Consider the following 56,050-nt stretch of genomic DNA (forward strand, 5'->3'; position numbering starts at 1 on the left):
GCGCTCTCGGGGTCGATTCCTGATGTGGGGCTTCATTTGCTTCACCCAATCGCTTCCCCACAACCGGGTTTCCCTGTACCCAACCGCGTTTCTGCATCTTACGGAGAGTGGTCATCCGCGGGGACCCCCCATCTTTTTGCGAGATACCCCCGGTGACCCGGTACTCTGGTCAGCGGCGCCCGCCGGTACGAGGTCCACACCGGCCGGACGTGCTTTGAGGGGCCTTAGCTCAGTTGGTAGAGCGCTGTCTTTGCATGGCAGATGTCAGGGGTTCGACTCCCCTAGGCTCCACCCCAAGAAGACCCCTCCTACCTGCGTATTCGCAGGTAGGAGGGGTCTTCGGTGTGACAGGCGGCGGTGTCCGCGAGCCGCTTCGCCGACCGCGCCGCGTACCCGGCGGCGGCCGCTCAGCTGCGGTCGTCGCGACGCGCGGCCTCCTCCGCGGCCTGCTTGGCCTCCACCTCGGGGTCCAGGACGGCAGGCTCGTCGCTGCCGTCCACAGTGGTCAGGCCACCCGACGCGGGGACCTCCGTGGCCGCGGGCGGCTCGACGAGCCAGTCCGGGTTGGCCTGCTTGTCCCACCACTTCCAGGCCGCGAAAGCGCCGCCGGCCACCACGCCGAGCACGGCGACGGCCTTGGCGACCTTGCCCGCCTTGGCCCGGCGGCGGTGCTTGCGCACCAGCTTCTCGATCTCCTTCGGCGTCACCTGACCGCGCAGAGCGGCCAGCGCGGCGGCGCCACGAGCGGCGGCCTCGTCCTTCACGGGCCCGGCCGCGGCGACCGCCTGTTCGATCCGCGGTCGGGAGTATTCGGCGGCCTGCCGGGCAGCCAGGCGGGTACGGGCAGCCGCTTCCTGTGCGGCCAGGTCGACCTTCGGCGGGACGTGCGTCTTCGCTTGCTCCAGGCGCGGGGCGACGTGGGCGTCATACTGCACGCGGGCCTGTTCGGCGGCCTGCGACACCTTGGGCGCGAGCCGTACACGAGCCTCATGCGCATAAAGCGCGGCCCGCTCCTTGGCCGTGTCGGCGTAGGGCGCCACCACTTCCGCGGCGTGCAGCACGCTGTCCTTCGCCGAGCCGGTCGCGGCGCGCACGCTGTCGATGCGGGTCACGTGTTCCTCCTCCTCGGTGGCGTACGGTATTTCGACTTTCCACCCTTTTACGGATCATGCATGCCGACGGTGTTCTCGGCATGTGTGGCCGGGCATCCGGGTGCCGATCACATGCGATAGCGGATGTATTCCGGCCAGACTCACGGCAACGGCGTCAGAGGGTCCGACAGGGCGACAAACCCGACGATGCCACGGATCGGTCGCGCCCGCTCCCGTCCTGGGCGACTTGGACGCGATTCCCCACCCGATCCGTCGGTTCCGGTCCCGGAACGAGCCGTCCGGCGTCGCCCGCCCGCGAGCGTGCGAGGATCGGGACGTCACAGGAACAACGGAAGGCAGACCGTGGCCGAGCAGCTGCACGCCACCCTCAACACCAACCACGGCGACATCGACATCCGGCTCTTCCCGGACCACGCCCCGAAGACGGTCAGGAACTTCGTCGAACTCGCCACCGGTGAGCGGGAGTGGGTCAACCCGGAGACGGGCGCGAAGTCCACGGACAAGCTGTACGACGGCACCGTCTTCCACCGGGTGATCAGCGGATTCATGATCCAGGGCGGCGACCCGCTCGGCAACGGCACCGGCGGCCCCGGCTACCAGTTCGAGGACGAGTTCCACCCGGACCTGCGCTTCGACCGGCCCTACCTGCTGGCCATGGCCAACGCCGGTCCCGGCACCAACGGCTCCCAGTTCTTCGTCACCGTCTCCCCCACGGCCTGGCTGACCCGAAAGCACACCATCTTCGGCGAGGTCACCGACGCGGCGAGCCAGAAGGTCGTGGACGCCATCGCCGCCACCCGGACCAACCCGCGCACCGACCGCCCGCTGACGGACGTCGTCATCGAGTCGGTCGTCGTCGAGACCCGCAAGGGCTGACCGAGGCCGAGTCGGGGACGACACTCCCCCGGGAACCATGCGCCCTGCTCGTCCGTAAGGATGGGCAGGGCGGTTCCTTTCGGTTCCTCTGCGACCGAGCCGACTCGCACGACTCACTCGCTCACTTGGGAGAGCCCCATGGACCAGGCGCCCGGCAGCCGGCAGGACGACGCCCACAACGGGCTGCCCGTCTGCTACCGGCACCCCGACCGGGAGACCGGCATCCGCTGCACCCGCTGCGAACGCCCGATCTGCCCCGAATGCATGGTCAGCGCCTCCGTCGGCTTCCAGTGCCCCACCTGCGTCCGCGAAGGATCCGGCACCGGCCACGCGCCCGACGCCGCGCTGCCCCGCACGATCGCGGGCGGCGCCGTCGCCGCCGATCCCCATCGGGTCACCAAGATCCTGGTCGGCCTCAACCTCGCGCTGTTCCTGGTCCAGCAGGCGGTCGGCGACAGCTTCACCGACCGTTTCGACCTGATCGGCCGCGCGTTCGTGCCGGCCCTCGGGTACGGGGAGCTGCAGGGCGTGGCCGAGGGGCAGTGGTACCGGCTGGCGACCTCGATGTTCCTGCACCTCAGCTACATCCACATCCTGTCCAACATGCTCAGCCTGTGGTGGATCGGCGGCCCGCTCGAAGCGGCGCTCGGCCGGGCCCGCTACCTCGCGCTGTACCTGGTGTCCGGACTGGCGGGCAGCGCGCTCACCTATCTCATCGCCGCGCCCAACGAGCCGTCGCTCGGCGCCTCCGGAGCCATCTTCGGCCTCTTCGGCGCGCTCGCCGTGCTGGTGCGCAGGCAGCGCTACGACATGCGGCCGATCATCGCCCTGCTGGTGATCAACCTGGTCATCACCTTCGGGTGGAACGGCATCTCCTGGCAGGCCCACATCGGCGGTCTGGTCGCCGGGGTCGTGATCGGCTCCGCCATGATCCACGCCCCGTGTGAGCGCCGTGCCCTCATCCAGTACGGGACCTGCGCGCTGATGCTGGCGGTCGTCGTGATCGTGACGCTCCTGAGGACTGCGCAGCTCACTTGAGCGCTTTGTTTTCCACAGTGTGTGGCGAATCTTGTGCACAACGTGCGGGAACAACTGTGCCCCCTGGTGCTGACCGATGTTCGTGCAGGTCAGACAGGGGGCGAACAGTCATTCGAGTGAGGGTGGCAGCCGGTAGTTCCGTCACACCGGCGTCAACCTCACGATGAGTTATCCACAGATCGTCTTTCTTTTCCCCATGTGGAAAACCTGTGGATAACTCAGTGGACAGCCTTGGGTGGAGCTGGTCGCGCTACTTCCACTGGGTGGAGACGCCGAAGCCGGCGGCGATGAAGCCGAAGCCCACGACGATGTTCCAGTTGTCCAGCTTGTCGATGGGCAGCGAGCCGTCGGTGACGTAGAAGACCACGATCCAGGCCAGTCCGACGAGGAACATGGCCAGCATCACGGGCGCGACCCAGGCACGGCTGTTCAGCTTGATCGCGGTCGCCTGCTTCGCCGGAGGCGGCGTGTAGTCGGCCTTCTTGCGGATACGTGACTTCGGCACGAGGGTCTCTCCTGTCGATGCGCTGCGTGACCGCGCAGGTGCTGGGTCGGGCTCGGGGGCTGCGTACCAGGGGACTGAGGGGCTCCCCCGGGCGTCCGTTAGCGTAGTGCTTCTACGGCGCTGAAGGAGATAAGGGTACGTTGAGCAATTCTGCCGACTCTCCCCGGACGGGATCAACGGGTTCCACCCCGGATCCCACGCCCGTTTCCCCTGCCGGTCCCTCCCCCGCCCCGTCGGCCGACCGCCGGGGCGGCTTCCGGCCCGTGCGTGTGCTTACCGTGGGCGTCTTCGCCCTCGCCGGACTGCTCTTCTTCACCAGCTTCAACACCGCCAAGGGCACCAACATCCGCACGGACGCCTCCCTGCTGAAACTGTCCGACCTCATCCAGGAGCGCAGCCAGAAGAACGGCGAGCTGGACGAGGCGAACGGCGCCCTGCGCGACGACGTGGAGTCGCTCGCCGAAGCCGACGACGGCAGCACGAAGGCCCAGGACGACCGGCTCGCCGGGCTGGAGAGGAACGCGGGCACGCAGAAGGTCAAGGGCGAGGCGATCACCGTCACCCTCAACGACGCTCCGCCGAACGCCACCGCCAAGCTGCCGGGCTACCCGGAGCCGCAACCCGACTACCTGGTCATCCACCAGCAGGACCTGCAGGCCGTGGTGAACGCGCTCTGGCAGGGCGGCGCTCGGGGCATCAAGGTCATGGACCAGCGGCTGATCTCCACCAGCGCGGTCCGCTGCGTCGGCAACACCCTGATCCTCCAGGGCCGCGTCTACTCGCCGCCGTACAAGATCCAGGCGGTCGGCGACCCGCAGAAGCTGCAGCAGGCGCTCGCGGAATCCGCGTCGATCCAGAACTACATGGTCTACGTGAACGTGTACGGCCTCGGCTGGAAAGTCACCGAGGACGGGGCGGTGACTCTGCCGGGCTACTCGGGCACAGTGGATCTGCACTACGCCAAGCCTGTGGAGTAGTCGAGCGACCGTCGCCGGGGGGCGCCTGTGTCGGTGCGGGTGATCGTCAGGACGTTCAGCGAGCTGTGCGTCACCGTCGGAGCCGTCATCGTCCTGTTCGTCGTCTACGTACTGTTCTGGACCGGTGTGCGGGCCGACCGGGCCATGGACGACCAGATCGACGCCCTGCACGACCAGTGGGCCCATCAGACTCCGCGAGCCGCTCCGAGGGCGGGCTCCGGCGGCGGGGCCGGGGCCGGGACGGTCGCCCGGGCGGCGCCGTACCGGAGCGGCAGGCCTTTCGCGGTCATGTACATCCCGCGGCTTGGTTTCACGTGGAACAAGCCGGTGCTGGAGGGCACGGCGACCGGCACCCTGAAGAAGGGGCTGGGGCACTACGGCGGGACGGCCCGGCTCGGGCAGACGGGGAACTTCTCCGTCGCGGGCCACCGCCGTACCTACGGCGACTCCTTCAAGGACTTTCCCGAGCTCAGGCGGGGGGACGCGGTGGTGCTGACGGACGGGACGACGTGGTTCACCTATCGGATCGACCAAGGGCCGTACAAAACCGTGCCCTCGGACGTCGAGGTGATCGACGCTGTGCCACGTAAGTCGGGGTATACGCGTCCGGGCCGGTACCTGACGTTGACCACGTGCGATCCGGAATGGGGGCACAGTCACCGGCTGATCGTCTGGGCGCATCTGGACTCCACACAGCCTGTGGCGGCAGGCGAACCGAAGGCCCTGCGCCGTTAGTCTGGTGGCGTACGGCGTGAGTCAGGTGCCGTGGTGCGACGGAAGGGACGGCATGTACGGCTGGATCTGGCGGCATCTGCCGGGAAACGCGTGGGTGAAGGCGCTGATCTCGATCATGCTGATCGTGGCCGTGGTGTACGCGCTCTTCCAGTACGTCTTCCCTTGGGCCGAACCGCTGCTTCCCTTCAACGATGTGACGGTGGACAACCAGTGAGCGCGCGCATTCTCGTCGTCGACAACTACGACAGCTTCGTCTTCAACCTGGTTCAGTACCTGTACCAGCTGGGCGCCGAGTGCGAGGTCCTGCGCAACGACGAGGTCTCCACGGCCCATGCCCAGGACGGTTTCGACGGTGTCCTGCTGTCCCCCGGGCCGGGCACTCCCGAGGAGGCCGGGGTCTGCGTGGAGATGGTCCGTCACTGCGCGGCCACCGGGGTGCCCGTCTTCGGCGTGTGCCTGGGCATGCAGTCGATGCAGGTGGCGTACGGCGGGGTGGTGGACCGGGCGCCGGAGCTGCTGCACGGCAAGACCTCGCCGGTGGAGCATGAGGGCAGGGGCGTCTTCGCGGGTCTGCCCAGCCCTTTCACCGCGACCCGCTACCACTCGCTGGCCGCCGAGCCGCGGACGGTGCCGGCCGAGCTCGAGGTGACCGCCCGTACGCACGACGGGATCATCATGGGTCTGCGTCATCGTGAACTGCCCGTCGAGGGCGTCCAGTTCCATCCGGAGTCGGTGCTGACGGAGCACGGTCACCGGATGCTGGCCAACTGGCTGGCGGAGTGCGGCGACCAGGGCGCGGTGGCGAGGTCGGCGGGGCTCGCCCCGGTGGTGGGCAGGGCCACGGCGTGACCGCGTTGCGCCCCGAGCGTGAGGACTCGTACGGCGCGGTGCCGTACGAGTCCTTCGGCGGTGACTCCTACGGGGGCGGCGGAGCCGTCGGCGGGACGGGGCCGGGGCCTGGGTCTGGCTCCGGGGCGGGAGCCGATTCCTACGCGGGGGAGCGGTACGGGCCGCCGGCCGACGACGAGACGGTGGCGCTGCGGATGCCGCCCGCCTCGGCGTTCGGTAGCGGCCCCATAGCCGCCTCTGGGGCCTCGGGGGCCGCTCCGGCCCCTGGAGCCCCTGGAACCCCGGCGGGTGGGCGTGCGGCCCGCCGGAAGGCCGCCAAGGGCCGTCATGGGCGTCATGGCGGCCAGGGTGAGGCCGCCGAGTCGATGGGCGGGCCCGATGTGCCGTCCGGGGGTGAGCGGCCCCTGTCGAGGGTGGAGGCCCGGCGCCGGCAGCGGGCCCGCAAGCCGAGCGCGGCGGTCGTCGCCAGTCGGGCGGTCGGCGAGGTGTTCATCACCACGGGTGTGCTGATGCTGCTGTTCGTCACGTACCAGTTGTGGTGGACGAACGTGCGAGCCCACGCGCAGGCGGACAAGGAGGCCAGCAGCCTCCAGGACGACTGGGCCAGTGGGAAGGGCGCCCCCGGGGTGTTCTCGCCGGGTCAGGGCTTCGCCATCCTGCACATTCCCAAGCTGGACGTGGTGGTTCCGATCGCCGAGGGCGTCAGCAACAAGAAGGTGCTCGACAAGGGGATGGTGGGCCATTACGGCGAGGGTGCGCTGACGACGGCGATGCCGGAGGCGAAGACCGGCAACTTCGGGCTCGCGGGCCACCGCAACACGCACGGCGAGCCGTTCCGGTACATCAACCGGTTGCAGGCGGGCGACGACGTCGTCGTCGAGACGCAGGACGAGTACTTCGTCTACAAGATGACGTCCTCGCTGCCGGTGACCGCGCCGAGCAACACCAGCGTGCTCGATCCGGTCCCGCCGGGCTCCGGGTTCACCGGTCCGGGGCGGTACATCACGCTCACCACGTGCACCCCGGAGTTCACCAGCAAGTACCGCTTGATCGTCTGGGGCAAGATGGTCGAGGAACGGCCGCGCAGCAAGGGCAAGCCGGACGCGCTCGTCGAGTAGGCGCGCGGACCGGGAGGCATGCCTTCGGCGGGCATGCAGGCGACTAGGGGCAGATGGAACGTGGCAGCGACCACCGGCGACACCGATCACGACGAACACGCGCGCGTGGACGCGCCCCCGCGCGAGCCGCGGCGCCGGGGAGGCGGCCGGATCGCCTTCGCCGTCAGCGTGTTCGGCGAACTCCTCATCACGGCGGGCCTGGTGCTGGGTCTGTTCGTCGTCTACTCCCTGTGGTGGACCAACGTCGTCGCCGACCGGCACGCGCACCGGCAGGCGGACAAGGTGCGTGACGACTGGGCCCGGCAGGACAGCGGTCCCGGAGCGCTGGACACCAAGGAGGGCATCGGCTTCCTGCACGTGCCCGCGATGAAGAACGGTGAGGTGCTGGTCGAGGAGGGCACCTCGTCGGAGATCCTCAACGAGGGCGTCGCCGGTTACTACACCGACCCCGTCAAGTCGGCCCTGCCGATGACCGGCAAGGCGGGCAATTTCGCGCTTGCCGCGCACCGCGACGGCCATGGCGCGAAGTTCCACAACATCGACAAGCTGGAGAAGGGCGACCCGGTCGTCTTCGAGACGAAGGACGACTGGTACGTCTACAAGGTGTTCGCGGTCCTGCCGGAGACCTCGAAGTACAACGTGGAGGTGCTGGGCCGGATCCCGAAGGAGTCGGGCAGGACGAAGGCCGGCCACTACATCACCCTGACGACGTGTACGCCGGTGTACACGAGCCGCTACCGGTACGTGGTGTGGGGCGAGCTGGTCCGCGTGGACAAGGTGGACGCGGACCGTACGCCGCCGAAGGAACTGGGCTGAGCGACCGGTCCTCCTTCCGGGAGGCCGGTCGCCCAGCACGCCGAAGGCCCGAAGCCGCACCCTTCTTCCGCGGCTTCGGGCCTTTCTGTCTGGTGTCCGATGTGTCCGGTCTGTCCAGTGTCCGGGTCATTCGAGGACCGGCAGGGGCGCTCCGGCGCTCCACTCCTCCAGGAGCCCGCGGTGCACGGCGGTGATGCCGGTCTCGGCGGCGATGTTGAGGGCGTCACGGGTGAAGGGGCAGGTCGCCACGTAGAGGGCCACTTCGGAGTCGTGCAGGACCTTGGCGGCTCCGACGAACTTCTGGAGTTCGGGGCTGGTGATGGAGGTATGGGGCGCGAACCTCTTGCACTGGACGACGAGGCGTCGCCCGTGGGGCGTGAGGGCGGTGATGTCGATGCCGCGGTCCCTGCCGCCGCCCTGGACGACGACCTCGGTGCAGCCGTCGCGGCGCAGCAGTGCGGCGATGTGCTCCTCGAACTCGCGTCCGTTCATGGCGTCCATGGAAGCCATGACTCCGGCGAGGGGCCGCCCTTCGCGCGGGGCTTCCAGCCGCTGAAGCCGGGCGTGGTGCTGCCGGAGCCGCTGCTCGATCCGCTGGACGCCCACCCGCAGAGCGATCAGTTCCCGTCGATGCTCGCCCGACGTTTCGATCAGGGCGTTGAACATGGGTACGACGGTCGTGCCGAGGACGTGGGTGATGCGCTGGTCGATGCGGTCGTCCAGGGACATGGGGGCCGGGGGGCCTGGGTTGTCCACAGGTTGCGTCCGCGCCCGGTACTCCATGTCGAGAAGGTAGGTGCGCACCCGGCGGGCGACTTCGCTGTCCCGGAGCAGCATGGCCACGTTGAGGACCGCGCGACGGGAGTACAGAGTGAGGCTGGACCGAGGCTGTGGATAACCGCCCGGATGGCGTGACAGGACGTCACGCTTAAATCCTTCGAGGTCAGGGCCTCGCAGAGTGAGCATGCCGTTGCCGGCCAGCTCCTCGTGGTGTCGTACCTTGAGCTGGCGGACGGCTTCAGCGGTGACGCCGAAGTACGCCGCCACCATCGCCGTGGTCACGTGCATGCCGTCCGGGAGCAGTGACAGTGCTTTCACCCTGTCGAGCACGTCGGTGCGTTCGAGCACGCCGTCGCGCAGGGTCCTGGATTCCAGCAGTGCGGTTTCGCTGATCACGTCTGCCCCTCTGTCGGTGGTCGGGTTGTGTGGCCGGGGCAGAGCTGTGCGATGACACCCCACCCCCAATCGATCAACGAGTCGGCAGATATGAAGACACGATCGTTCGTGGGTGCCGGCGTGGTCCGGGTCTGGTGATGCAAGAGGGCGGGCCCCGCCGGAGACGTCCGGCGGGGCCCGTGTTTCTTCGTCGGGGTGCGGCTAGCCGCCGCCTCCGCCGAAGAATCCGCCTCCGTTGTTGCCTCCGTTGTTGCCGTTGTCGTTGCCGTTCTTGATGGCGATCAGGTTGACGGTCTGGCCCTTGTTGACCGTGCTGCCGGGGGCCGGGTCCGAACTGATGACCTGGGCGTCGTCGTCCTGGGAGCCGGCGATGCTGCCGACGTTCAGGCCTGCGTCCTGCAGGGCCTTCTTGGCGTCCTTGACGGACATGCCCTGGAGGTTGCCCGGGACCTGTACCTGCTGGGGCTGGCTGCTCTTGCCGATCTGGATCTGGACCGTGGAGCCCTTGTCGGCCTGGGAACCCTTGGACGGGACGGTCTGGATCACCTTGTCGACCTGGTTCTGGTCCTGGGTGTCGACGTCTACGCAGTTGCCCTTGAGGTTGTTCTGCTCCATCTGGGCCTTCGCCTCGTCACAGCTCTTGTTCGAGACGTCGGGGACGGTCGCCTTCTCCTCGGGCTTGGCGATGGTGAGGGTGATGGTGGTGCCCTTCTCCACCTCTTCGCCGAGCTTCGGGTCCTGGTCCAGGACGGTGCCCTCCTGCTCGGTGGACACCTCCTTCTTCGTCTCGACGACGAACTGGTACTTGTCGCTCTCCAGGGTCGTCTTCGCCTCGTCCAGGCTCTTGCCGAGGACACTCGGCACGGCCACCTTGGGCGCCCCCGTCGACACGACGAGGCTGACGGTGTCGCCCTTGTTGACGTCCTTGCCCGCCGCCGGGTTCTGCGAGCAGATGCTGCCCTTGGGCTGGTTCGCGCAGGGGCTCTCGGTGGTCTTCACCGTGAGTTCGACGTTGGTGGCCATGGTCTTGGCCTGGGCCAGCGTCTGGCCGACGAAGTTCGGAGCGGCGATGGGCTTGTCCGTGGGGTCGCCGGTGAACACCCACTTGCCGATCAGGATCGCGCCGACGAGTACCAGGACCGCGGCGAGGATCAGCAGGATCGTGGAGGTGTTCGACTTCTTCTGGCGGCGCCGGTCGGGGCGGTCGTCGTAGCCGTAGCCGCCGTCGTCCGGGTTCATGGGCGGCAGCATCGACGTGGCGCCGGCGTCCGCGCGCATGGCGGTGGTCGCCTGGTCGTCGCCGTAGCCGCCGTAGCCGACCGAGCCCATCGCCGCCGTGGCCGCGACCGGCTGGCCGTCGAGGCAGGCCTCGATGTCCAGGCGCATCTCGTCGGCCGACTGGTAGCGGTAGTTCGGGTCCTTGACCAGCGCCTTGAGGACGATCGCGTCCATCTCGGGGGTGATCTCGGGGTCGAAGACGCTCGGCGGCTGGGGTTCCTCGCGGACGTGCTGGTAGGCCACTGCGACCGGGGAGTCCCCGACGAACGGCGGTCGGACCGTCAGCAGCTCGTACAGCAGGCAGCCGGTCGAGTACAGGTCGGAGCGGGCGTCGACCTGCTCGCCCTTGGCCTGCTCCGGGGAGAGGTACTGGGCGGTGCCGATGACCGCGGACGTCTGTGTCATCGTCATGCCGGAGTCGCCCATGGCGCGGGCGATGCCGAAGTCCATGACCTTGACCTGGCCGTTGCGCGTCAGCATGACGTTCGCGGGCTTGATGTCGCGGTGGACGATGCCGGCTCTGTGCGAGTACTCCAGGGCCTGAAGGATGCCGATGGTCATCTCCAGGGTCCGCTCCGGCAGCAGTTTGCGGCCGGAGTGGAGCAGTTCGCGGAGCGTGGAGCCGTCGACGTACTCCATGACGATGTACGGGATCGAGACCCCGTCGATGTAGTCCTCGCCGGTGTCGTAGACCGCGACGATCGCGGGGTGGTTGAGCGAGGCGGCCGACTGGGCCTCCCGGCGGAACCGGGCCTGGAAGGAAGGGTCGCGCGCGAGGTCCGCGCGCAGCGTCTTCACCGCCACGGTGCGGCCGAGGCGGGTGTCATGCGCGAAGTAGACCTCGGCCATGCCACCACGGCCGAGCACGTGGCCCAGCTCGTACCGGCCGCCGAGGCGACGCGGCTCTTCCATAGCTACTTACCAGCCCTCTCCGTCGGTCCCGACCGGCACACGTGTGCGGTCGGAGGCTGCCGTCCGGGCATACCGTACCCGGACGGCGCTGTGTGACCTGGCCAAGCCCGTCACCCGATACGAGACCGGTATCGCAACGTGCACCGATGTGTAGGCGACGTGATGGGGGTCACTTCTTGCTGCCGATGACTGCCTTCATCACGTCCCTTGCGATCGGGCCGGCGAGACCGCCGCCGGTGATGTCGCCGCGGTCGGCCGCGCCGTCCTCGACGACGACGGCGACGGCCACCGGGGCGCTGCCGTCGGACAGCTTCGCGTACGAGATGAACCAGGCGTACGGCTTCTCTTTGTTGTTCAGGCCGTGCTGGGCGGTGCCGGTCTTGCCGCCGACCTTGACGCCGTCGATCCTGGCTTTGCCGCCGGTGCCCTGGTCGTCGTTGACGACCGTCTCCATCATCTCCTGGAGGGCCTGTGCGGTTTTGGACGAGACGGCCTGGGACAGCTGCTGGGGCTGTGTCGTCTCCAGGGTGTCCAGGTTGGGGGCCTTGAGCTGGTCGACCATGTACGGCTTCATCAGCTTGCCGTCGTTGGCGACCGCCGAGGCCACCATGGCCATCTGGAGCGGGGTGGCGCGGTTGGAGCCCTGGCCGATGCCGTCCAGCGAGTTCTGTGGCCGGTTGTCCTCGGGGAAGACCGACTCGGCGGCGCGCACCGGGGTGTCCAGCTTGGCCTCGTTGAAGCCGAACTTCTTCGCCTGCTGGATCATTTTCGCGTTGCCGACGTTGTCGGCCATCTTCGCGAAGACGGTGTTGCAGGACACCATGAGCGCGTAGCGCAGGGTGGCGTTCTCGCAGGCGCCGTGCTCGTTGGTGAGCTTGCTGGTGGACAGCGGCAGCGGGAACGGGTCCGGGGTGTCCGTCTTCGTGTCGACGCCGGGGACCTCGCCGTTCTCCAGCGCGGCCGCGGCGGTGACGACCTTGAACGTGGAGCCCGGGGGGTAGGTCTCGCGCAGCGCGCGGTTGAGCATCGGGTCGTCGGGGTCGTTCTTCTTCTGGACCTTGCCCCACGCCTCGGCGTCCGCGTTGGACGATCCGGCGAACTTCGACGGGTCGTAGGACGGCGTGGAGACCAGCGCGAGGATCTTGCCGGTGGACGGCTCGATCGCGGCGACCGCGCCCTTCTTGCTGCCCAGGCCCTGGTAGGCGGCCTTCTGCGCGGCGGCGTTGAGGGTGGTGACGACGCTGCCGCCCTTCTTCTCCTTGCCCGTGATCATGTCCAGGGTGTTGCGGAAGAAGAACCGGTCGTCGTTGCCGCTGAGGATGCCGTCCTCGAGCCGCTCCAGCTGGGTGGCGCCGAAGGCCTGCGAGGAGTAGCCGGTGACCGGCGCCCACATGGCGCCGTTGGACCAGGTGCGCTTGTACTTGTAGTCGCCGGTGGTCTCGACCGAGCCCGTGATGGCCTTGCCGTCCACGATGATGTCGCCGCGCGGGGTGGCGTAGCGGGTGATGTTGACGCGGCGGTTCTTGGTGTCGCTGGCGAGGCTGTCGGCCTTGACGTACTGCAGGTAGTTGTCGCGCAGCAGCAGGGTGAGGACGAGGAGGCCGCAGAAGAGCGCGATCCGGCGCAGGGGCTTGTTCATGACGGGCGGACCACCTGGGTCATCTCGGCGTCGGGGTTGGAGGCGGGTGCGGGCGCCGGGCGGCGCGCGGTGTCGCTGATCCTGATCAGGATGCCGATCAGGGCCCAGTTGGCGATGACGGAGGAGCCGCCGTAGGCGAGGAAGGGCATCGTCATGCCGGTCAGCGGGATGAGGCCCATCACACCGCCGGCGACGACGAAGACCTGCAGGGCGAAGGCGCCGGAGAGACCGATCGCGAGGAGCTTGCCGAACGGGTCGCGGGCGGCGAGGGCGGTGCGCACGCCGCGTTCGACGATCAGGCCGTAGAGCAGCAGGAGCGCCATGATGCCGGCCAGTCCGAGTTCCTCGCCGAAGGTGGCGAGGATGAAGTCGGAGTTGGCGGCGAACCGGATCAGCTCGGAGTGGCCCTGGCCCCAGCCGGTGCCCAGTGTGCCGCCGGAGCCGAACGCCCACAGTGCCTGCATGGCCTGCTCGGAGTGGCCGCCGCCGACGCCCGCCTGGGAGAGCTTGTACTCCTTCAACGGGTCGAGCCAGGCCTGCACACGCTGCTGGACGTGGCTCTCGAACTGGGCCACGCCGACCGCGCCGACCGCCGACATCAGCAGGCCGAAGACGATCCAGCTGGTCCGCTCGGTGGCGACGTACAGCATGATGACGAACATTCCGAAGAACAGCAGCGAGGTGCCGAGGTCCGTCTCGAAGACCAGGATCAGGATCGAGATGAACCAGACCACGATGATCGGGCCGAGGTCGCGGCCGCGCGGCAGGTACAGGCCGAGGACGCGGCGGCTGGCCAGGGCGAGCGCGTCGCGTTTCACCATCAGGTAGCCGGCGAAGAAGATGGCCAGCACGATCTTGGCGAACTCACCGGGCTGGATGGAGAAACCGGCGACCGAGATCCAGATCTTGGCGCCGTAGATGTTCTGGCCGAGGCCCGGGACGAGCGGGAGCAGCAGCAGGAAGATCGCGCCGACCATGGAGATGTAGGTGTAGCGCTGCAGGACGCGGTGGTCCTTGAGGAAGATCAGCACCACGACGAACAGCGCGATGCCCAGCGCCGTGTAGAGCAGTTGGCGTGGCGCGGCCGTGCCGGCCTGTTTGATCTGCTGCAGCAGCTTGGACTGGTCGAGGCGCCAGATGGCGACGAGTCCGAGTCCGTTGAGCAGGGTGGCCACCGGCAGCAGCAGTGGGTCGGCGTACGGCGCGAATTTGCGCACGACGAGGTGGGCGACGCCGGCGAGCAGCCCGAGGCCGAGCCCGTAGCTCAGGAGGCCGGACGGCACCTGCTCGTTGATGGCCAGGCCCACGTTGGCGTAGGCGAACACCGGGATGACGACGGCGAACACCAGGAGCGCGAGCTCGGTGTTGCGTCGGCTCGGGGTGCCGATCGAGCCGATCGTGGACGTGTGGTGCGTCGGCGAGTTGGTAGTACTGCTCATCGTGTGACGGGGCCTCTCACGGCTTGCCTACTGCTCACCGCACCGCGAGACGACCTTCTGCTCCTCCTCCGAAAGGCTCGGGCCGGGGGTGGGAGTGGGGGTCGCGGGTACGGACGGGGACGCGGTTGCCGAGGGGCTCGGCGATGCCTTGGACGTGACGGAGACGGGGGTGGTTCCCGTGGTGGCGCCCGTCCGGCCCACACCGGTCTTCGAGCCGGTCTTGGAGCCGGTGGCTCCCGCGGTGGCGGAGCCGGCCTGCTTCTTGCAGGCGGAGGCCTGGACGGCCAGCTCGTCGACCTTCTTGCGGGCGGTGGACAGGTCGCCTTCGGCGATCGTGGCCTCCACCAGCTTGCGCTGGTACTCCGGCAGGTACTTGAGTTCGATCTCGGGGTGGTCCTTCTCCACCTTCGACAGCGACACCCACGCCAGGTCCTGGCTGATGCCCCGGTACAGGGCGACGTGCTCGTCCTTGGTGCCGACGTAGTACTGCGTCTGGGTCCAGCGGTAGCCGCCGTAGAGTCCGCCGGCGACGACCGCGAGTGCCAGGACGCCGTAGAAGGATCTCTTCAGCCACCTGCGGCCCTTGCGCGGCTTGACGAAGTCGTCGTCGGTGTAGTCGCCGAAGCCGTCGGTGGGGATGAAGCCGGTGATGTCGCCGCCGGAGCCGGGTGGGCCGAACTCGCCGCCCCCGCCGTGTCCCTGCTGCCTGCGGCCGAGACCCGAGGCGCGGCCGGCCGGGGTCTGCATGATGCCGTTGTCGTGCAGCTGGAGCTGGTTCTCGGCGACGGCGCCGACGACGACCGGGGTGTCGGACAGCTGCCCGGCGAGCGTGTCACCGGTGTCCAGGTCGAGGACGTCGGCGACGATCACGGTGATGTTGTCGGGGCCGCCGCCGCGCAGGGCGAGCTGGATGAGCTCCTGCACGGTCTCCTGGGGGCCCTGGTAGCTGGCGAGGGTGTCCTCGAGCGTCTGGTGGGAGACGACGCCGGACAGGCCGTCGGAGCAGATCAGATAGCGGTCGCCGGCCCGGACCTCACGGATCGACAGGTCCGGTTCGACGTGCTCGCCGCTGCCCAGCGCCCGCATCAGCAGGGAGCGTTGGGGGTGGGTGGTGGCTTCTTCCTCGGTGATGCGGCCCTCGTCGACCAGGCGCTGCACCCAGGTGTGGTCCTGGGTGATCTGGGTGAGGACGCCGTCGCGCAGCAGGTAGGCGCGCGAGTCGCCGACGTGCACGAGGCCGAGGCGCTGGCCCGTCCACAGCAGGGCGGTCAGGGTCGTCCCCATGCCTTCGAGCTGGGGGTCCTCCTCGACCAGGGCGCGCAGTTGGTCGTTGGCGCGCTGGACGGCGGTGCCGAGCGAGGTCAGGACGTCGGAGCCGGGGACGTCGTCGTCGAGGGCGACGATGGTGGAGATGGCCTCGGAGGAGGCGACCTCGCCGGCGGCGGCGCCGCCCATGCCGTCGGCGATGGCGAGCAGGCGCGGACCGGCGTAACCGGAGTCCTCGTTGCCCTCCCGGATCATGCCCTTGTGCGATCCGGCGGCGAAGCGCAGTGACAGACTCATGCGCACCTCGCCCGTCGGCCCCGGGTACAGCCGGTCGTGTCGAGCCACACTGCCCACCCTCCGGTCGGGAGCACACCGGGGCCCTGGGTGCCGGCCGCCGCCGCGTGCTCGCTCCGCTCGCGCTCACTCATGATGTAGCACTACTTCCGAAGCTCGATGACGGTCTTGCCGATACGGATCGGCGCGCCCAGCGGGATCGGTGTGGGAGTCGTCAGTCGCGATCGGTCGAGATAGGTGCCGTTCGTGGAGCCCAGGTCCTCGACGATCCACTGGCCGTCGCGGTCCGGGTAGATCCTGGCATGGCGGCTGGAGGCGTAGTCGTCGTCCAGCACGATGGTGCTGTCGTGCGCCCGGCCCAGAGTGATGGTCTGGCCCTGGAGTGCGACGGTCGTGCCGGTGAGGGTGCCCTCGGACACGACCAGTTTCGTCGGTGCGTTGCGGCGCGTGCGGCCGGCGGCGGCCGGCTGCTGGCGCTGTTGTGGAGGCGCCTGCTGGCGCTGTGCCTGCTGCGCCCGCCCGGCCTCCCGGCGCGCACCGCGCTGGGTGACGCGCGTACCGAAGAGGTCGCTGCGGATGACCTGCACGGCCACGATCACGAACAGCCACAGTACGGCCAGGAAACCCAGCCGCATGACCGTGAGGGTCAGCTCTGACATTGCCCCCGCTTCACCCTTCGGCTTGCCGGTAAATGATGGTGGTGCTGCCCACGACGATCCGCGAGCCGTCGCGGAGCGTAGCGCGGGTGGTGTGCTGCCCGTCCACCACGATGCCGTTGGTGGAGCCGAGATCCTGGATCGTCGAGGGCGAACCGGTCCGGATCTCGCAGTGCCGGCGGGAGACGCCGGGGTCGTCGATCCGCACGTCGGCCTCGGTGCTGCGGCCCAGCACGAGCGTCGCGCGGGAGATCTGGTGGCGGGTGCCGTTGATCTCGATCCAGTGGCGGGTGCGGGAGCCGGGCTGCGCAGCCCCGGCCAGTCCTGCGCCTGCCCCGCCGGGACGCGCGGTCCCTGCGGCGGGCGGGTAGCCGTAGCCGCCGGGACGGGCGCCGGGGGCGCCGGGCGGCGGGGCGGACGGCATGGGCGGGGCGGCTGCCCCGCCGGCGCCGGGATAGGCGGCGCCCGGCGCGCCGGGGCGCGGTCGGCCGCCGGCGGACGCGTCGTCCGTCTGGCTGGTGGAGGAGGCGAGCGTACGGCTGCGCACTCGGTAGAGGCCGGTGTCGAGGTCGTCGGCCTTCTCCAGGTTGACCTTGATCGGCCCCATGAAGGTGTAGCGCTGCTGCTTGGCGTAGTCGCGCACCATGCCGGCCAGTTCGTCGCCGAGCTGGCCGGAGTAGGGGCTGAGCCGCTCGTAGTCGGGCGTGCTCAGCTCCACGATGAAGTCGTTGGGGACGACCGTGCGATCGCGGTTCCAGATGGTGGCGTTGTTGTCGCACTCGCGCTGGAGCGCGCCGGCGATCTCCACGGGCTGGACCTCGGACTTGAACACCTTGGCGAAGGTGCCGTTGACCAGACCCTCGAGACGCTGCTCGAACTTCTTCAGGACTCCCATGGGGCACCTCCTCCGTAGTGGCTGCCGTCCCGAACCGTGCTGCTTACCTGGTACTGCTTACAGATCGTATCCACGCGCCGGTGAATCGGCTGGTTCCCCCTGTCGACCCCGTCGACGGGTGTCGACGCCCTCTGGCTCACCTGCTTCTCGCTCTCGCTTCCGCCAGGATCGTAGAGGCGGCCGTGGACCAGTGTCCCGCACCTGGCTGTGCTCCTCGTCCGGCTCCTGGGGAGACGGCCGCCATAGGTACGAGGTTGATACGCGAACCAGTCACGGCCGAGACGTAGGAGGCCGCGGACGGGTCCTCACCTGCTCCCTGCCCGCCAGAAAGGGATGTGAACGCACCCTGGACCGCGTGCTAATGTTCTGCATGTCGGAAGGCGGCGGGCCGAAAAGCCCACAAGCCCGAGGACACACCCAATGCGCGGGTGGCGGAATAGGCAGACGCGCTGGATTCAGGTTCCAGTGCCCGAAAGGGCGTGGGGGTTCAACTCCCCCCTCGCGCACCAGTCGAATGGCCCCGCAGATCGAAAGATCTGCGGGGCTTTCGCATGTCCGGGGGCGGTCGAGGGGGCGGTCGGGAACCGGCCGGTACAGGCCGCGGTTGCTCACGGTGTGTGAGGAACGTCTCAGGGTGGTGGCCCGTGACGGTGTGGGGGCGTTTCACGTGAAACATCCACCTGTGACTCGCGGACGGGGCCGATCCCGCCGGTGACTGCCGGGTCCTGGCCGGGCGGCTGTACGGTCTGCACGAATTGATGTCCGGCTCGTCGAGCCGGACGACATACGTGTGCGGGGGAGGCGGTCATGGCGACCGAGGCCGAGGGTGCAGGGGCGGGAACGGGCGAGGCGCGCAGGCTCCCGCGGGTGCGGGGATTCGCCGAGTGGCCGGCCGGGAGCCGCGCCGGGACGGGATCGGACGCTGCTCCCGTGACGCCCAAGGCGCAGGGCAAGCTGCTGCGCGGCCGGGTGCCGCGGTCCGCGCACGCCGAACTCGTTCTGGACGCCTCCAGGCCGGACGCGGTGACGGCGGTCGAGGAGTCGGGCCGGGGCCGGATCCCGGAGCTCACGCCGATTCGGGTCGGCCGGATGGCGGCGACGCCGTTCGCCTTCCTGCGCGGCTCGGCGGGGCTCATGGCGTACGACCTGGCCCGCACGCCCATGACCGGAGTGCGTGCCCAGATCTGCGGGGACGCCCACGCGGCGAACTTCGGTCTGTACGGCGACGCCCGGGGCGGCCTGGTCATCGACCTCAACGACTTCGACGAGACGGTCGAGGGGCCCTGGGAGTGGGACCTCAAGCGCCTCGCCGCCTCCCTGGTGCTCGCGGGCCGGGAGGCCGGAGCGGACGAGGACACCTGCCGCCGGGCGGCGCACGGCGCCGCCGGCTCCTACCGGCGCACCATGCGGTTGCTGGCCAGGCTCCCGGTGCTGGACGCGTGGAACGCCATCGCTGACGAGGAACTGGTCTCCCACACCGACGCCCATGATCTGCTGGGCACCCTGGAGCGGGTCTCGGAGAAGGCCCGGGCCAACACCAGCGGGCGGTTCGCGGCGAAGTCGACCGAGGCGACCGAGGACGGCGGTCGCCGCTTCGTCGACGCGGCGCCGGTGCTGCGCCGGGTCCCGGACGCGGAGGCCCATGCGGTGGCCGCGTCCCTGGAGCACTATCTGGCCACGCTGCCCGAGGACCGCCACCCCCTGCTGTCCCGTCACGCGGTGCACGACGTGGCCTTCCGCATCGTCGGCACGGGCAGCGTGGGGACGCGGTCGTACGTGGTCCTGCTGCTGGACCACCGGGGCGAGCCGCTGATCCTCCAGGTCAAGGAGGCGCGAGCGTCGGCGCTCGTCCCGCATCTGGTGACCGCCGGCTTCGAGGCGCCGGAGGTGGATCACGAGGGCCGCCGGGTGGTGCTCGGCCAAAAGCGCATGCAGGTCGTCAGCGACAGTCTGCTGGGCTGGACGACGGTCGGGGAACGCCCATTCCAGGTACGGCAGTTCCGCAACCGCAAGGGCAGCGTCGACCCGGCCGCGCTCGCCGCCGACCAGGTCGACGACTACGGCCGTATGACCGGCGCCCTGCTGGCCCGCGCCCACTCCCACAGCGCCGACCCCCGCCTGATCGCCGGGTACTGCGGCAAGCACGAGGAACTCGACGAGGCCGTCGCGGCGTTCGCCGTGGCCTACGCCGACCGCACCGAGGCGGACCACACGGAGCTGGTCGCGGCGATCCGGGCGGGAAGGATCTCGGCCGAGACGGGCGTCTGAGCCGCGTCCGAGACCTGACGACGGTGTGCGGCGCCGGGGCCTGACGACGGTGTGCGGCGCCGGGCGGGCCGGGTGGTGTGCGCAGCGTGCGTGTGCGTCCGCATGCGTTCGCGTGCCTCCGCGACGGTGCTCGGCGGTGGTCGGCGGTGGTCCGGTCGGGGGCCTGTCCGGCATGTTCTGCCGGAGAGGCCCTAGGCTGGCCGGGTGACGACCCCCGAAGCTGAGCAGCCCCGGCCCGAGGCACGGCTGGAGCAGGCCGTGCGGGCCGCCGAGCAGGCGTTGATCGAGTTCGAGATCGCGGTGGAGACCTTCCGCGTCGAGGTCGAGAACTTCTCGCGGCTCCACCACCAGAAACTCGGTCCGATGTACGCGCGGCTCGACGAGCTGGAAGCGCAGATCGCCGAGGCCCGAGCAACCCGCACCGGCGATCCCGAGGATCTGCGCCGGGCCGCCGAGGCGCGGGCCCGGGTGCTGCCGATGCCCGGGGTCGAGGAGCTGTTCCACGGCTGGATGGACGGTGAAGGGCTGTACCCGGAGGCCGCGGCGATGCTCACGGACCGGTCCGTGCGGCCCCCCGAGCGGGTGCGGCCCAGCGAGGAGGCCCGCAAGCTCTACCGCGAGCTGGCCCGCAAGGCCCACCCCGACCTGGCCCAGGAGGACGACGAGCGGGCTCGGCGTGAGGAGTTCATCACCCGAGTCAACGCGGCCTACGCCCGGGGCGACGAGGCCCTGCTGCGCGAGCTGGCCCAGGAGTGGGCGGCCGGCCCGGCGCCCGCCGAGCGCACCCCGAGCCCCAGCGAGGAGCTCTACGCGCGCCTGGAGTGGCTCGCCCGGCGCAAGGAGATGCTCACGCTGGTCGCCCGCGAACTGGAGGACAGCGCGATCGGCTCGATGCTCCGCATGGCCCCGGACGACCCCGATCGCCTCCTGGACGAGATCGCCGACAAGCTTCTCGCCGACGTCGCCGCACGCGAGTCGGAACTGGCCGAGCTGGTGGGCTAGCGCGGGCTGGCGCCCCTCGTGGTGGGGCTCGGTTCGGGTAGCGTCGGGGGCATGAGTTTCGGAGCTGCTGTGCCCACGGTCGAGGTCGGGGACCTCAAGGACGACGACTTCCTGCTGGACGTCCGTGAGGACGACGAGTGGCGGGCGGGGCACGCCGAAGGGGCGCTGCACATTCCCATCAGCGAGTTCGTCGCCCGCTACGGCGAGCTGACCGAGGCGGCTCCGCGGGACGGACGGATCCATGTGATCTGCCGTTCCGGCGGTCGTTCGGCCCAGGTCACCATGTATCTCGCGCAGCAGGGCGTCGACGCCGTCAACGTCGACGGCGGCATGCAGACCTGGGCCGCCACCGGCCGCCCCGTCGTCACCGACGACGGCGCGCCGGGCTTCGTCCTCTAGCGGCCCCCAGCGGTCCGCCTCGTCCACCGGCGGTCCGGCCGAAGGGGTCGGGTCAGCCGAGGGGATGGGCGGCGAGCAGGTCGCCCAGCGCCTCCTCGTGCGCCGCGGCCGGGCCCAGCGACAGCTCCAGGTGCTTGGCCCAGGCGTGGTACCGGTGCAGCGGGTAGTCGACGTCGGCTCCGAAGCCTCCGTGCAGATGCTGCGCGGTCTGCACGATCCGCCGGACGCCGTCGGAGGCCCAGATCTTGGCCACCGCGACGTCACCGGACGCCGGCAGCGCGCCGGGCGCGCCGGAGGCGATCCGCCACGCGGCCTGCCACAGGGTGACCTCCATCGCCCGGAGGTCGATGTAGCGGTCGGCGGTCTGCACGGCGACGGCCTGGAAGCTGGCGACGGGGTGCCCGAACTGTTCGCGCTTGCTGGTGTAGTCGCCGGTCATCCGCAGCACGCGCTCGCCCAGTCCGAGCGCCAGGGCGCACGTCCCCGTGGCCAGCAGGGCGCGCAGCCACTCCCATGCGCCCTCGGCGGTGATGACGTCCCGCGCGGGGATCCTCGCCGATTCCAGGCGCAGTTCGCCGAGCCGTTCGCCGGTGGTGGAGATCTGCTCGGCGAGCGCGACCCCCTCGTGCTCGCGCGGCACGACGGCGAGGATGCTGCGGTCGTCCCCCGTGCGCGCCGGCACGAGGACGAAGTCGGCGTCGTACGCCCACGGCACGGCCGTCTGCACACCGTCCAGCACCCATGCGCCGCCGCCCTCCGCGGCCTCCGCTTCGCTGCTGCCGCCCGCGTCGTCCCGGCGGGCGGTGACGGCGAGTTCGGCCGGGTCGTGGCCGGTGCGGCCGTTGGCGGCGACGGTCAGGACGACCTCGCCCCGCCCCGCCGGGGCCAGCAGGGCCGACCTGGACTCCGGGCTGCCGTAAGCCTGTACGGCGGCCAGCGCGGCGCTGTTCTCCAGCAGCGGCACGCGTGCCAGCACCTTCGCAGACTCGCGCAGCACCAGGCACAGGGCGACGGCGTCCAGGCCGGCGCCGCCGGACTCCTCGTCCAGGAGCAGGCTGAGCAGGTCCGCCGCCGCGAGCCTGTCCCACAGCGCGCGGTCGAAGGAGTCGGCCACGGCGCCCCTGGTGAGCGCGGGGCTCGGCACGCCGTCGGGGGCGACCCCGGCGAGCACGCCCCGCGCCGCCTCGGCCGCGGCCTGCTGCTCCTCGGTGAAGGTGAAGTCCACGGCCTGTCCTCCCGACGGGTCAGCTGATCTGACGGGTCGTCAAGATAGAACAGGTTCCAGAAGAAGGGAACGGGCGGTCGCCGGCGGTCCATCAGCGGTCGCTCAGCGGTCGCCCGGCGGTCCATCAGCGGTCGCTCAGCGGTCGAAGTCCACCTCCACCGCCTCCGTCACCGGATGCGACTGGCATGCGAGGACGTATCCCGCGTCCGTCTCCTCCGGCTCCAGCGCGAAGTTGCGGTCCATGCGCACCTCGCCGGAGACCAGGAAGGCACGGCAGGTTCCGCACACCCCGCCCTTGCAGGCGTAGGGCGCGTCGGGGCGGTTGCGCAGCACCGTCTCCAGGACCGACTCCCCGTCCCGCACCGGCCAGCTGCCGCCCCGGCCGTCGAGCCGGGCGGTCACGGTGCTGTGGGCGGGGGCCGCCGGACGGGTGGGCGGCGGTGCGACGTCCACGTGGAAGATCTCCTCGTGGATCCGGGACCGCTCGACTCCGATCTCGCGCAGCGCCTGCTCCGCGCCCTGGACCAGCCCGAACGGTCCGCACAGGAACCACCCGGCCACCTGCCGCACCGGCAGCAGCGCGGGCAGCAGCCCGGTCAGCCGCTCCCGGTCCAGCCGCCCGGAGGGGAGCCCCGCCTGCTGTTCCTCACGGGAGAGGACGGTGACCAGCTGGAAGCGTTCGGGGAAGCGGTCCTTCAGGTCGGCGACCTCCTCCAGGAACATCGTCGAGGCGGCCGTCCGGTCGCTGCGCACGAGGCAGAAGCGGGCCGAGGGCTCACGGGCCAGCAGCGTCGAGACGATCGACAGCACCGGCGTGATGCCGCTGCCGCCGACGATCGCCGCGTACAGGCCGGGCGCGGGGTCGAGGGTGAACCGGCCCGCCGGAGTCATCACGTCGAGCTCGTCGCCGACGACGATCTCCTTCATCGCGTACGTCGAGAAGGCTCCCCCCTCGACCAGCCGCACGCCCACCCGCAGGGTGCCGGCTCCCCGGCCGCCGGGGTCCGGCGCCGGCGAGCAGATCGAGTAGGTCCGCCGGACCTCGAACCCGTCGGCCGAACCGGTCCCGTCGAGCGCCTCGACGCCACCGGCGCCGTCGGTTCTCCCGGCCGTGCGGCGCAGCGCGAGGTGCTGTCCCGGAGCGTGCCGGAACTCCTCGCGCAGCCGGTCGGGGACGGTCAGGGTGAGGGCGACGGAGTCGTCCGTGAGGCGGTCCACCGCGGCGACCCGGAGCGGGTGGAAGCGCGCCATCACAGCTCCTTGAAGTGGTCGAAGGGTTCGCGGCAGGCCAGGCACCGCCGCAACGCCTTGCAGGCGGTGGAGGAGAAGCGGCTCAGCAACTCGGTGTCGGCGCAGCCGCAGTGCGGGCACCGGATCGGGTCCGGTTGCCGGTCGTCGGCCGCAGTCGCGGAACCGGCCGGGAGCGCGTGCCCGGCCCCCGGCTCGGGCGCGGCCCGTCGGGCGGTCGGGCCGGCGGTCGGGCCCACGGTCCGGCCGGCCCGGGTCGGTCCGAGCTCCAGCGGCACCGGGCCCGGGTCGCGCACGGTGCGCGGCGGCGCTATGCCGAACTCCCGCAGCTTGCGGCGCCCTTCGGCGGAGATGTCGTCGGTCGACCAGGCGGGCGTGAGCACCGTGCGCACCGTCACCTCGCGCACCCCGTGTTCGCGCAGCGCGCGTTCGATGTCCTGGGACATCGCCTCGACCGCCGGACAGCCGGTGTAGGTGGGGGTCAGCTCCACCTCGACCGCGTCCGCGTCACGCAGGCGCACCGCGCGCAGCACGCCGAGGTCCTGAAGGGTGAGCACGGGCAGTTCGGGGTCGGGCACCGAGCCGGCCACCGCGAACAGTTCCGCCTCCAGCGCGGTCGGCGTCACCATGCCGCCCCCGGGTGGCTGCGGTGCAGATGCTGCATCTCGGCGAGCATCCGGCCGAACGACTCGGTGTGCACGCCCTCGCGACCGGCGCCGGCGGTCCACGCTCCGCTGCGCGGCCCCTCGGGCAGCCTGAGACCGGCCCGGCCCAGCAGGTCGCCCACCGACGCCAGCCAGTCCGGCTCCAGGTCTGCCGGATCGAGGCCGAGGCCCTCCAGGGGACGGAACAGCTCGCCCGTGAACCGCCACAGAGCCGTGCAGGCATGCCGCATGCGCTCGTGACTGTCCTCGGTGCCGTCGCCGAGCCGCAGCGCCCACTGCTCGGCGTGGTCGCGGTGGTAGGCGACCTCCTTGACGGCCTTGGCCGCGAGCCCCGCGAACGGGCCGCCCCCGGACGCGAGCCGGTCGTACAGCAGGTGCTGGTAGGTGGAGAAGTACAGCTGGCGGGTGATGGTGTGGGCGAAGTCGCCGTTGGGCTGCTCGACCAACTGGACGTTTCGGAAGGCGCGTTCCTCGCGCAGGTAGGCCAACTCGTCCTCGTCGCCGGCCATGGACAGCAGGATCCGGGCCTGGCCGAGCAGGTCGAGCGCGATGTTGGCCAGCGCGACCTCCTCCTCCAGCACGGGCGCGTGGCCCATCCACTCCCCCAGGCGGTGGGAGAGCACCAGGGCGTCGTCGCCGAGGGCGAGGGCGGCGGTGGTCGTGGGCGCGGCCGTGGGTGCGGGCGCTTCACGCGTCACAGGTGCTTCACCCCTTCCGGGATCTCGTAGAACGTCGGGTGACGGTAGGGCTTGTCGGCGGCCGGTTCGAAGAACGGGTCCTTCTCGTCCGGCGAGGAGGCCGTGATCGCCGTGGACGGCACGACCCAGAGGGAGACGCCCTCGCCACGGCGGGTGTACAGGTCGCGGGCGTTGCGCAGCGCGAACTCGGCGTCCGGCGCGTGCAGGCTGCCGGCGTGGGTGTGCGAGAGGCCGCGCCGGGAGCGCACGAAGACCTCCCACAGGGGCCAGTCGGTGTCGGTCATGCCTGCTCCACTTCCGTCCTGGGGCTGTGCTTGGCCGCGTAGGCGGTGGCTGCCTCGCGTACCCACGCGCCCTCCTCGTGTGCGCTTCTGCGCTGCGTGATGCGCTGCTCGTTGCACGGCCCGTTGCCCTTGAGGACCTCCTTGAACTCGGTCCAGTCGATCGGGCCGAAGTCGTAGTGGCCGCTCTCCTCGTTCCACCGCAGATCCGGGTCGGGGAGCGTGAGGCCGAGCGACTCCGCCTGCGGGACGCAGATGTCGACGAAGCGCCGGCGCAGCTCGTCGTTCGAGTGGCGCTTGATCTTCCAGGCCATCGACTGCGCGGAGTGCGCGGACTCGTCGTCGGGCGGGCCGAACATCATGAGCGACGGCCACCACCAGCGGTCCACCGCGTCCTGGGCCATCGCGTGCTGTTCCGGGGTGCCGCGGCTGAGGGCCAGCAGGAGCTCGTAGCCCTGGCGCTGGTGGAACGACTCCTCCTTGCAGACGCGGACCATGGCCCGCGCGTACGGGCCGTACGAGCACCGGCACAGGGGGACCTGGTTGGTGATCGCGGCGCCGTCCACCAGCCAGCCGATCGCCCCGACGTCCGCCCAGGTCAGCGTCGGGTAGTTGAAGATCGACGAGTACTTCTGGCGGCCGGTGTGGAGCTTGTCGAGCAGGTCTTCGCGGCTGGCGCCGAGGGTTTCGGCCGCGCTGTAGAGGTAGAGGCCGTGGCCCGCCTCGTCCTGCACCTTCGCCATGAGGATGGCCTTGCGGCGCAGGGAGGGCGCACGCGTGATCCAGTTGGCCTCCGGCTGCATGCCGATGATCTCGGAGTGGGCGTGCTGGGCGATCTGACGCACCAGCGTCGCCCGGTAGGCGTCGGGCATCCAGTCGCGTGGCTCGATGCGCTCGTCGGCGGTCACGGTGGCGTCGAAGACGCGCTGGTACGCCTCGTCGGCGCCGGTGGCGCTCTCCTGCCCGGCGTGCCCGAGTGTGCGGGCCGTCCCGTGCGCGGCCGCTGTCGCCATGCGGTCCCCCTTGACCTAGGGCCTCGGCTGGGCGCCGCGGCCTCGGCTCTGCCCGAGCCGTCTCCCGACCGATCGTTCGGTCCGTGCGATTCCATGGTGGGACGGCCGTCGTAAGGTGTCAACCGCTGTGGATAACCTGCGGTGGTCCCCTGTGGACAACCGCATCGCCCGGCGGCCCGTCCCGGGCGCGCCGCGGGGGGAGGGCTGCGCCGAACGGGTGAGGCTGAGTACCGTTCGCGATTGCGCGACGCAGCGCGAGACGGACCGGGATCGGGGAACGGGGCGGAATGGACGCGTACGACGGAGGCTCCGGCGCTCCACAGGGGCGCAGCAGATCGGGGGAGGCGCAGACGCCGCCCGCGAAGGACGCCCCACCTGGCGGCACGCTGCCCGGCCCGCGATCCGAGCTCCCGCGCCCGGAACCGGGGCCGCGCCCGGAACCGGGGCCGCGCCCCGAGACCGGCGCCGGCGAGGGCGACGGCAGCGAGGGCGACGGCCGGCAGGCCGGCGGCACCGAGGCCGGCGGGCCCGCGCCCGGTGGCCCGGAGCCCGGCGGCGTCGTGGCCGGTCCCGACGAGCCCCGGACCGGTGTCGCGGCCCTCTCTCCCCGTTACCAGGTCGGCGCCGCGCTGGCGCTCGCCGTCGTCGCGGTCGCCGTGTGCGTGCAGATCGGGATGGTGTTCCTGCACGTCGCGCCGTCGAACACCGTCACCAAGGCGCACGGCAAGGCGATCGACGACTGGATCTACCCCGAGTTCGAGCAGAACTGGAAGCTGTTCGCGCCCAATCCGCTGCAGCAGAACATCTCCGTCCAGGTCCGCGCCCAGGTGCGCACCGCGGACGGCGGATCGCGCACCACCGGCTGGTACGACCTGTCCGCGCAGGACGGGCGGGCCATCGACGGCAACCTGCTGCCGAGCCACACCCAGCAGAACGAGCTGCGCCGCGCGTGGGACTTCTTCACCGCGACGCACAACGACGACGACCGACCGGTCGGCGTCCGAGGCGCCCTCGCCGAGACATACCTGCGCCGCATCGTGGTGCTGCGGCTGGAGCGCGGTGGCGTGGCCGCCGGCGGCGGTGTCGTCGAGCGGGTCCAGGTCCGCTCCCGGACCAACAACGTGACCCCGCCGAAGTGGAGCACCGAGAAGGTGTCGACGAGCCCGGTGTACCGCGAACTGTCCTGGTGGTCGGTGCCGGACGGCGCGGCCGAGGGAGGCGCGAGGTGAACCGGTTCTCTCTGTCGGTGTCCGCCGGCATCGCCCGGCTCACGGAGTCGGCGCTCGGGCCCTACCAGAGCGCCGTCGTCCGCATCGGCTTCAGCATGACCTGGCTGCTGTTCCTGTTGCGCGAGTTCCCCCACCGGGCGGAGCTCTACGGTCCCGACGGCCCCTGGGACTGGGAGCTGGCCCGGCAGCTGATCGACTCCAACGGGGCCTTCACGGTCCTGATGTGGTCCGACGGGCGCGTTTGGTTCGAGCTGGTCTACGCCCTCGCGCTGCTGTCCAGCGCGCTGCTGCTGTTGGGCTGGCGCACCCGCGCGATGTCGGTGCTGTTCATGGTCGGGGTGCTGTCGCTGCAGAACCGCAGCGTCTTCGTGGGCGACGGCGGCGACAACGTCCTGCATCTGATGTCGGTCTACCTGGTCTTCATGCGCTGCGGCCGGGTGTGGTCGCTGGACACGCGACGGGCCCGGCGGGCGCGGGAGGCACGCGCGCGGGGGGAGCGGTTCGCGGACCGGGTCGGCCCCGTGCTGTGGGCCGCGTCCGGATGCGTGCTGGTCACGGTGACCGTGGCGGACCGTTTCCACAGCGAGTGGACGATTCCCGCGCTGCTGTGGGCGGCGTGGTGCGCGCAGGGTCTGTGGTGGGCCGTCGGGCGGCTGAAGAAGTCGGCGCAGCCGCGGATCCTGTGCGACGTGATCGGCAACGTCCTGCACAACGGCGCCCTCGTGGTGATCATGGCCGAGGCCTGTCTGATCTACGCGACGGCCGGCTGGTACAAGATCCAGGGCTCGCGCTGGCAGGACGGCACCGCCGTGTACTACCCGCTGCACCTGGACTACTTCTCGCCCTGGCCGATGCTCGCCGACCTGCTGTCCGCCAGCGGCACGATGGTCATGATCGCCACCTATGGGACCGTCGTCGTGCAGGTGGCCTTCCCGTTCACCCTGTCCAACCGGCGGCTGAAGAACGTGCTGCTGGCGGTGATGATGACCGAGCACGCGGTGATCGCCGTCGTACTGGGGCTGCCGTTCTTCTCGCTGGCGATGATCGCCACCGACGCCGTCTTCCTGCCCACGCCGTTCCTGCACCGGCTCGGCGGCTGGGCGGCACGCGCGCGTGAGCGGCTGGCTGCCGGCGCTGGCGGAGGCGAGGGGGCGGCGGAGCCGGCGGACCAGGAGAAAGCCGAGCCCGCGCGCGTAGGGTTCACGGCATGACCGATCCCGTGGCCGCCGATCCCGTGGCCGCCGGGCCCGTGACCGACGGCCACGATCCGCTCGGCCGGTGGCGCCGGCTCGCCGACGACGCCGTGCTGCTCGACGGCTTCCACGCCCTCAAGCACGCCGTGCGGTTCGGGGCGCAGGTCCCGGTGGCGGTGGCCGTCGACCGGCGCGCGGCGCTCGCCCTCGCCGAGGAGCTGGCGCCCGACGTGCGCGAGGCGTTGGACGGGCTGCTGACCGAGGTCGCGCAGGCGACGTACGCCTCCCTGGTGTCGCGCCCGCATCCCACCGCGGTCGCCGCCCTGGCGGTGCGGCCCACCCGCGCGGCCAACCGGGAACGGCTGGGGCGAACGCCCCGGACCGCTCCCGTCGTGGTCCTGGACAACCCGCGCAACCTGGGCAACGCGGGAGCGGTGATCCGGCTGGCCGCCGGGTTCGGCGCGACCGGGGTGGTGACCACCGGCACGCTCGACCCCTGGCACCCGACCGTGCTGCGGGGCGGGGCGGGGTTGCACTTCGCCACCGCCGTGGAGCGGATGGCCGTCGACGAGCTGCCCGCCGGGCCGGTGTTCGCCCTCGACCCGGAGGGCGACGACATCCGGGGCGTGCGGCTCCCGGACGACGCCCTCCTCGCGTTCGGCTCGGAGCGCAGCGGGCTCTCGGCCGAGCTGCGCGCACGGGCCGACCATCTCCTCGCGCTCCCGATGCGCCCCCAGGTCTCCAGCTACAACCTCGCGACCAGCGTGGCCATGACGCTGTACCACTGGAGCGCCGACGGGGGCGCGCCGCGCGTCCCGCCTGCCCCGTAGGTCCCTCAGACCTCCCTGCGGACCTCGACCACCCGGAAGCGGTTGGCGACGAACGCGCCGTCGGTGAGGGCCGCGTTGGCCGCCGGGTTGCCGCCCGAACCGTGGAAGTCGGAGAAGGCGGCCGTCTGGTTGACGTAGACCCCACCGGTGAGGTTCAGGGACAGCTGGGCCGCCTCCTCCAGGCAGACCTCCTGGATCGCCTCCTCCACCTCGGCGTCGGTGGTGTACGCGCCGACCGTCATCGCGCCCTTCTCGCTCACCGTGCGTCGCAGGAGGGCGACCGCGTCGGCCGCGGAGTCGACCGCGACGGCGAAGGAGACCGGGCCGAAGCACTCGCTCATGTAGGCGGCCTCGTCGTCCGGCTTTGCCCCGTCGAGTTTGACGATCACCGGGGTGCGCACGACCGCGTCCGGGAACTCGGGGTTGGCGACCTCGCGGGAGGCGAGGGCGACCTCGCCGAGACCGGCCGCGGCTTCCAGGCGGGCCTTGACGTCCGGGTTGACGATCGCGCCCAGCAGGGCGTTGGCGCGCACGTCGTCGCCGAGCAGGCTGTCGAGCGAGCGGGCGAGGTCGGCGACGACCTCGTCGAAGCTCTTCGGACCGTCGTCGGTGCGGATGCCCTCGCGGGGGATCAGCAGGTTCTGCGGGGTGGTGCACATCTGGCCGCTGTACAGGGACAGCGAGAACGCCAGGTTGGCGAGCATGCCCTTGTAGTTCGCGGTGGAGTGCACGATCACCGTGTTGACGCCGGCCTTCTCGGTGTAGACCTGCGCCTGGCGGGCGTTGGCCTCCAGCCAGTCGCCGAAGGCGGTGGAGCCGGTGTAGTCGACGATCTTGATCTCGGGCCGGGTGGCCAGGGTCTTGGCGATGCCCTCGCCGGGACGTTCGGCGGCCAGCGCGACCAGGTTCGGGTCGAATCCGGCCGCGGCGAGCACCTCGCGCGCGACGCCCACGGTGAGGGCGAGCGGCAGCACCGCGCGCGGGTGGGGCTTGACCAGTACCGCGTTGCCGGTGGCCAGGGAGGCGAAGAGGCCCGGGTAGCCGTTCCAGGTGGGGAAGGTGTTGCAGCCGATGAGCAGGGCGATGCCGCGCGGGACCGGAGTGAAGCTCTTGGTCAGCGCGAGCGGGTCGCGCTTGCCCTGCGGCTTGCTCCACTCCGCCGTGCCGGGGGTGCGGACCTGCTCCGCGTAGGCGTAGGCCACCGCCTCGAGACCGCGGTCCTGGGCGTGCGGGCCGCCGGCCTGGAACGCCATCATGAAGGCCTGGCCGGAGGTGTGCATGACCGCGTGCGCGAACTCGTGCGTCCGGTCGCTGATCCGCTTGAGGATCTCCAGGCAGACCACCGCGCGGACCTCCGCGCCCGCGTCCCGCCAGGCGCGGAGGCCGGCCTTCATGGCGGGCAGCAGCGTGTCCACGTCCGCGTGCGGGTACGTCACGCCCAGCTCGACGCCGTACGGCGACACCTCGCCGCCCACCCAGTCGTCGGTGCCGGGCTGGCCGAGGTCGAGGCGGGTGTTCAGGACGGCGTCGAACGCGGCCTTGCCGGCCGCCGCGTCCAGGCTGCCGTTCTCCCCGTAGGCCTTGGGGTGTTCCGGGTGCGGGGACCAGTACGCGCGGGTGCGGATCGCTTCCAGGGCCTGGTCGAGGGTGGGCCGGTGCTGGGCGATCAGAGCGTGCGCGGTCAGTTCGGCGGCGGCCATGCGGGACCAACTCCTCGTCTTGAGAACTCTCCGTCGAGCTCATGGCCTGGCGGAAACCTGGGCAGGAACAGCCAGTCACGGCTAGAGTAACCGAACGATCGGTCGGGACAAGGGGGCCTGCCGCATCTGTGGAAAACCCCGTGCGGGAGGATCGCGCACATGACAGCACTCGACCTCAGCAGCCCCGTGGCCGTCGTCGGCGCCGGCACCATGGGCCAGGGCATCGCCCAGGTCGCGCTGGTCGCGGGCCACGCCGTGCGGCTGTACGACGCCGTCCCGGGCCGCGCCCGCGAAGCGGCCGCCGCGATCGGCGCCCGCCTCGACCGGCTCGTCGAGAAGGACCGCCTCGCGGCCGGCGACCGCGACGAGGCACGCGCCCGCCTGCACCCCGCTCAGGACCTCGCCGACCTCGCCGACTGCTCGTTGGTCGTCGAGGCCGTCGTCGAACGCCTGGACATCAAGCAGGAGCTGTTCCGGCAGCTGGAGGAAGTGGTCGGCGAGGACTGTCTGCTCGCCACCAACACCTCGTCCCTGTCGGTGACCGCCGTCGGCGGCGCCCTGCGCAACCCCGGCCGCTTCGTGGGCCTGCACTTCTTCAACCCGGCTCCGCTGCTGCCCCTGGTCGAGGTGGTCTCGGGCCACGCCACCGACGTCACCTCGGCCACGCGCGCGTACGAGACCGCCCGCTCCTGGGGCAAGACGCCGGTCGCCTGCGCCGACACCCCCGGCTTCATCGTGAACCGCATCGCCCGGCCCTTCTACGCCGAGGCGTTCGCCGTCTACGAGGCGCAGGGCGCCGACCCGGCCACCATCGACGCCGTCCTGCGCGAGTCGGGCGGCTTCCGGATGGGCGCCTTCGAGCTGACCGACCTGATCGGCCAGGACGTCAACGAGTCGGTGACGCACTCCGTGTGGCAGTCCTTCTTCCAGGACGCGCGCTTCACGCCCTCGCTCGCCCAGCGCCGCCTGGTCGAGTCGGGCCGGCTCGGCCGCAAGACCGGCCAGGGCTGGTACGACTACCGGGAGGGCGCCGAGCCGGCCGAGCCGCACACCGCGGAGAAGGCCCAGCCGCCCGCCTACGTCGTCGCCGAGGGGAACCTGGGCCCCGCCTCGGAGCTTCTCGCGCTGATCCGGGAGGCGGGCATCCAGGTCCGCGAGGAGGAGGAGGACCACGGCACCCGGCTGGTCCTGCCGGGCGACGGCCAACTCGCGCTCGCCGACGGCCAGACCTCCGTGGAGTTCCGGGACGTCGTCTACTTCGACCTCGCCCTGGACTACCGCAAGGCCACCCGCATCGCCCTGTCCGCCTCGCAGGACACCACCGCGCAGACCATGTCCGAGGCGATCGGCCTCTTCCAGGCGCTCGGCAAGGACGTCAGCGTCATCGGCGACGTCCCGGGCATGATCGTCGCCCGCACGGTCGCGCGGATCGTCGACCTCGCGCACGACGCCGTCGCCAAGGGCGTCGCCACCGAGGAGGACATCGACACCGCGATGCGCCTGGGCGTGAACTACCCCCTCGGGCCCTTCGAGTGGAGCCGGCGCCTGGGCCGGATGTGGGCCTACTCGCTCCTGGACGACCTGCACCAGCGCGACCCCGGCGGCCGCTACGCGCCGTCCCTCGCGCTCTACCGGCACTCCTACGCCACCGAGAAGCGGGAGGGCGCCTCGTGACCACCGTCAAGCGCGACACCTACACCCCCGAGACGCTGCTCTCCGTCGCCGTCCAGGTCTTCAACGAGCGCGGCTACGACGGCACCTCCATGGAGCACCTCTCCAAGGCGGCCGGGATCTCCAAGTCGTCGATCTACCACCACGTCGCCGGCAAGGAGGAACTGCTGCAACGGGCCGTCAGCCGCGCCCTGGACGGCCTCTTCGGGATCCTCGGCGAGGAGCACGCGCGCGAGGGGCAGGCCTCGCACCGGCTGGAGTACGTCGTACGGCGCATGGTCGAGGTGCTGATCGGCGAACTGCCGTACGTGACGCTGCTGCTGCGGGTGCGCGGCAACACCGACACCGAGCGGTGGGCGCTGGAACGCCGCCGGGACTTCGACCACCGGGTCGCCGAGCTGCTGCGGGCGGCCGCCGCCGACGGGGACGTACGCGGCGACATGGAGGTGCGGCTCGCCACCCGCCTGGTCTTCGGGATGATCAACTCGATCGTCGAGTGGTACCGGCCCGGCGGCCGGGGGATGGTCGAGAGCGAGGTGGCCGAAGCGGTGGTGCGGCTGGTCTTCGAGGGCCTGCGCACGGCCCCGGCCGGCCCGGTCGACCGGACCGCCGAGGCCGGCCCCACCCCCTGAGGCTCGGCCCTGCTCAGCCCTGCGGCTCCAGGTCCTCCTCCTCGAACACCAGCAGGGTGCGGGTGCTGAGCACCTCGGGGATCGCCTGGAGCCGGGTCAGCACCACCTCGCGCAGCGCCCTGTTGTCGGGCGTGTGCACCAGCAGCAGGACGTCGAAGTCGCCCCCGACGAGGGCGATGTGGGAGGCGCCGGGCAGCTGTCTGAGCTGCTCGCGCACCGTCCGCCAGGAGTTCTGCACGATCTTCAGGGTGATGTAGGCGCTCGTGCCCTGGCCGGCGCGCTCGTGGTTCACCCGGGCGCCGAAGCCGCGGATGACCCCGTCGTCGATGAGCCGGTTGATCCGCGCGTAGGCGTTGGCCCGCGAGACGTGGACCCGCTCGGCGACCGACCGTATCGAGGCGCGGCCGTCCGCCTGGAGCATCTGCAGGATGTCCTGGTCGATGGCGTCCAGCGGACGCGCCGGCGGCAGCGTGGCGCCGGACGACGGCGACGGACCGCCGGACGGCGGGAAGCCGGGCGGCGGCGGTGGCCCGCCCGGCGCGGACTGCGCGGAGTTGCCCGGCGGAAGCAGGGCACCGTTCTCCGGCCCGTCGGCCATTTGTTCAGGTGCCATGTCCCCCCGCTTTCCCGGCCTGGACGTACTGCGTCCATCTCAGGCTGTGGAGAACCGTTTGTCCACAGCCTGAAGGGCGCTGTAGCCAAAATGTGCCGACGACCGAACAATCGGTAGGTGAGACGCGTCACAACCGACGCGCCTCCCGTAGCCGCTTCCCGAGGAGGTGCCGTCATGACGGTCATGGAGCAGCGGGGCACGTACCGGCCGACTCCGCCGCCGGCCTGGCAGCCCCGTACCGACCCCGCGCCGCTGCTGCCCGACGCGGAGCCGTACCGCGTCCTCGGCACCGACGCGGCCGCACAGGCCGACCCGGAACTGCTGCGCCGCCTCTACGCCCAGCTGGTGCGCGGCCGCCGCTACAACGCCCAGGCCACCGCCCTCACCAAGCAGGGCAGGCTCGCCGTCTACCCCTCCAGCACCGGCCAGGAGGCCTGCGAGGTCGCCGCCGCCCTCGTCCTCGAGGAGCGCGACTGGCTCTTCCCCAGCTACCGCGACACGCTCGCCGTAGTCGCACGCGGCGTGGACCCCGTCGAGGCCCTCACCCTGCTGCGCGGCGACTGGCACACCGGCTACGACCCTTACGAGCACCGGGTGGCGCCCCTGTGCACGCCGCTCGCCACCCAGCTTCCGCACGCCGTGGGCCTCGCCCACGCCGCCCGCCTCAAGGGCGACGACGTGGTCGCCCTCGCCATGGTCGGCGACGGCGGCACCAGCGAGGGCGACTTCCACGAGGCGCTGAACTTCGCGGCCGTCTGGCAGGCGCCGGTCGTCTTCCTCGTGCAGAACAACGGCTTCGCCATCTCCGTCCCGCTCGCCAAGCAGACCGCCGCCCCCTCGCTGGCCCACAAGGCCGTCGGGTACGGCATGCCCGGCCGTCTGGTCGACGGCAACGACGCGGCGGCCGTGCACGAGGTGCTGGCCGACGCCGTGCGCCGGGCGCGCGAGGGCGGCGGTCCGACCCTCGTGGAGGCGGTCACCTACCGCATCGACGCGCACACCAACGCCGACGACGCCACCCGCTACCGCGGCGACGCCGAGGTGGAGACCTGGCGGGAGCACGACCCGATCCTGCTGCTGGAGCGCGCGCTGACCGCGCGCGGACTGCTCGACGAGGACGCCCGGCAGTCCGCGCGGGACGACGCCGAGGCGATGGCCGCCGACCTGCGGGCCCGGATGAACCAGGACCCGGTCCTGGACCCGATGGACCTGTTCTCCCACGTGTACGCCGAACCCACTCCCCAACTGCGCGAGCAGCAGGCCCTGCTGCGCGCCGAGCTCGAGGCCGAGCAGGAAGGCGCGCACTGATGACGACCGTCGCCCTCAAGCCCGCCACCATGGCGCAGGCCCTCACGCGCGCGCTGCGCGACGCGATGGCCGCCGACCCGTCCGTGCACGTCCTGGGCGAGGACGTGGGCGCCCTCGGCGGTGTCTTCCGGGTCACCGACGGGCTGGCGAAGGAGTTCGGCGAGGACCGCTGCACGGACACCCCGCTCGCCGAGGCCGGCATCCTCGGCACCGCCGTCGGCATGGCCATGTACGGTCTGCGGCCGGTCGTGGAGATGCAGTTCGACGCCTTCGCCTACCCGGCGTTCGAGCAGCTCGTCAGCCATGTCGCCCGGATGCGCAACCGCACCCGCGGCCGGATGCCCCTGCCGATCACCGTCCGGGTGCCCTATGGCGGCGGCATCGGCGGCGTGGAGCACCACAGCGACTCCTCCGAGGCCTACTACATGGCGACCCCGGGCCTGCACGTGGTCGCGCCCGCGACGGTCGCCGACGCCTACGGCCTGCTGCGCGCCTCCATCGACTCCGACGACCCGGTCGTCTTCCTCGAACCCAAGCGCCTGTACTGGTCCAAGGACGCCTGGAACCCCGAGGAGCCCACGGACGTCGAGCCGATCGGGCGCGCGGTGGTGCGGCGTCCGGGCCGGAGCGCCACACTGATCACCTACGGGCCGTCGGTGCCCGTCTGCCTCGAAGCCGCCGAGGCGGCGTGCGCCGAGGGCTGGGACCTGGAGGTCGTCGACCTGCGCTCCCTGGTGCCCTTCGACGACGAGAGCGTCGCCGCGTCGGTGCGGCGCACCGGCCGCGCGGTCGTCGTCCACGAGTCGGGCTCCTTCGGCGGCCCGGGCGGGGAGATCGCGGCCCGCGTCACCGAGCGCTGCTTCCATCACCTGGAGGCGCCGGTGCTGCGGGTCGCCGGGTTCGACCTGCCGTATCCGCCGCCGATGCTGGAGCGCCACCACCTGCCCGGCGTCGACCGCATCCTCGACGCCGTGGCGCGCCTGCAGTGGGAGGCCGGGAACTGATGGCACAGGTGCTGGAGTTCAAGCTCCCCGACCTCGGCGAGGGACTCACCGAGGCGGAGATCGTCCGCTGGCTGGTCCAGGTCGGCGACGTCGTCGCCGTCGACCAGCCGGTCGTCGAGGTCGAGACGGCCAAGGCGATGGTCGAGGTCCCCTGCCCCTACGGCGGGGTGGTCACCGCCCGCTTCGGCGAGGAGGGCACGGAACTGCCCGTCGGCGCCCCGCTGATCACGGTCGCGGTCGGCGCGCCGGCCTCCGACGCAGCGGCCGAGGCCGACGCCGGGGCCGGGGGTTCGGGCAACGTGCTCGTCGGGTACGGCACGTCGCAGTCGCCCGCGCGCCGGCGCCGGGTCCGCTCCGTGCCGCCGGAACCCGCCGCATCCGTGAGCGTCGACGGCACGGCCCCGGCGGCGCCGGTGGTCCGGCCCTTGCCGGCGGCTCCGGCCGAGGCCCCCGCCGGACCGGTCCCCGTGATCTCGCCGCTGGTGCGCAGGCTCGCCCGGGAGAACGGCCTCGATCTGCGGGAGCTCACCGGCTCCGGGCCCGAGGGGCTCATCCTGCGGGCGGACGTGGAGAACGCGCTGCGGGTGGCCGCGCCCCGCGAGCAGGCGGCACAGACGCCGCAGCCGGCCGGACCGACCGCCCTCACCGCGGGCCGCCGCGTCCCGCTCAAGGGCGTCCGCGGCGCCGTCGCCGACAAACTCTCCCGCAGCCGGCGCGAGATCCCCGACGCGACCTGCTGGGTGGACGCCGACGCGACCGAGCTGATGCGGGCCCGGACGGCGATGAACGCGGCCGGCGGGCCGAAGATCTCCCTCCTCGCGCTGCTCGCCCGTATCTGCACCGCGGCGCTGGCCCGCTTCCCGGAGCTCAACTCCACCGTCGACCAGGCCGCCCGTGAGGTCGTCCAGTTCGACCAGGTCCATCTCGGCTTCGCCGCGCAGACCGAACGCGGACTCGTCGTGCCCGTGGTCCGCGACGCGCACGCCCGGGACGCCGAGGGGCTCACCGCGGAGTTCGCCCGGCTCACCGAGGCCGGCCGCCAAGGACGCCTCACTCCCGCGGAGCTGACCGGCGGCACCTTCACGCTGAACAACTACGGCGTGTTCGGCGTCGACGGCTCCACGCCGATCATCAACCACCCCGAGGCGGCCATGCTCGGAATCGGCCGCATCGTGCCCAAGCCGTGGGTGCACGAGGGCGAGCTCGCGGTACGCCAGGTCGTGCAGCTCTCGCTCACCTTCGACCACCGGGTGTGCGACGGCGGCACGGCGGGCGGTTTCCTCCGCCATGTCGCGGACTGCGTGGAGCAGCCGGCGGTGCTGTTGCGCACCCTGTGACCGCGGTGCCGCGCACCCGCTGACCGTGGGCGCGCCGCCCGGTTTCCCGCGTTCGTCGTGATCCGGAGACCCGCAACCTCCGGGACGGCCGCCATACTCGGGGGATGACCCCGAACGCGCCCGCCGCCTACGACGCCGTCGTGCTCGCGGGCGGCGGCGCCCGGCGGCTCGGCGGGGCCGACAAACCGCGCGTACGGGTGGGCGGACGCGCGCTGCTGGACCGGGTGCTGGGCGCCTGCGCCGACGCCCGCGCCACCGTCGTCGTCGCCGGTCCCCGTCCCACCGCCCGGCCCGTGTGCTGGGCCCGCGAGGACCCGGCCGGCGCGGGGCCCGTCGCCGCGCTCGACGCCGGGCTGCGCCACGTCACGGCGGACGACGTCCTCGTCCTCTCCGCCGATCTGCCGTTCCTCGCCCCGGACACCGTGCGGCGGCTGGTGACCGCCCTGCGCTCCGAGGGCGCGGAGGGCGTGCTGCTCACCGACGCCGACGGCCGCGACCAGCCGCTCGTCGCCGCGTACCGCACGGCGGCGCTGCGCCGCGAACTGGCGGCGCTCGCCGCCCGGGACGGCCTCGCCGGGCTGCCCCTGCGCCGGCTGACCGCCGGGCTCGACCTCGCCCGCGTCCCCGACCCGGTCGGCTCCTTCGACTGCGACACCTGGGACGACATCGCCACTGCCAGGGCTCGTATCAGGGAGCATGACCACGTGTTGGATGAATGGATTTCCGCAGTCAAGGCCGAACTGGGCATCGACCTCGACGTCGACACCGGCGTCCTCCTCGACCTCGCCCGGGACGCCGCCCACGGGGTGGCCCGGCCGGCGGCCCCCCTGACCACCTTCCTGGTCGGCTACGCCGCCGCGCAGACCGGCGGCGGCCCGGAGGCCGTCGCCGAGGCCGCCCGCAAGGCCGCCGCGCTGGCTGTGCGCTGGGCCCAGGAGGCCGGAGAAGAGGCCGAACAGAAGACCGGGGACGACGCCGGAAAGCCTCCCCGCCAGGACAAGACCGCCGGGACCGGCGGCCCGGGACCGGACGCCGGATGACCCCGCACGGCGCCCGGCAGGGCCTCGACGCCGAGGACCTCGACGTCGAGGAGGCGCTCGCCCTCGTGAACGACGGCAACGGCCCTTCCCGCCCGACCGGCGACCCGCGTCCGGCACGGCGCGAGCCCGACGCCTCGCCCTCCGACCGGGCCACGGACGCGGGTCACCGGGCCGCCGCTGAACAGCGTCACCGGGCCACCGCCTGGCCGGAGGCCCGGACGATCGCCGCCCGCGCCGCCCGTTCGGACGCCGCCCGCCGCGCCCCCGTCTCCGTCGGCCTCGGCGACGCCCTCGGTCTGGTCCTGGCCGCCCCGCTGACCGCCCTCACCGACCTGCCCTCCTTCGACACGTCGGCGATGGACGGATGGGCGGTCGCGGGCCCCGGGCCCTGGCACGTCCGGGAGGAGGGTGTGCTCGCCGGGAGCCCCGCACCCGCTCCCCTCGCCGACGGCGAAGCCGTCCGGATCGCCACCGGAGCCCGGATCCCCCAGGACACCACGGCCGTGCTGCGCAGCGAGCACGGCCGCACCGACGGCAACGGCCGACTGCACCCGACCCGCGAGATGCAACACGGCCAGGACATCCGCCCGCGCGGCCAGGAGTGCCGTTCCGGCGATCAGCTGCTGCTCGCCGGTGCTGTGGTGACGCCGGCCGTCCTCGGTCTCGCCGCCGCCGCCGGGTACGACACGGTGTCCGCCGTGCCCCGGCCCCGGGTCGAGGTGCTGGTCCTGGGAGACGAATTGCTCACCGAGGGCCGCCCGCACGACGGCCTCATCCGGGACGCCCTCGGCCCGATGCTGCCGCCATGGCTGCGGGCCCTGGGCGCCGAGGTCACCGCCGTACGCAGGCTCCGTGATGACGCGAAGGCCCTGCACAAGGCCATCACCTCGTCCGGCGCGGATCTGATCGTCACCACCGGGGGCACGGCCTCGGGCCCCGTCGACCATGTGCATCCCACCCTGCGCAGGATCGACGCCGAACTCCTCGTCGACGGCGTCAAGGTGCGTCCGGGACACCCCATGCTGCTGGCCCGCGTCAAGGACGGCCAGCACCTCGTCGGCCTGCCCGGCAACCCCCTCGCGGCTGTGTCCGGCCTGCTCACGCTCGCCGAGCCGTTGTTGCGCACCCTCGCCGCCCGTGGAGCGCCCGAGTCGTACACGCTGCCCTTGAGGGAAGCGGTGCACGGACATCCGTACGACACCCGGCTCATCCCGGTGGGGCTGCGGAGCGACCACGCCGTGCCGCTGCACTACAACGGTCCGGCCATGCTGCGGGGCATCGCAGCGGCCGACGCCCTCGCCGTCGTACCGCCGGGCGGTACGCGGGCGGGTCAGGAGGCGGAGGTGCTCGACCTGCCGTGGGCGACGGCCGGGATCGGTGCCTGTTTCACGTGAAACGAACGCCCTCGGGGGCGGCCGGAACACCGACGGAGCGGCCAGAGCACCCCGGCGCGGCCGGAACGCCGCCGACGGGGCCGTCCTGCCCACGGAGCCCACGGAGCGCCCCTGTTTCACGTGAAACGGACGAAGGCCGGGGGCGCACCAGCCATTCAGCGGTGTTTCACGTGAAACACCCTCATGCCTGCTCGTGGGCCGGGACGGCCCGGCTGACCGTGATCACCCGGTCCCCCTGCTGCAGCTGGGTGAGTCGGGCGTCGGTGTAGTCGAGCAGGTCCTTGCCCCGGACCACGGCCACGACGAGATCCGTGCACGCGCGGGGCGCCTTGCCCGCCTCAGCCGCGGTGATCGGGCGCTCGATGAGGTCCAAGCCGCTGCCGTAGGTCATCAGGTTCTCCAGCGTCCTGGCCACCGTCGGGCTGACCATCGACACGCCGAGCAGCCGGCCGGCGGAGCTGGAGCTGGTGATCACGGTGTCCGCGCCGCTCTGCTTCAGCAACGGCACGTTCTCGTCCTCCCGGGCGGCGACCACGATCGTGGCCCGGCGGTTGAGCTGACGGGCGGTGAGGGTGACCAAGGCGGCCGTCTCGTCGAGTTGAGGCGAGACGATCACCCGGGCGGCGCTCTGCACCTCGGCCTTGGTGAGCGTCTCCGAACGGGTGGCGTCCCCGGTCACCGCCACCAGCCCGTCGTCCCCGGCGACGAGCGCGGCCTTGCGCTGGGCGTCCACGACGACGATCTGGTCCTTGGCGATGCCCTGCCCGACGAGGGTCTCCACCGCGTGACGGCCCTTGGTGCCGTAGCCGACGACCACGATGTGACCGCTGGTGCGGGCCCGCCAGCGGTGGATGCGGACCTGCTGGCGGGTGCGCTCGGTGAGCACCTCCAGGGTGGTGCCGACCAGGATGATCAGAAAGAGCACGCGCAGCGGTGTGATGACCAGGATGTTGACCAGCCGCGCTGTCCCGCTGACCGGGGTGATGTCGCCGTAACCGGTGGTGGAGAGGGTGACGGTCGCGTAGTAGGCGGCGTCCAGCAGGTCGACGGACCCGTCCGAGTTGTCGTTGTAGCCGTCACGGTCGACGTAGACGATCAGCGTGGTGACGGCCAGCACCAGCAGGCCCAGGGCGAGTCGCCGCAACACCTGCTGGAGCGGGGGCACGCCGACGCGCACGGGCATGGTGATGGTGCGCCCCGCCTCGGCGTCGTCGCGGGCTTCGGTGCGCGAGCGGTACCAGAGGGACCTGAACAGTGAGAACCTGGCCAGGCCGGGCTGTCGTTCGTGGTCCTTCATCGTGTGCCCCCTGCTGTCGCTGACCTGATCGCTGGAACCATGGTTCCCGGCGGGTCGGCGTCCGCCGTGAACCAACACGAGTCCTTGAGCCCTCAGCTGTCCATGATCCTCGGAGGTCCCCTTGCGTGACCACACTGTCGTCGTCGGCTTCGGCACGAAGGGCCGGTCCGCGATCCGGACGGCCTGTGCGGCGGGCCTGCGCAAGGAGCAGGTCGTGGTCATCGACCCGAGCGCCAAGGCGGTCGACACGGCGAAGGCCGAGGGCTACCAGGGCGTGATCGGTGACGCCACGCGCAACGACGTCCTGCGTCGGGCCGAGGTGCAGCGGGCTGGGCGCATCGTCATCGCGACCCAGCGCGACGACACGGCCGTGCTGGTGGCGCTCACCGCTCGCCAGCTCAACCCGGGGGCGAAGATCGTGGCGGCGGTCCGCGAGGAGGAGAACGCTCCGCTGCTCCGGCAGTCGGGCGCCGACGAGGTCATCACCAGCGCCGGGGCGGCCGGCCGGCTGCTGGGCCTGTCCGTGCTCAGCCCGGCGGCGGGCCGGGTCATGGAGGACCTCATCCGGCAGGGCGACGGGCTCGACCTGGTCGAACGTCCCGTCACCAAGGCCGAGGCGGGCCGCGATCCGCGGGAGACGGCCGACCTGGTGGTCAGCGTCGTGCGCGGGCACCGCGTCCTGGCCTACGACGACCCGGCGATCGGGGTGCTGGAGCCCACGGACCGACTGGTCTCGATCGTGCGGGTGGGGCCGGACCGGGCACACGCCAGCCTCGGCACACCCGGCATGCCCGGCGTGCCGCCGTTGCCGCTGGCCTGAACTCTCCCGCGATCGCGCATCGTTCCCCCGCGGCCTTGATCGGGGGCGAGGAGTAGCGTCGTCCCCATGTATGCGATCACGATTCCCGAACCTGGTGGTCCCGAGGCGCTGGTGTGGGACGAGGTCCCCGACCCCGTCCCCGGCGAGGGCGAGGTCCTGGTCGAGGTGGTGGCCGGCGCCGTCAACCGCGCCGACATCCTGCAGCGGCAGGGCTTCTACGACCCGCCGCCCGGAGCCTCCCCCTACCCCGGCCTGGAGTGCTCCGGCCGGATCGCCGCGATCGGCCCCGGCGTCTCCGGCTGGACCGTCGGCGAGGAGGTGTGCGCGCTGCTCGCGGGCGGCGGCTACGCCGAGAAGGTCGCCGTGCCGGCCGGCCAGCTGCTCCCGGTGCCCGAGGGCGTGGACCTCCGCCAGGCCGCAGCGCTCCCCGAGGTGACCAGCACCGTCTGGTCGAACGTCTTCATGATCGCCCACCTGCGTCCCGGCGAGACGCTGCTCGTACACGGCGGCTCCAGCGGCATCGGCACCATGGCGATTCAGCTGGCCAAGGCCGTGGGCGCGCGGATCGCCGTCACGGCGGGCACCAAGGAAAAGCTGGACCAGTGCGCCGAGCTGGGCGCCGACATCCTCATCAACTACCGCGAGCAGGACTTCGTCGCCGAGCTGAAGCAGGCCACCGCCGGCGCCGGCGCGGACGTCATCCTCGACAACATGGGCGCGAAGTACCTGGACCGCAACGTCCAGGCTCTCGCCGTCAACGGCCGTCTCGCGATCATCGGCATGCAGGGCGGCGCCAAGGCCGAGCTGAACATCGGTGCGCTTCTCGGCAAGCGGGCCGCCGTCAGCGCGACCTCGCTGCGGGCCCGTCCCCTGGAGGAGAAGGCCGCCATCGTGGCGGCCGTACGCGAGCACGTGTGGCCGCTGGTCGCCGCGGGCGAGGTGCGCCCCGTCGTCGACCGCGAGGTCCCGATGAACGACGCGGCCACCGCCCACCGCGTCGTGGAGGAGAGCGGCCACATCGGCAAGGTCCTGCTGGTCGCGCCCTAGCCGCCGCCCACATGGGTCCGGTGCTGTGTCCGGCTGTCGTCGGCGTCGGCGTCGGCGTCGCCGTTCCGGGCCGTCCGGCCGGTGGCGGGCGGCGGGGCCGTTGTCAGCCGCGGCGCAGGCGGAGGGCGGCGATCGCGAGGGCGATCCCGAGACCGATGAGGACGAGGCCGCTGCCGAGCGGCAGGATCTGCAGGACGGGCCCGTCGGCCCGCTCGCCCTGCGTGGCCGCCTGCCGTACGGAGCCCTGCGGTTCCGCCGAGGTCACGGGAACGGAGGCCTCGGGAGGCTGGGACGCGCCGTCGTCGGCGAGGTCGCCGTCACCGGCCTCCGCCTCGCCGTCGCCGGCGTCAGGGTCTTCGTCCGAGGGGTCCTCGTCGCCCGGGTCCTGCGCCGTCTCGTCCTCGCCCTCGTTCGCCCGCCCGGGCCGCTCGCGCCCCTCCCCCGCCCGGCTGCCGGCCCGGTCGGGCTCGCGCGGGGAGGGCGAAGGCGAGGAGGGCGCGGGCGCGTCGGCGTACGTCGGGACGCGTTCGCGCACCGACCCGACCGACCCGACCGCGTAGGGGGCGGAGGCTCCGTACGACAGTGCGAGGACTCCCGCCAGGGCCGTCGTGACCACCCGCGTCCCGCACCCTGCCCACTGCCATGGAGTCACGTCCGTGACCCCCTCCCGATGACCGGTCGCCAAGGAAACACGCACCAAGCGTTACATCGGCGTATTTTCACCGCATTCCGGACTCCGCCGAACGGAAACGGTGGATCACCTTTCCCGGGGGGCACCACGGTGACGAGGTGGGGACGTGCGAGAGAATGGCGGCATGGAGATGCCGAGGAACGAAAGCTCGCCGGAGAACGCCCAGAAGATCCTGGTCGTAGGCCAGGACGGCATGACGCTCGGCGGCCTCGACGCCGACGAGGACTCCCGTGAGATCCCGGTGACGGAGCAGGTCGAGCAGCCGGCGAAGGTCATGCGGATCGGAAGCATGATCAAGCAGTTGCTGGAGGAGGTGCGCGCGGCCCCTCTCGACGAGGCGAGCCGTGCCCGGCTGAAGGAGATCCACTCGAGCTCGGTGAAGGAGCTGGAGGACGGCCTGGCGCCGGAGCTGGTCGAGGAGCTGGAGCGGCTGTCCCTGCCGTTCAACGAGGAGTCGACGCCGAGTGACGCGGAACTGCGCATCGCGCAGGCCCAGTTGGTCGGCTGGCTGGAGGGCCTCTTCCACGGCATCCAGACCACGCTCTTCGCCCAGCAGATGGCCGCGCGGGCCCAGTTGGAGCAGATGCGCCGCGCGCTGCCGCCAGGCGTGAGCCACGAGGGCGCGGACGATCCGCGTGCCGCGGGCGGTCGTTCGGGCGGGCCGTACCTGTAGTCGTCCGCAGTCACCCACCCCGGGCCCGGCGTCGGACGCCGGGCCCTTTCACATGAGCTCGGCGAATCTCAGGCCGGGTTGCCGGTGGAGACCTTGAGCTCGATCTCGGGCATGTCCTTGGGGTCGACGTCCGTGCCGGCGGAGGGGAACTGGTCCATGACCGCTCCGTCACCGTAGGTGTTCTCGTCGATCTTCGTGATCTTGTACTGCCAGCCGGCGGCCTGGAAGCACGCCTTGACCGAGCCGATGTACTTGAACTTGAAGTCCGGCACCTGGATCTTGTCGGGGTCGTTGTACGACTCCTGCGGCTCGGAGCACTCCGTCGCGTCGATCGTCTTGGAGGTGTCCGGCGCTCGGTAGTCCGCCGCCTTGGTCGCCGACGGGGAGGAGCTGGTGGCGCCGCCGCCCTTGGCGTCGTCGTCCGAGCCGCCGCCCACCGTGAGGCTGGCGATCAGGCCGCCGACCGCGACCACGGCGACGACGGCGGAGCCGATGAGGACCGGCTTGCTGCTCCTGCGGCCGCCCGGGGTCACCGTGGTCGAGGGCTGCGGGGCGAGGTTGTACGCGGGCGGGGTGTGCGGGGCCTGCTGGTTGTACGCCGGAGCGGGCGTCTGGTAACCGCCCTGCTGCGGGTAGCCGTAGGACCCGGCGGGCGTCGGGGCGCCGTAGGGGTTCGGGTTCGGGCCGCTCTGGTAGGGCGTCTGCACGCTGCCCTGCGGCGGGGTGCTCTGGCCGACCGGCGGGAACACCGCCGAACCGACGCCCGCGCCGCTGGACGTCTGGGCGCCCGGGACGATGCTCGGCGGGGCCGGCTGGAAGGACGCGGCGACGCGCAGGCACTCGTCGCGCATGGCGACGGCGGTCGGAAAACGCTCGTTCGGGTTCTTCTTCAGCGCGCGGGCGACGAGCGCGTCGACGGCCGGCGGCAGCGCCCGGTTGATCGAGGAGGGAGCCACCGGCTCCTCCTGCACGTGCGCGTACGCGATCGCAAGCGGTGAATCCGCCTCGAACGGCAGCCGCCCGGTGACCAGTTGGAAGAGCATGATGCCGACCGAGTACAGGTCGGACCGCGCGTCCACCCCGCGTCCCAGGGCCTGTTCGGGCGAGAGGTACTGGGGGGTTCCGACGACCATGCCCGTCTGCGTCATCGAGGTGACGCCGGACTGCATGGCGCGCGCGATACCGAAGTCCATCACCTTGACCACGCCGCGCTTGGTCATCATCACGTTGCCGGGCTTGATGTCGCGGTGGACCAGCCCCATCTCGTGGCTGATCTCCAGCGCCGCCAGCACGTCCGCGGTGATCTTCAGCGCCTTGTCGGCGGGCATCGCGCCCTGGCGCCGCACGTCCTCGTCGAGCACCGAGCCGAGCGGGCGGCCCTCGATGTACTCCATGACGATGTAGGGCGTGGTGAGCCCGTCCACGTCGTCCTCGCCCGTGTCGAAGACGGAGACGATGTTGGTGTGCGTGAGCTTGGCCACGGCCTGCGCCTCGCGGCGGAAACGCTCGCGGAAGGCCTGCTCACGGCCCAGTTCGGTGTGCAGGGTCTTCACCGCGACCTGGCGGTCGAGCACGGCGTCGTAGGCGAGGTGGACCGAGGCCATGCCGCCCTCGCCGAGCAAGTCGCGCAGCTGATAGCGGCCGGCGGCGAGCGCCCGCCCCGCGTACCGGCCCTGCGCGCCGTCCTGGCTCATCTTCTGCGTCCCCCATAGGCCCTCTGGCAGCCGTTGACCGTCGTTGATCGACAGCGCTATTCCCGGCCAAGTCTGCCGCAGGGCACCGACACGTCAAGTTCGGTGCCCGTTCCGTGACCCTAAGAGGAAGAAGCGTCGCGGAAGCGTTACAGCCGGCGTACGGCCGGTACACAGAATTTGCACGCCGGTACGGAGTACGGGTTGGATGGCCGGTCCGTCCCGGACCGGCGCAGGGGCCCGCCCGGGGCGTCCTTTTGGGGATCGTCCCGGACCGGCGGCTTGCGCGGAGGCTGTAGCGTGGCCGACGGAGACCGTGACAACACCGCGCGCACCGCGGGCAGAAACGACGGCGAGGACTGATGGCACAGCAGCGCGCTCAGGGCCCGTCCGACCCCGAGGCGACTGGCGGCGGTATGTCAGATGCGCCGGAGAACTGGGGCAACGGAGGGCTGGTCGGGGATGGCCGGTACCGGCTGACCCGCAGACTCGGCCGAGGCGGCATGGCCGAGGTGTTCGCGGCCGAGGACGTACGTCTCGGCCGCACCGTCGCGGTCAAACTGCTGCGTGCCGACCTCGCCGAGGACCCCGTGTCCAAGGCCCGCTTCACGCGCGAGGCCCAGTCGGTGGCCGGACTCAACCACCATGCGATCGTCGCCGTGTACGACTCCGGCGAGGACTTCGTGGGCGGCCAGAGCGTGCCGTACATCGTGATGGAGATCGTCGAGGGGCGCACGATCCGCGACCTTCTCCTCAACGCCGAGGCTCCGGGCCCCGAGCAGGCCCTGATCATCACCTCCGGCGTCCTGGAGGCGCTCGCCTACTCGCACCAGCACGGCATCGTGCACCGCGACATCAAGCCGGCGAACGTGATCATCACGCACAACGGCGCGGTGAAGGTCATGGACTTCGGCATCGCGCGCGCCCTGCACGGCGCGTCCACGACGATGACGCAGACCGGCATGGTCATGGGCACCCCGCAGTACCTGTCGCCGGAGCAGGCGCTCGGCAAGGCCGTCGACCACCGCTCCGACCTGTACGCCACCGGCTGCCTGCTCTACGAGCTCCTCGCGCTGCGGCCCCCCTTCACGGGCGAGACGCCGCTGTCGGTGGTCTACCAGCACGTGCAGGACATCCCGGTGCCGCCGTCGCAGACCTCGGGCGGGGAGTGCCCGCCGGAGCTGGACGGCCTGGTCATGCGCTCCCTCGCCAAGGACCCCGACGACCGCTTCCAGACGGCGGAGGAGATGCGCGGCCTGGTCCAGTACGGGCTGCAGATGCTGTACGACCAGGGCGGCCACACCGGCACCTGGAACACCGGCCCGGTGAGCGCGCAGGACGGCCGCGGGACGCCCGCCGGCGGCTTCGCGGGCACCGCGGTGCTGCCGCACGGCGCGGACGGCTCCAACACCTCGCAGATCCCGCAGCCGATCCTGCCCACCGGTTACGGCGGTGGGGACGACGGCGGCTTCGAGGGCCACGGGAACAGGGGCAGCGGCCGCGGCAAGCTGTGGATCCTCGCCGTCTTCGCGGTGATCGCCATCGCCGCGGGCGTCGCGCTCGCCCTCAACAACAAGGGCACCGGAACCGGGGGCGGCGAGACCTCGACGTCCCCGTCCGCCTCGCCGTCCGTCTCGCGGTCCGCCCCGAGCGAGAAGCCCAGCGCCGAGGAGAGCGAGACGTCCAGCGGCGACTCCTCGACGGACGACAACACCGGCTCGAACTCCCACCAGGACTACTCGCCGTCGTACTCGCCCTCCTTCTCGCCGTCCTCCTCGCCCTCCGCGTCCGCGAGCCGTGAGCCGACGGGCGAGGAGACGGGCAGCCAGCCGTCGGACGAGCCCACCGACACGGAGACCGAGCCGAGCGCCCCGGCCACGGGGGGCAACGAGACGGGCGGGACCGACCCGGGCAACACCAGCCTGGGCGCCGGACTCGGCGGGTGACCGAGCTTCTCCTCCGCGCGCGCCGGGGCCCCTGACCGGGCTCCACGCGCGCGTGTGTGTGTTCCGGGGGCGGGGCGAGTCCGTCGGACCCGGCCGGTCACTGCGTGAACGCCCCGCAGACGGCGTCGTACTCGAGCGTCCACCACACGGCGAGCGCCGAGGAGGCCGCGAACTGGGAGTCCGCGCGCGTGTCGCCGCGCTCGTAGTGCCAGCGCAGCATCCAGAAGTCGTTGAGCCGCTCCCACCACACGCGGTGCACGGCCGCGCCGAGTTCCCGGGGCGTGGCTCCCGCCGTCCGCCGGTACGCGCGGGCGTACTGCCTGGTCTTGCGCAGGTCGAGCGTGCCGTCGGGCCGGACGAAGAAGATCGCGGCCGCGCGGACGGCCTCCTCCGCGCGGGGCTGCACGCCGAGCCGGTCCCAGTCGACGATGGCGGCGGGGGCGTCGCCGCGGTAGAGCAGGTTGAAGGGGTGGAAGTCCCCGTGCACCCAGCCGACCGGACCGCCGTGCGGGGGACGCCGGTCGGCGTGCCGTTCCAGAAGCCCGCGCCGTTCCAAAAGGCGATGGCGCGCCAGCTCGTCGAAGGAGCCCGTGGGGCGGTGACGCCGCATGCGCGCGAGGAGATCGTCGATGAGGGCGAAGGTGTCCGCGGGGTCGGGGCTCGGGGCGGGGGCCGCGGGCCGGGCGGGAGCGGCATCGGGGGCCCGGCCCGGTGCGGTGAGTCCGGGGCCGGCGGGGGGCGTCGGCTCGGCACGCGTGACGGCCGGGGCGGCGGGCGCGGTGGCCTCGGCGGACTCTGATCTGCGTCGGCGCCCCGCTGCCTGACCGGCGGGAGGGGCGGGCTGCGGGGGAGCGGCGGGTTCGGCGCGGGGGGTGCGCCCGGCCGGGGCGGCGCGCTCCGGCTCGCGCGCCCACGGCACCCGTTCGCCACGCTCCGGCGACGGTTGTTCGCCGGGCGGGCGCATCACGTGCTCCAGGCAGGCGTGCACCACGCCCAGCAGCGCTCCGAGGCGGTCGCACTGGCCTGGGCTGAGTTGGGCGCCGTGGCGGTGGCGGCCTTCGATCCACGGGTGGAGGGCGTAGGCGTGGCCGCCGACGACGGCGACCGTGCGGCCGTCGCGGCCCGGCAGCGGGGGAGCGACCGGGACGCCCAGATCGGCCAGCCGCTCGGTGGCCCGGTGCTGACGGGCGATCGACGCGGGATCGGCGGTGTCCGGGTCGAAGTGGTGCTTGAGGAAATAACGGCCCCGGGTGGTGCGCAGCCGGTATCCGCGGTTCAGCAGGCCTTCCTCGACGGGTTCGCAGGCGAGCGCGGAGCCGGCGGCGTACCGCCGGAGCAGTGCGCCCAGAGGGGGCGCGTGGGGCATTGAGGGGGGTACACAGGGGCGCGGCACGCGCTCGATGCTAGGCCACTGATCCCGCCCGTGAGCTGCGCGTTGTCACAGAAAGTCACCAGTGGTCAAGAGGTGGCAGAGGCGGTCGCTCCAGGTCGTGCCGCAGGACCGCTCCGAGGGCGTCGAGGAGGGGCGCGTCGGGATGGTCCGCCGGGGCGCGCGGGGGCCCGCCGGCCGCCGCCCGGCCCGCCCGGACGGCGGCAGGTCGCTGCCCGACGCCTCTTCCCGTGGCCTGGGTGGCCGGGATAACGTGCCGTTGCTCCGGCCTCCTGCAAGGCTGTGACCAGGCTCTCTCCCGACTTTGCCGATTTACTTGGATATCCAAGCAAAAACGCAGGTCAGGAGGGGTTTCACAGAAATGTGAAGCACTGGGTAACGTGTCGACCGCAGGGCGCTCGCCGGGGCACCTGTCACACCTGTTCCGACCGAGTGACACCCACCCCGTGCACGGGTGTCGGAAAAGGTGAGCCGCACTGGTACCCGGCAACCCCGGGGGCCGGACCGACGGAGGAGCACACGTGACCGTGGAGAGCACTGCCGCGCACAAGCCGCGACGCAGCGCCGGAAGCAAGGCCGGCGCCACCGGCACCGAGCGCACCACCCGCACCACCGCCAGGAAGAGCGCCGAGCCCGAGCTCGTGCAGCTGCTGACGCCGGAGGGCAAGCGGGTCAAGAACGCCAGGAACGCCGAGTACGCCAAGTACGTCGCCGGTGTCACCCCCGAAGACCTTCGCGGCCTCTACCGCGACATGGTGCTCACCCGCCGTTTCGACGCCGAGGCGACCGCCCTGCAGCGCCAGGGCGAACTGGGCCTGTGGGCCTCGCTGCTCGGTCAGGAGGCCGCACAGATCGGCTCCGGACGGGCCACCCGCGAGGACGACTACGTCTTCCCGACCTACCGTGAGCACGGCGTCGCGTGGTGCCGGGGCGTCGACCCGACGAACCTGCTGGGCATGTTCCGCGGCGTGAACAACGGCGGCTGGGACCCCAACAGCAACAACTTCCACCTGTACACCATCGTCATCGGCTCCCAGACGCTGCACGCGACCGGGTACGCGATGGGCGTGGCCAAGGACGGCGCGGACAGCGCGGTCATCGCCTACTTCGGCGACGGCGCCTCCAGCCAGGGCGACGTGGCGGAGTCCTTCACCTTCTCCGCGGTCTACAACGCGCCGGTGGTGTTCTTCTGCCAGAACAACCAGTGGGCGATCTCCGAGCCCACCGAGAAGCAGACCCGCGTCCCCCTCTACCAGCGTGCCCAGGGCTACGGCTTCCCGGGCGTCCGCGTGGACGGCAACGACGTGCTGGCCTGCCTCGCGGTCACCCGGTGGGCGCTGGAGCGGGCCCGCAACGGCGAGGGACCCACCCTCGTCGAGGCGTACACGTACCGCATGGGCGCCCACACCACCTCCGACGACCCGACGAAGTACCGGGCAGACGAGGAGCGCGAGGCCTGGGAGGCGAAGGACCCGATCCTGCGCCTGCGTCGTCACCTGGAGGCCTCGAACCACACGGACGAGGGATTCTTCGCGGAACTCGAAGCGGAGAGCGAGGCGTTGGGCAGGCGAGTGCGCGAAGCGGTCCGCGCCATGCCGGACCCGGACCGCTTCGCGATCTTCGAGAACGTGTACGCGGACGGGCACGCGCTGGTCGACGAGGAGCGGGCGCAGTTCGCCGCGTACCAGGCGTCGTTCGCGACGGAATCCGAGAGCGGCTTCGCCGCGGGTACGGGGGGAAACTGAGATGGCGGACACCGCGACCACCAAGAACCTGGCTCTGGCCAAGGCGATCAACGAGTCGCTGCGCCACGCCCTGGAGGCCGACCCCAAGGTCCTGATCATGGGTGAGGACGTCGGCAAGCTCGGCGGCGTCTTCCGGGTCACCGACGGCCTGCAGAAGGACTTCGGCGAGAGCCGCGTCATCGACACCCCGCTCGCCGAGTCGGGCATCGTGGGCACCGCGATCGGACTGGCCCTGCGCGGCTACCGCCCGGTGGTGGAGATCCAGTTCGACGGCTTCGTCTTCCCGGCCTACGACCAGATCGTCACCCAGCTCGCGAAGATGCACGCGCGCTCGCTGGGCAAGGTCAAGCTTCCGGTCGTCGTGCGCATCCCCTACGGGGGCGGCATCGGCGCGGTCGAGCACCACTCGGAGTCGCCGGAGGCGCTCTTCGCGCACGTGTCGGGTCTGAAGATCGTCTCCCCGTCCAACGCGTCCGACGCGTACTGGATGATGCAGCAGGCCATCCAGAGCGACGATCCGGTGATCTTCTTCGAGCCCAAGCGGCGCTACTGGGACAAGGCCGAGGTGAACACCGAGGCCATCCCCGGCCCGCTGCACAAGGCCCGGGTCGTCCGCGAGGGCACGGACCTGACCCTCGTCGCCTACGGCCCGATGGTGAAGCTCTGCCAGGAGGTCGCCGCCGCGGCCGCCGAGGAGGGCAAGAACCTGGAGGTCGTGGACCTGCGCTCGGTGTCCCCGCTGGACTTCGACTCGATCCAGACGTCGGTGGAGAAGACCCGCCGCCTGGTCGTCGTCCACGAGGCGCCCGTCTTCTTCGGCTCGGGCGCGGAGATCGCCGCCCGGATCACCGAGCGCTGCTTCTACCACCTGGAGGCACCGGTGCTCAGGGTCGGCGGCTACCACGCCCCGTACCCGCCGGCGCGCCTGGAGGATGAGTACCTGCCGGGCCTGGACCGGGTGCTCGACGCCGTCGACCGTGCCCTGGCGTACTGAGGAGAGGGTCGTGACGACGATGACGGAAGCGTCCGTACGCGAGTTCAAGATGCCCGACGTGGGCGAGGGGCTCACCGAGGCCGAGATCCTCAAGTGGTACGTCCAGCCGGGCGACACGGTGACGGACGGCCAGGTGGTCTGCGAGGTCGAGACCGCCAAGGCCGCCGTGGAGCTGCCCATCCCCTACGACGGCGTCGTGCGCTCGCTGCACTTCCCGGAGGGGACCACGGTCGACGTGGGCACGTCGATCATCGCGGTCGACGTGGCGGGCGGCGCGGGCTCCGCCCCGGTCGCCGAGGTGCCGGCGCAGGCCCCCGCGCAGCCGTCGGCCGCCCCGGCACAGACCCGGCCGAAGGCCGAGCCGGTGAAGGCCGAGCCGGCCAAGCCGGCCGGTTCGGGCCGGCAGCCGGTGCTCGTCGGCTACGGCGTGGCCGTGTCCTCCACCAAACGCCGGCCGCGCAAGGGCCCGGAGATCACCGTCCCGCAGGTCGCGGAAGCCGTCCAGGCGGAGCTGAACGGCCACGGCGGCGCGGCCGTCGTCAGGGACCGGCCGCTGGCGAAGCCGCCGGTCCGCAAGCTGGCCAAGGACCTCGGCGTCGACCTCGCCACGGTGGTCCCGTCCGGCCCGGACGGCATCATCACCCGCGAGGACGTCCACGCGGCGGCGGCCCCGGCCGCCGTGGCCGCTCCCACCACGCCCCAGCCGGCCGCCCAGGCCGCTTCGGCCCCGGTCACGGCCCCCGCGGCCGCGCCCGTGGCGTCGTACGACCCGGCCCGTGAGACCCGCGTCCCGGTCAAGGGCGTCCGCAAGGCGACGGCGGCGGCGATGGTCGGCTCGGCCTTCACCGCGCCGCACGTCACGGAGTTCGTGACGATCGACGTGACCCGCACGCTGAAGCTCGTCGAGGAGCTGAAGCGGGACAAGGACATGCAGGGGCTCAGGGTCAACCCCCTCCTCGTCATCGCCAAGGCCCTGCTGGTCGCCGTCAAGCGCCACCCGGAGATCAACGCGTCCTGGGACGAGGCGGCGCAGGAGATCGTGGTCAAGCACTACGTCAACCTGGGCATCGCGGCCGCCACCCCCAGGGGGCTGCTGGTCCCCAACATCAAGGACGCCCAGGCCAAGACGCTGCCGCAGCTGGCCGAGTCCCTCGGCGAACTGGTGTCCACGGCGAGGGAGGGCCGGACGTCGCCCGCCGCCATGCAGGGCGGCACGGTGACCATCACCAACGTCGGCGTCTTCGGCGTCGACACCGGAACCCCGATCCTCAACCCCGGCGAGTCGGCGATCCTGGCGGTCGGCGCGATCAAGCTCCAGCCGTGGGTCCACAAGGGCAAGGTGAAGCCCCGTCAGGTCACCACCCTGGCGCTGAGCTTCGACCACCGCCTGGTGGACGGGGAACTGGGCTCCAAGGTGCTGGCGGACGTGGCGGCGATCCTGGAGCAGCCGAAGAAGCTGATCACCTGGGGCTGAGCGGCCGAGCCCGGCGGCGGGAGCCGCGTCCCGGTCACCCGGGACGCGGCTCCCGCTCGTCGAACCCGCGGGCGCGTGCGGCCCCTCTCAGGCGGCACCCCGCGGGGCATGGACGGGCCCCTCTCAGGCGGCACCCCGTGGGCACGACAGCCGCACTCAGGCGGGCACGTGCACCGTTTCCACCCTGCTGGCCACCAGCCGCTCCCGCTCCCGGCGGGCCGCCCGCTTGCGCAGGCGCAGGATCTGGCTGACGCCGAGAGCCTGCAGCACGAAGACGCACGAGAAGGCGATCGTGTAGTCGTCGCCGGTCGCGTCCAGCAGCACGCCGATCGCGAAGAGCGTGGTCATGGACGCCACGAAGCCGCCCATGTTCGTGATGCCGGAGGCCGTCCCCTGGCGCTCGGGAGGGTTCGCCGGCCGGGCGAAGTCGAAGCCGAGCATGCTCGCGGGGCCGCACGCGCCGAGGACCGCGCAGAGCGTCACGAGCAGCCACATCGGCGCGCGGTCGCCGGGGCAGGCCAGCGTCGCCGCCCACATCACGGCCGTCGCGCCCACCGTGCCCAGGGCCAGCGGCAGCCGCGCCCCGTGGTGACGGGCGACGATCTGGCCGTAGACCAGGCCCACGACCATGTTGGACAGGACCACCAGCGTCAGGAGTTCCCCGGCCGTGGCCCGCGACAGGCCCTGGGCCTCGACCAGGAACGGCAGGCCCCACAGGAGCAGGAACACCATCGCGGGGAACTGGGTGGTGAAGTGCACCCACAGGCCCAGCCGGGTGCCCGGCTCCCGCCAGGACGCGGCGATCTGACGGCGGACGTAGGCCGCGCCCCGGTGCGGGAACGGCTGCGGCTCGTGGCCCTCGGGGTGGTCCTTCAGGAAGAGCAGCAGCAGGACCAGGACCACCACACCGGCCAGCGCGCTGCCCGCGAAGGCCGCGGTCCAGCCGACGCCGTGCAGGAGACGGGCCAGGACCAGGGTGGAGACGAGGTTGCCCGCCATCCCGGCCAGGCCGGCGAGCTGGGCGACCATCGGTCCGCGCCGCGCGGGGAACCACCGGGTCCCGAGCCGCAGGACGCTGATGAACGTCATCGCGTCCCCGCAGCCCAGCACGGCGCGCGAGGCGAGGGCCGTGCCGTAGGACGGGGAGAAGGCGAAGCCGAGCTGGCCGGCCGTGAACAGCACGGCGCCGATGGCCAGCACCTTCTTCGTGCCCAGCCGGTCGACCAGCAGGCCCACCGGAATCTGCATGCCGGCGTAGACGAGGAGCTGCAGGATCGAGAAGGCCGACAGGGCCGAGGCGTTCACCTGGAAGCGGTCGGCGGCGTCGAGGCCGGCCACCCCCAGCGAGGTGCGGAAGATGACCGCGACGAAGTAGACCGAGACGCCGATCCCCCAGACGGCCATGGCGCGTCGTCCGCCTGGTGGTGCCCCCTCCGGGGGAGGGTCACCCGGAAGGGTGGAGTTCACGCCGCGGGGCGCGGTGCTCATCGGACCTCCCCACGGGCGAGATGGGAGAACCAGCCGATGTGCCGGTGCACGAGGTCGACGGCCCGCTCGGCGTCGCCGGAGCGCAGCGCCCGAAGGATCTCCGCGTGCTCGGTGAGCGTTTTGGCGATCCGGTCGGGGTGCGAGTGCATGACGGCGACGCCCATCCGCAGCTGGCGGTCGCGGAGTTGGTCGTAGAGCCGCGACAGGATCTCGTTGCCGCCGCTGCGCACGATCTCGGCGTGGAAGCAGCGGTCCGTCACGGCGGCCGCCGCCAGGTCGCCCGCGGCGGCCTGTTCCCTCTGCTGGGCGAGCAGTTCCTCCAGGCGCGCGAGGAGCTTGGCCGGCGCGGGCACCGCCTTGCGCGCCGCGTGCTCCTCGACCAGCAGGCGGGTCTCCACCACGTCGGCGATCTCCTGCGCGGAGACCGGCAGGACCAGCGCGCCCTTCTTCGGGTAGAGCTTGA

General features: G+C 71.7%; 50 protein-coding genes, 2 tRNA genes and 1 pseudogene (1 of these 53 cut by a window edge). 30 read left to right on the top strand and 23 right to left on the bottom strand.

What is annotated here, in order from left to right:
* The first annotated feature begins 218 nt into the window (after positions 1-218).
* Positions 219-291: transfer RNA gene (locus ACFVYK_RS04790), tRNA-Ala, on the top strand.
* Between the two features lie 116 nt (positions 292-407).
* Here the strand turns inward: ACFVYK_RS04790 and ACFVYK_RS04795 are convergent.
* On the bottom strand, positions 408-1,112 hold the full coding sequence (locus ACFVYK_RS04795; RefSeq protein WP_389768475.1) for a DUF5324 family protein: 705 nt from the start codon (positions 1,110-1,112) through the stop codon (positions 408-410).
* 342 nt (positions 1,113-1,454) lie between these two features.
* On the opposite strand from ACFVYK_RS04795, the gene ACFVYK_RS04800 reads away from it, so the two are divergent.
* Together ACFVYK_RS04800 and ACFVYK_RS04805 are read left to right on the top strand one after the other, a co-directional pair.
* Complete coding sequence (locus tag ACFVYK_RS04800; protein ID WP_389768477.1) at positions 1,455-1,988, top strand: peptidylprolyl isomerase; 534 nt, start codon at positions 1,455-1,457, stop codon at positions 1,986-1,988.
* 138 nt (positions 1,989-2,126) lie between these two features.
* Entirely contained in the window at positions 2,127-3,026 is a 900-nt protein-coding gene (locus ACFVYK_RS04805) for a rhomboid family intramembrane serine protease (protein WP_389768480.1), read from the top strand.
* 250 nt (positions 3,027-3,276) lie between these two features.
* Here ACFVYK_RS04805 and crgA read toward each other — a convergent pair whose 3' ends face one another.
* Complete coding sequence (crgA, locus tag ACFVYK_RS04810; protein WP_314224803.1) at positions 3,277-3,531, bottom strand: cell division protein CrgA; 255 nt, start codon at positions 3,529-3,531, stop codon at positions 3,277-3,279.
* Positions 3,532-3,671: 140 nt separating this feature from the next.
* Between crgA and ACFVYK_RS04815 the strand changes: the two genes are divergently transcribed.
* Genes ACFVYK_RS04815 through ACFVYK_RS04840 form a run of 6 tightly spaced genes read left to right on the top strand, consistent with a single transcriptional unit; the run spans position 3,672 to position 8,026 of the window.
* On the top strand, positions 3,672-4,508 hold the full coding sequence (locus ACFVYK_RS04815) for a DUF881 domain-containing protein (protein ID WP_389768483.1): 837 nt from the start codon (positions 3,672-3,674) through the stop codon (positions 4,506-4,508).
* Between the two features lie 33 nt (positions 4,509-4,541).
* Positions 4,542-5,243, top strand: a complete 702-nt coding sequence (locus ACFVYK_RS04820) for a class E sortase (protein ID WP_389768675.1) — start codon at positions 4,542-4,544, stop codon at positions 5,241-5,243.
* A gap of 16 nt (positions 5,244-5,259) precedes the next feature.
* Positions 5,260-5,457 (top strand): hypothetical protein, encoded by a 198-nt coding sequence (locus tag ACFVYK_RS04825; protein WP_389768685.1) that lies wholly within the window; start codon positions 5,260-5,262, stop codon positions 5,455-5,457.
* The gene (locus tag ACFVYK_RS04830; RefSeq protein ID WP_389768486.1) at positions 5,454-6,092 is read left to right on the top strand and encodes an aminodeoxychorismate/anthranilate synthase component II; all 639 of its coding nucleotides are present in this window, start codon (positions 5,454-5,456) and stop codon (positions 6,090-6,092) included. Before ACFVYK_RS04825 ends, ACFVYK_RS04830 begins: the two co-directional genes overlap by 4 nt.
* A complete protein-coding gene (locus tag ACFVYK_RS04835) occupies positions 6,089-7,210 on the top strand; it encodes a class E sortase (RefSeq protein WP_389768488.1) in 1,122 nt (373 codons plus the stop codon). The genes ACFVYK_RS04830 and ACFVYK_RS04835 overlap by 4 nt, the downstream gene beginning before the upstream one ends.
* A 33-nt stretch (positions 7,211-7,243) precedes the next feature.
* A complete protein-coding gene (locus ACFVYK_RS04840) occupies positions 7,244-8,026 on the top strand; it encodes a class E sortase (RefSeq protein ID WP_389768491.1) in 783 nt (260 codons plus the stop codon).
* A gap of 126 nt (positions 8,027-8,152) precedes the next feature.
* Here the strand turns inward: ACFVYK_RS04840 and ACFVYK_RS04845 are convergent, their stop codons facing one another.
* From ACFVYK_RS04845 to ACFVYK_RS04875, 7 genes are all read right to left on the bottom strand, one after another.
* A complete protein-coding gene (locus ACFVYK_RS04845) occupies positions 8,153-9,202 on the bottom strand; it encodes a restriction endonuclease (protein WP_389768494.1) in 1,050 nt (349 codons plus the stop codon).
* 201 nt (positions 9,203-9,403) lie between these two features.
* Positions 9,404-11,392, bottom strand: coding sequence for a Stk1 family PASTA domain-containing Ser/Thr kinase (gene pknB / locus ACFVYK_RS04850; protein ID WP_389768497.1), 1,989 nt, complete (start codon positions 11,390-11,392; stop codon positions 9,404-9,406).
* A gap of 169 nt (positions 11,393-11,561) precedes the next feature.
* Entirely contained in the window at positions 11,562-13,031 is a 1,470-nt protein-coding gene (locus tag ACFVYK_RS04855; protein ID WP_389768500.1) for a peptidoglycan D,D-transpeptidase FtsI family protein, read from the bottom strand.
* A complete protein-coding gene (locus ACFVYK_RS04860; RefSeq protein ID WP_389768502.1) occupies positions 13,028-14,470 on the bottom strand; it encodes an FtsW/RodA/SpoVE family cell cycle protein in 1,443 nt (480 codons plus the stop codon). Before ACFVYK_RS04860 ends, ACFVYK_RS04855 begins: the two co-directional genes overlap by 4 nt.
* A gap of 27 nt (positions 14,471-14,497) precedes the next feature.
* On the bottom strand, positions 14,498-16,033 hold the full coding sequence (locus ACFVYK_RS04865; protein WP_389768505.1) for a Stp1/IreP family PP2C-type Ser/Thr phosphatase: 1,536 nt from the start codon (positions 16,031-16,033) through the stop codon (positions 14,498-14,500).
* A gap of 140 nt (positions 16,034-16,173) precedes the next feature.
* A complete protein-coding gene (locus ACFVYK_RS04870) occupies positions 16,174-16,689 on the bottom strand; it encodes an FHA domain-containing protein (protein WP_189923610.1) in 516 nt (171 codons plus the stop codon).
* Positions 16,690-16,699: 10 nt separating this feature from the next.
* On the bottom strand, positions 16,700-17,581 hold the full coding sequence (locus ACFVYK_RS04875; protein WP_389768508.1) for an FhaA domain-containing protein: 882 nt from the start codon (positions 17,579-17,581) through the stop codon (positions 16,700-16,702).
* A 422-nt stretch (positions 17,582-18,003) separates the two neighbouring features.
* Here ACFVYK_RS04875 and ACFVYK_RS04880 point away from each other — a divergent pair.
* From ACFVYK_RS04880 to ACFVYK_RS04895, 4 genes are all read left to right on the top strand, one after another.
* Positions 18,004-18,090, top strand: a tRNA-Leu gene (locus ACFVYK_RS04880).
* Positions 18,091-18,388: 298 nt separating this feature from the next.
* The gene (locus ACFVYK_RS04885; protein WP_389768511.1) at positions 18,389-19,849 is read left to right on the top strand and encodes a DUF2252 domain-containing protein; all 1,461 of its coding nucleotides are present in this window, start codon (positions 18,389-18,391) and stop codon (positions 19,847-19,849) included.
* Positions 19,850-20,053: 204 nt separating this feature from the next.
* A complete protein-coding gene (locus ACFVYK_RS04890) occupies positions 20,054-20,851 on the top strand; it encodes a J domain-containing protein (protein ID WP_389768515.1) in 798 nt (265 codons plus the stop codon).
* Between the two features lie 69 nt (positions 20,852-20,920).
* A complete protein-coding gene (locus ACFVYK_RS04895; RefSeq protein WP_389768678.1) occupies positions 20,921-21,250 on the top strand; it encodes a rhodanese-like domain-containing protein in 330 nt (109 codons plus the stop codon).
* Positions 21,251-21,302: 52 nt separating this feature from the next.
* Here ACFVYK_RS04895 and ACFVYK_RS04900 read toward each other — a convergent pair whose 3' ends face one another.
* The 6 genes from ACFVYK_RS04900 to paaA form a co-directional block, all read right to left on the bottom strand.
* Positions 21,303-22,475, bottom strand: a complete 1,173-nt coding sequence (locus ACFVYK_RS04900) for an acyl-CoA dehydrogenase family protein (protein WP_389768518.1) — start codon at positions 22,473-22,475, stop codon at positions 21,303-21,305.
* A 135-nt stretch (positions 22,476-22,610) separates the two neighbouring features.
* Positions 22,611-23,726, bottom strand: a complete 1,116-nt coding sequence (locus tag ACFVYK_RS04905; protein ID WP_389768520.1) for a 2Fe-2S iron-sulfur cluster-binding protein — start codon at positions 23,724-23,726, stop codon at positions 22,611-22,613.
* Positions 23,726-24,352, bottom strand: coding sequence for a 1,2-phenylacetyl-CoA epoxidase subunit PaaD (paaD, locus tag ACFVYK_RS04910; protein ID WP_389768523.1), 627 nt, complete (start codon positions 24,350-24,352; stop codon positions 23,726-23,728). Before paaD ends, ACFVYK_RS04905 begins: the two co-directional genes overlap by 1 nt.
* On the bottom strand, positions 24,346-25,086 hold the full coding sequence (gene paaC, locus ACFVYK_RS04915; protein ID WP_389768525.1) for a 1,2-phenylacetyl-CoA epoxidase subunit PaaC: 741 nt from the start codon (positions 25,084-25,086) through the stop codon (positions 24,346-24,348). The genes paaD and paaC overlap by 7 nt, the downstream gene beginning before the upstream one ends.
* On the bottom strand, positions 25,083-25,370 hold the full coding sequence (paaB, locus tag ACFVYK_RS04920) for a 1,2-phenylacetyl-CoA epoxidase subunit PaaB (protein WP_389768528.1): 288 nt from the start codon (positions 25,368-25,370) through the stop codon (positions 25,083-25,085). The genes paaC and paaB overlap by 4 nt, the downstream gene beginning before the upstream one ends.
* Entirely contained in the window at positions 25,367-26,380 is a 1,014-nt protein-coding gene (gene paaA, locus ACFVYK_RS04925; RefSeq protein ID WP_389768531.1) for a 1,2-phenylacetyl-CoA epoxidase subunit PaaA, read from the bottom strand. Before paaA ends, paaB begins: the two co-directional genes overlap by 4 nt.
* 287 nt (positions 26,381-26,667) lie before the next feature.
* On the opposite strand from paaA, the gene ACFVYK_RS04930 reads away from it, so the two are divergent.
* Genes ACFVYK_RS04930 through ACFVYK_RS04940 form a run of 3 tightly spaced genes read left to right on the top strand, consistent with a single transcriptional unit; the run spans position 26,668 to position 29,632 of the window.
* Positions 26,668-27,609 carry a DUF5819 family protein gene (locus tag ACFVYK_RS04930; protein ID WP_389768534.1) on the top strand — a complete coding sequence of 314 codons (942 nt, stop codon included), beginning with the start codon at positions 26,668-26,670 and terminating at the stop codon, positions 27,607-27,609.
* Complete coding sequence (locus ACFVYK_RS04935) at positions 27,606-28,820, top strand: HTTM domain-containing protein (protein WP_389768537.1); 1,215 nt, start codon at positions 27,606-27,608, stop codon at positions 28,818-28,820. The genes ACFVYK_RS04930 and ACFVYK_RS04935 overlap by 4 nt, the downstream gene beginning before the upstream one ends.
* The gene (locus ACFVYK_RS04940; RefSeq protein ID WP_389768539.1) at positions 28,817-29,632 is read left to right on the top strand and encodes a TrmH family RNA methyltransferase; all 816 of its coding nucleotides are present in this window, start codon (positions 28,817-28,819) and stop codon (positions 29,630-29,632) included. Before ACFVYK_RS04935 ends, ACFVYK_RS04940 begins: the two co-directional genes overlap by 4 nt.
* A gap of 5 nt (positions 29,633-29,637) precedes the next feature.
* Here ACFVYK_RS04940 and paaN read toward each other — a convergent pair whose 3' ends face one another.
* Complete coding sequence (gene paaN / locus ACFVYK_RS04945) at positions 29,638-31,332, bottom strand: phenylacetic acid degradation protein PaaN (RefSeq protein WP_389768542.1); 1,695 nt, start codon at positions 31,330-31,332, stop codon at positions 29,638-29,640.
* Between the two features lie 159 nt (positions 31,333-31,491).
* On the opposite strand from paaN, the gene ACFVYK_RS04950 reads away from it, so the two are divergent.
* Positions 31,492-33,006 (top strand): 3-hydroxyacyl-CoA dehydrogenase, encoded by a 1,515-nt coding sequence (locus tag ACFVYK_RS04950; RefSeq protein ID WP_389768545.1) that lies wholly within the window; start codon positions 31,492-31,494, stop codon positions 33,004-33,006.
* Positions 33,003-33,635, top strand: a complete 633-nt coding sequence (locus tag ACFVYK_RS04955; protein ID WP_389768548.1) for a TetR/AcrR family transcriptional regulator — start codon at positions 33,003-33,005, stop codon at positions 33,633-33,635. Before ACFVYK_RS04950 ends, ACFVYK_RS04955 begins: the two co-directional genes overlap by 4 nt.
* A gap of 13 nt (positions 33,636-33,648) precedes the next feature.
* Here ACFVYK_RS04955 and ACFVYK_RS04960 read toward each other — a convergent pair whose 3' ends face one another.
* Entirely contained in the window at positions 33,649-34,248 is a 600-nt protein-coding gene (locus ACFVYK_RS04960) for an Lrp/AsnC family transcriptional regulator (RefSeq protein ID WP_389768551.1), read from the bottom strand.
* Between the two features lie 174 nt (positions 34,249-34,422).
* Here ACFVYK_RS04960 and pdhA (ACFVYK_RS04965) point away from each other — a divergent pair, with 174 nt between their 5' ends.
* The 5 genes from pdhA (ACFVYK_RS04965) (at position 34,423) to ACFVYK_RS04985 (ending at position 40,331) form a co-directional block, all read left to right on the top strand.
* Positions 34,423-35,556: a pyruvate dehydrogenase (acetyl-transferring) E1 component subunit alpha gene (pdhA, locus tag ACFVYK_RS04965; RefSeq protein ID WP_389768554.1), complete on the top strand. Its 1,134-nt coding sequence runs from the start codon at positions 34,423-34,425 to the stop codon at positions 35,554-35,556.
* Complete coding sequence (locus tag ACFVYK_RS04970) at positions 35,556-36,560, top strand: alpha-ketoacid dehydrogenase subunit beta (RefSeq protein WP_389768557.1); 1,005 nt, start codon at positions 35,556-35,558, stop codon at positions 36,558-36,560. Before pdhA (ACFVYK_RS04965) ends, ACFVYK_RS04970 begins: the two co-directional genes overlap by 1 nt.
* The gene (locus tag ACFVYK_RS04975) at positions 36,560-37,897 is read left to right on the top strand and encodes a dihydrolipoamide acetyltransferase family protein (RefSeq protein ID WP_389768560.1); all 1,338 of its coding nucleotides are present in this window, start codon (positions 36,560-36,562) and stop codon (positions 37,895-37,897) included. The genes ACFVYK_RS04970 and ACFVYK_RS04975 overlap by 1 nt, the downstream gene beginning before the upstream one ends.
* Before the next feature lie 104 nt (positions 37,898-38,001).
* Positions 38,002-38,937, top strand: a complete 936-nt coding sequence (locus tag ACFVYK_RS04980) for an NTP transferase domain-containing protein (RefSeq protein ID WP_389768562.1) — start codon at positions 38,002-38,004, stop codon at positions 38,935-38,937.
* A complete protein-coding gene (locus ACFVYK_RS04985) occupies positions 38,934-40,331 on the top strand; it encodes a molybdopterin molybdotransferase MoeA (protein WP_389768564.1) in 1,398 nt (465 codons plus the stop codon). The genes ACFVYK_RS04980 and ACFVYK_RS04985 overlap by 4 nt, the downstream gene beginning before the upstream one ends.
* Before the next feature lie 181 nt (positions 40,332-40,512).
* Here ACFVYK_RS04985 and ACFVYK_RS04990 read toward each other — a convergent pair whose 3' ends face one another.
* Positions 40,513-41,628, bottom strand: coding sequence for a potassium channel family protein (locus ACFVYK_RS04990; protein WP_389768567.1), 1,116 nt, complete (start codon positions 41,626-41,628; stop codon positions 40,513-40,515).
* Between the two features lie 121 nt (positions 41,629-41,749).
* Here ACFVYK_RS04990 and ACFVYK_RS04995 point away from each other — a divergent pair.
* Positions 41,750-42,448 (top strand): annotated as a pseudogene (locus tag ACFVYK_RS04995) (potassium channel family protein); the annotation flags it as partial.
* Between the two features lie 66 nt (positions 42,449-42,514).
* Positions 42,515-43,495: an NAD(P)H-quinone oxidoreductase gene (locus tag ACFVYK_RS05000; RefSeq protein WP_389768569.1), complete on the top strand. Its 981-nt coding sequence runs from the start codon at positions 42,515-42,517 to the stop codon at positions 43,493-43,495.
* 103 nt (positions 43,496-43,598) lie between these two features.
* Here the strand turns inward: ACFVYK_RS05000 and ACFVYK_RS05005 are convergent, their stop codons facing one another.
* A complete protein-coding gene (locus tag ACFVYK_RS05005; protein WP_389768572.1) occupies positions 43,599-44,147 on the bottom strand; it encodes a hypothetical protein in 549 nt (182 codons plus the stop codon).
* A 163-nt stretch (positions 44,148-44,310) separates the two neighbouring features.
* Here ACFVYK_RS05005 and ACFVYK_RS05010 point away from each other — a divergent pair, with 163 nt between their 5' ends.
* Entirely contained in the window at positions 44,311-44,859 is a 549-nt protein-coding gene (locus tag ACFVYK_RS05010; RefSeq protein WP_389768574.1) for a bacterial proteasome activator family protein, read from the top strand.
* Between the two features lie 68 nt (positions 44,860-44,927).
* On the opposite strand, the gene ACFVYK_RS05015 is transcribed toward ACFVYK_RS05010, so the two are convergent.
* Complete coding sequence (locus ACFVYK_RS05015; protein WP_389768576.1) at positions 44,928-46,553, bottom strand: protein kinase; 1,626 nt, start codon at positions 46,551-46,553, stop codon at positions 44,928-44,930.
* Between the two features lie 356 nt (positions 46,554-46,909).
* Here ACFVYK_RS05015 and ACFVYK_RS05020 point away from each other — a divergent pair, with 356 nt between their 5' ends.
* On the top strand, positions 46,910-48,496 hold the full coding sequence (locus ACFVYK_RS05020) for a protein kinase (protein ID WP_389768680.1): 1,587 nt from the start codon (positions 46,910-46,912) through the stop codon (positions 48,494-48,496).
* A gap of 97 nt (positions 48,497-48,593) precedes the next feature.
* Here the strand turns inward: ACFVYK_RS05020 and ACFVYK_RS05025 are convergent, their stop codons facing one another.
* Positions 48,594-49,862: a phosphotransferase gene (locus tag ACFVYK_RS05025; RefSeq protein ID WP_389768579.1), complete on the bottom strand. Its 1,269-nt coding sequence runs from the start codon at positions 49,860-49,862 to the stop codon at positions 48,594-48,596.
* A gap of 545 nt (positions 49,863-50,407) precedes the next feature.
* On the opposite strand from ACFVYK_RS05025, the gene pdhA (ACFVYK_RS05030) reads away from it, so the two are divergent.
* Genes pdhA (ACFVYK_RS05030) through ACFVYK_RS05040 form a run of 3 tightly spaced genes read left to right on the top strand, consistent with a single transcriptional unit; the run spans position 50,408 to position 54,099 of the window.
* Positions 50,408-51,631 carry a pyruvate dehydrogenase (acetyl-transferring) E1 component subunit alpha gene (gene pdhA / locus ACFVYK_RS05030; protein ID WP_389768582.1) on the top strand — a complete coding sequence of 408 codons (1,224 nt, stop codon included), beginning with the start codon at positions 50,408-50,410 and terminating at the stop codon, positions 51,629-51,631.
* A gap of 1 nt (position 51,632) precedes the next feature.
* Positions 51,633-52,625 carry an alpha-ketoacid dehydrogenase subunit beta gene (locus ACFVYK_RS05035; RefSeq protein ID WP_389768584.1) on the top strand — a complete coding sequence of 331 codons (993 nt, stop codon included), beginning with the start codon at positions 51,633-51,635 and terminating at the stop codon, positions 52,623-52,625.
* 10 nt (positions 52,626-52,635) lie between these two features.
* Entirely contained in the window at positions 52,636-54,099 is a 1,464-nt protein-coding gene (locus tag ACFVYK_RS05040; protein WP_389768587.1) for a dihydrolipoamide acetyltransferase family protein, read from the top strand.
* 156 nt (positions 54,100-54,255) lie between these two features.
* Here the strand turns inward: ACFVYK_RS05040 and ACFVYK_RS05045 are convergent, their stop codons facing one another.
* Both ACFVYK_RS05045 and ACFVYK_RS05050 read right to left on the bottom strand, forming a co-directional pair.
* On the bottom strand, positions 54,256-55,503 hold the full coding sequence (locus tag ACFVYK_RS05045; RefSeq protein ID WP_389768590.1) for a nitrate/nitrite transporter: 1,248 nt from the start codon (positions 55,501-55,503) through the stop codon (positions 54,256-54,258).
* An 80-nt stretch (positions 55,504-55,583) separates the two neighbouring features.
* On the bottom strand, positions 55,584-56,050 hold the 3' portion of the coding sequence (locus tag ACFVYK_RS05050; protein WP_389768593.1) for a GntR family transcriptional regulator. The gene runs 217 nt beyond the window's last position; the window shows 467 of its 684 coding nt (coding positions 218-684); its start codon lies beyond the right edge, outside the window — the gene reads right to left on this strand; it ends in the stop codon at positions 55,584-55,586.

Source organism: Streptomyces sp. NPDC058291 (genome assembly GCF_042880855.1).
GTDB lineage: Bacteria > Actinomycetota > Actinomycetes > Streptomycetales > Streptomycetaceae > Streptomyces.

Excerpts from the sequence above, each read along its gene's own strand:
- pknB (WP_389768497.1), bottom strand. The coding sequence starts at position 11,392 with ATGGAAGAGCCGCGTCGCCTCGGCGGCCGGTACGAGCTGGGCCACGTG.
- ACFVYK_RS04805 (WP_389768480.1), top strand. The coding sequence starts at position 2,127 with ATGGACCAGGCGCCCGGCAGCCGGCAGGACGACGCCCACAACGGGCTG.
- ACFVYK_RS04990 (WP_389768567.1), bottom strand. The coding sequence starts at position 41,628 with ATGAAGGACCACGAACGACAGCCCGGCCTGGCCAGGTTCTCACTGTTC.
- ACFVYK_RS04985 (WP_389768564.1), top strand. The coding sequence starts at position 38,934 with ATGACCCCGCACGGCGCCCGGCAGGGCCTCGACGCCGAGGACCTCGAC.
- ACFVYK_RS04970 (WP_389768557.1), top strand. The coding sequence starts at position 35,556 with ATGACGACCGTCGCCCTCAAGCCCGCCACCATGGCGCAGGCCCTCACG.
- paaA (WP_389768531.1), bottom strand. The coding sequence starts at position 26,380 with ATGGCGACAGCGGCCGCGCACGGGACGGCCCGCACACTCGGGCACGCC.
- ACFVYK_RS05010 (WP_389768574.1), top strand. The coding sequence starts at position 44,311 with ATGGAGATGCCGAGGAACGAAAGCTCGCCGGAGAACGCCCAGAAGATC.
- ACFVYK_RS05035 (WP_389768584.1), top strand. The coding sequence starts at position 51,633 with ATGGCGGACACCGCGACCACCAAGAACCTGGCTCTGGCCAAGGCGATC.
- ACFVYK_RS04905 (WP_389768520.1), bottom strand. The coding sequence starts at position 23,726 with ATGGCGCGCTTCCACCCGCTCCGGGTCGCCGCGGTGGACCGCCTCACG.
- paaD (WP_389768523.1), bottom strand. The coding sequence starts at position 24,352 with ATGGTGACGCCGACCGCGCTGGAGGCGGAACTGTTCGCGGTGGCCGGC.
- ACFVYK_RS04950 (WP_389768545.1), top strand. The coding sequence starts at position 31,492 with ATGACAGCACTCGACCTCAGCAGCCCCGTGGCCGTCGTCGGCGCCGGC.
- ACFVYK_RS04870 (WP_189923610.1), bottom strand. The coding sequence starts at position 16,689 with ATGTCAGAGCTGACCCTCACGGTCATGCGGCTGGGTTTCCTGGCCGTA.
- ACFVYK_RS04875 (WP_389768508.1), bottom strand. The coding sequence starts at position 17,581 with ATGGGAGTCCTGAAGAAGTTCGAGCAGCGTCTCGAGGGTCTGGTCAAC.
- ACFVYK_RS04975 (WP_389768560.1), top strand. The coding sequence starts at position 36,560 with ATGGCACAGGTGCTGGAGTTCAAGCTCCCCGACCTCGGCGAGGGACTC.
- ACFVYK_RS04980 (WP_389768562.1), top strand. The coding sequence starts at position 38,002 with ATGACCCCGAACGCGCCCGCCGCCTACGACGCCGTCGTGCTCGCGGGC.
- ACFVYK_RS04940 (WP_389768539.1), top strand. The coding sequence starts at position 28,817 with ATGACCGATCCCGTGGCCGCCGATCCCGTGGCCGCCGGGCCCGTGACC.
- ACFVYK_RS05045 (WP_389768590.1), bottom strand. The coding sequence starts at position 55,503 with ATGGCCGTCTGGGGGATCGGCGTCTCGGTCTACTTCGTCGCGGTCATC.
- ACFVYK_RS05015 (WP_389768576.1), bottom strand. The coding sequence starts at position 46,553 with ATGAGCCAGGACGGCGCGCAGGGCCGGTACGCGGGGCGGGCGCTCGCC.
- ACFVYK_RS04930 (WP_389768534.1), top strand. The coding sequence starts at position 26,668 with ATGGACGCGTACGACGGAGGCTCCGGCGCTCCACAGGGGCGCAGCAGA.
- pdhA (WP_389768554.1), top strand. The coding sequence starts at position 34,423 with ATGACGGTCATGGAGCAGCGGGGCACGTACCGGCCGACTCCGCCGCCG.
- paaN (WP_389768542.1), bottom strand. The coding sequence starts at position 31,332 with ATGGCCGCCGCCGAACTGACCGCGCACGCTCTGATCGCCCAGCACCGG.
- ACFVYK_RS05000 (WP_389768569.1), top strand. The coding sequence starts at position 42,515 with ATGTATGCGATCACGATTCCCGAACCTGGTGGTCCCGAGGCGCTGGTG.
- ACFVYK_RS05025 (WP_389768579.1), bottom strand. The coding sequence starts at position 49,862 with ATGCCCCACGCGCCCCCTCTGGGCGCACTGCTCCGGCGGTACGCCGCC.
- paaB (WP_389768528.1), bottom strand. The coding sequence starts at position 25,370 with ATGACCGACACCGACTGGCCCCTGTGGGAGGTCTTCGTGCGCTCCCGG.
- ACFVYK_RS04885 (WP_389768511.1), top strand. The coding sequence starts at position 18,389 with ATGGCGACCGAGGCCGAGGGTGCAGGGGCGGGAACGGGCGAGGCGCGC.
- ACFVYK_RS04860 (WP_389768502.1), bottom strand. The coding sequence starts at position 14,470 with ATGAGCAGTACTACCAACTCGCCGACGCACCACACGTCCACGATCGGC.
- ACFVYK_RS04855 (WP_389768500.1), bottom strand. The coding sequence starts at position 13,031 with ATGAACAAGCCCCTGCGCCGGATCGCGCTCTTCTGCGGCCTCCTCGTC.
- ACFVYK_RS04865 (WP_389768505.1), bottom strand. The coding sequence starts at position 16,033 with ATGAGTCTGTCACTGCGCTTCGCCGCCGGATCGCACAAGGGCATGATC.
- ACFVYK_RS04840 (WP_389768491.1), top strand. The coding sequence starts at position 7,244 with ATGCAGGCGACTAGGGGCAGATGGAACGTGGCAGCGACCACCGGCGAC.
- ACFVYK_RS04960 (WP_389768551.1), bottom strand. The coding sequence starts at position 34,248 with ATGGCACCTGAACAAATGGCCGACGGGCCGGAGAACGGTGCCCTGCTT.